General features: G+C 46.3%; 45 protein-coding genes (1 of these 45 cut by a window edge). 15 read left to right on the top strand and 30 right to left on the bottom strand.

What is annotated here, in order from left to right; all coding sequences use genetic code 11:
* The 7 genes from QUB14_RS07540 to QUB14_RS07570 form a co-directional block, all read left to right on the top strand.
* Positions 1–148: the 3' end of a serine/threonine-protein kinase gene (locus QUB14_RS07540; protein WP_333216022.1), read on the top strand. The gene continues 1,151 nt to the left of window position 1, outside the view; 148 of the gene's 1,299 nt are visible here — the last part of the coding sequence; its start codon lies off the left edge, out of view; its stop codon occupies positions 146–148.
* Between the two features lie 148 nt (positions 149–296).
* Entirely contained in the window at positions 297–1,667 is a 1,371-nt protein-coding gene (locus tag QUB14_RS07545) for a serine/threonine-protein kinase (RefSeq protein ID WP_333216024.1), read from the top strand.
* 26 nt (positions 1,668–1,693) lie between these two features.
* Positions 1,694–1,882, top strand: coding sequence for a hypothetical protein (locus tag QUB14_RS07550; RefSeq protein WP_333216026.1), 189 nt, complete (start codon positions 1,694–1,696; stop codon positions 1,880–1,882).
* Between the two features lie 66 nt (positions 1,883–1,948).
* Positions 1,949–2,461 (top strand): inorganic diphosphatase, encoded by a 513-nt coding sequence (locus QUB14_RS07555; protein ID WP_006634582.1) that lies wholly within the window; start codon positions 1,949–1,951, stop codon positions 2,459–2,461.
* A 520-nt stretch (positions 2,462–2,981) separates the two neighbouring features.
* Entirely contained in the window at positions 2,982–3,890 is a 909-nt protein-coding gene (locus QUB14_RS07560; protein ID WP_190693715.1) for an MBL fold metallo-hydrolase, read from the top strand.
* 20 nt (positions 3,891–3,910) lie between these two features.
* A complete protein-coding gene (locus QUB14_RS07565; protein WP_333216029.1) occupies positions 3,911–4,477 on the top strand; it encodes a diheme cytochrome C in 567 nt (188 codons plus the stop codon).
* Between the two features lie 397 nt (positions 4,478–4,874).
* Positions 4,875–5,432, top strand: coding sequence for an HPP family protein (locus QUB14_RS07570; RefSeq protein ID WP_190656936.1), 558 nt, complete (start codon positions 4,875–4,877; stop codon positions 5,430–5,432).
* 145 nt (positions 5,433–5,577) lie between these two features.
* On the opposite strand, the gene QUB14_RS07575 is transcribed toward QUB14_RS07570, so the two are convergent.
* The 3 genes from QUB14_RS07575 to QUB14_RS07585 all read right to left on the bottom strand — a co-directional run bounded on the left by QUB14_RS07575 (position 5,578) and on the right by QUB14_RS07585 (position 10,658).
* A complete protein-coding gene (locus tag QUB14_RS07575) occupies positions 5,578–6,732 on the bottom strand; it encodes a phosphodiester glycosidase family protein (protein WP_333216032.1) in 1,155 nt (384 codons plus the stop codon).
* Between the two features lie 136 nt (positions 6,733–6,868).
* Positions 6,869–9,994 carry a phosphoenolpyruvate carboxylase gene (gene ppc / locus QUB14_RS07580; RefSeq protein ID WP_333216034.1) on the bottom strand — a complete coding sequence of 1,042 codons (3,126 nt, stop codon included), beginning with the start codon at positions 9,992–9,994 and terminating at the stop codon, positions 6,869–6,871.
* A 421-nt stretch (positions 9,995–10,415) separates the two neighbouring features.
* Positions 10,416–10,658: a hypothetical protein gene (locus QUB14_RS07585; RefSeq protein WP_333216035.1), complete on the bottom strand. Its 243-nt coding sequence runs from the start codon at positions 10,656–10,658 to the stop codon at positions 10,416–10,418.
* Between the two features lie 617 nt (positions 10,659–11,275).
* Here QUB14_RS07585 and QUB14_RS07590 point away from each other — a divergent pair.
* Both QUB14_RS07590 and QUB14_RS07595 read left to right on the top strand, forming a co-directional pair.
* A complete protein-coding gene (locus tag QUB14_RS07590; RefSeq protein ID WP_333216037.1) occupies positions 11,276–14,800 on the top strand; it encodes a hypothetical protein in 3,525 nt (1,174 codons plus the stop codon).
* 106 nt (positions 14,801–14,906) lie between these two features.
* Complete coding sequence (locus QUB14_RS07595) at positions 14,907–17,780, top strand: zinc-dependent metalloprotease (protein ID WP_333216039.1); 2,874 nt, start codon at positions 14,907–14,909, stop codon at positions 17,778–17,780.
* Between the two features lie 253 nt (positions 17,781–18,033).
* Here the strand turns inward: QUB14_RS07595 and QUB14_RS07600 are convergent, their stop codons facing one another.
* The 12 genes from QUB14_RS07600 to QUB14_RS07655 all read right to left on the bottom strand — a co-directional run bounded on the left by QUB14_RS07600 (position 18,034) and on the right by QUB14_RS07655 (position 24,694).
* Positions 18,034–18,657, bottom strand: coding sequence for a Uma2 family endonuclease (locus QUB14_RS07600; protein ID WP_333216041.1), 624 nt, complete (start codon positions 18,655–18,657; stop codon positions 18,034–18,036).
* Positions 18,658–18,891: 234 nt separating this feature from the next.
* On the bottom strand, positions 18,892–19,287 hold the full coding sequence (locus QUB14_RS07605; protein WP_333216104.1) for an HNH endonuclease: 396 nt from the start codon (positions 19,285–19,287) through the stop codon (positions 18,892–18,894).
* 31 nt (positions 19,288–19,318) lie between these two features.
* Positions 19,319–19,576, bottom strand: coding sequence for a hypothetical protein (locus QUB14_RS07610; RefSeq protein WP_333216043.1), 258 nt, complete (start codon positions 19,574–19,576; stop codon positions 19,319–19,321).
* 243 nt (positions 19,577–19,819) lie between these two features.
* Positions 19,820–19,975, bottom strand: coding sequence for a hypothetical protein (locus QUB14_RS07615; RefSeq protein WP_333216045.1), 156 nt, complete (start codon positions 19,973–19,975; stop codon positions 19,820–19,822).
* A gap of 172 nt (positions 19,976–20,147) precedes the next feature.
* Positions 20,148–20,741 (bottom strand): hypothetical protein, encoded by a 594-nt coding sequence (locus tag QUB14_RS07620; protein WP_333216047.1) that lies wholly within the window; start codon positions 20,739–20,741, stop codon positions 20,148–20,150.
* Positions 20,742–20,838: 97 nt separating this feature from the next.
* Positions 20,839–21,075, bottom strand: a complete 237-nt coding sequence (locus QUB14_RS07625) for a DUF433 domain-containing protein (RefSeq protein WP_333216049.1) — start codon at positions 21,073–21,075, stop codon at positions 20,839–20,841.
* 113 nt (positions 21,076–21,188) lie between these two features.
* Positions 21,189–21,428 (bottom strand): DUF4926 domain-containing protein, encoded by a 240-nt coding sequence (locus QUB14_RS07630; protein ID WP_333216051.1) that lies wholly within the window; start codon positions 21,426–21,428, stop codon positions 21,189–21,191.
* 10 nt (positions 21,429–21,438) lie between these two features.
* Positions 21,439–21,774, bottom strand: coding sequence for a DUF6883 domain-containing protein (locus QUB14_RS07635; protein ID WP_333216053.1), 336 nt, complete (start codon positions 21,772–21,774; stop codon positions 21,439–21,441).
* A gap of 54 nt (positions 21,775–21,828) precedes the next feature.
* A complete protein-coding gene (locus tag QUB14_RS07640) occupies positions 21,829–22,074 on the bottom strand; it encodes a DUF433 domain-containing protein (protein ID WP_333216055.1) in 246 nt (81 codons plus the stop codon).
* Between the two features lie 100 nt (positions 22,075–22,174).
* Complete coding sequence (locus QUB14_RS07645) at positions 22,175–22,414, bottom strand: hypothetical protein (RefSeq protein ID WP_332979695.1); 240 nt, start codon at positions 22,412–22,414, stop codon at positions 22,175–22,177.
* Between the two features lie 79 nt (positions 22,415–22,493).
* Positions 22,494–23,471, bottom strand: a complete 978-nt coding sequence (locus QUB14_RS07650) for a heme o synthase (protein ID WP_333216057.1) — start codon at positions 23,469–23,471, stop codon at positions 22,494–22,496.
* 308 nt (positions 23,472–23,779) lie between these two features.
* Positions 23,780–24,694, bottom strand: coding sequence for a heme A synthase (locus QUB14_RS07655; protein ID WP_333216059.1), 915 nt, complete (start codon positions 24,692–24,694; stop codon positions 23,780–23,782).
* A gap of 528 nt (positions 24,695–25,222) precedes the next feature.
* Here QUB14_RS07655 and QUB14_RS07660 point away from each other — a divergent pair.
* Both QUB14_RS07660 and QUB14_RS07665 read left to right on the top strand, forming a co-directional pair.
* Complete coding sequence (locus QUB14_RS07660; protein WP_333216061.1) at positions 25,223–25,465, top strand: hypothetical protein; 243 nt, start codon at positions 25,223–25,225, stop codon at positions 25,463–25,465.
* A 220-nt stretch (positions 25,466–25,685) separates the two neighbouring features.
* On the top strand, positions 25,686–27,119 hold the full coding sequence (locus tag QUB14_RS07665) for an ABC transporter substrate-binding protein (RefSeq protein ID WP_333216063.1): 1,434 nt from the start codon (positions 25,686–25,688) through the stop codon (positions 27,117–27,119).
* A 551-nt stretch (positions 27,120–27,670) separates the two neighbouring features.
* Here QUB14_RS07665 and QUB14_RS07670 read toward each other — a convergent pair.
* The 14 genes from QUB14_RS07670 to grxC form a co-directional block, all read right to left on the bottom strand.
* Complete coding sequence (locus QUB14_RS07670) at positions 27,671–33,022, bottom strand: AAA family ATPase (protein WP_333216065.1); 5,352 nt, start codon at positions 33,020–33,022, stop codon at positions 27,671–27,673.
* Positions 33,023–33,283: 261 nt separating this feature from the next.
* Positions 33,284–33,571 carry a hypothetical protein gene (locus QUB14_RS07675; protein WP_333216067.1) on the bottom strand — a complete coding sequence of 96 codons (288 nt, stop codon included), beginning with the start codon at positions 33,569–33,571 and terminating at the stop codon, positions 33,284–33,286.
* 68 nt (positions 33,572–33,639) lie between these two features.
* A complete protein-coding gene (locus QUB14_RS07680; protein ID WP_333216069.1) occupies positions 33,640–34,545 on the bottom strand; it encodes a hypothetical protein in 906 nt (301 codons plus the stop codon).
* A gap of 55 nt (positions 34,546–34,600) precedes the next feature.
* A complete protein-coding gene (locus QUB14_RS07685) occupies positions 34,601–35,500 on the bottom strand; it encodes a tetratricopeptide repeat protein (protein ID WP_333297139.1) in 900 nt (299 codons plus the stop codon).
* Between the two features lies 1 nt (position 35,501).
* Positions 35,502–36,398, bottom strand: coding sequence for a TPR end-of-group domain-containing protein (locus QUB14_RS07690; RefSeq protein ID WP_333216073.1), 897 nt, complete (start codon positions 36,396–36,398; stop codon positions 35,502–35,504).
* A gap of 158 nt (positions 36,399–36,556) precedes the next feature.
* Complete coding sequence (locus QUB14_RS07695; RefSeq protein ID WP_333216075.1) at positions 36,557–37,345, bottom strand: SAM-dependent methyltransferase; 789 nt, start codon at positions 37,343–37,345, stop codon at positions 36,557–36,559.
* Positions 37,346–37,539: 194 nt separating this feature from the next.
* Complete coding sequence (locus tag QUB14_RS07700; protein ID WP_333216077.1) at positions 37,540–37,836, bottom strand: AAA-like domain-containing protein; 297 nt, start codon at positions 37,834–37,836, stop codon at positions 37,540–37,542.
* Between the two features lie 60 nt (positions 37,837–37,896).
* Positions 37,897–38,133, bottom strand: a complete 237-nt coding sequence (locus QUB14_RS07705; protein ID WP_333216079.1) for a hypothetical protein — start codon at positions 38,131–38,133, stop codon at positions 37,897–37,899.
* Positions 38,134–38,149: 16 nt separating this feature from the next.
* The gene (locus QUB14_RS07710) at positions 38,150–40,651 is read right to left on the bottom strand and encodes a glycosyltransferase (protein ID WP_333216081.1); all 2,502 of its coding nucleotides are present in this window, start codon (positions 40,649–40,651) and stop codon (positions 38,150–38,152) included.
* Positions 40,652–41,353: 702 nt separating this feature from the next.
* Positions 41,354–41,935: a hypothetical protein gene (locus QUB14_RS07715; RefSeq protein WP_333216083.1), complete on the bottom strand. Its 582-nt coding sequence runs from the start codon at positions 41,933–41,935 to the stop codon at positions 41,354–41,356.
* Between the two features lie 166 nt (positions 41,936–42,101).
* The gene (locus QUB14_RS07720) at positions 42,102–43,940 is read right to left on the bottom strand and encodes a CHAT domain-containing protein (RefSeq protein ID WP_333216085.1); all 1,839 of its coding nucleotides are present in this window, start codon (positions 43,938–43,940) and stop codon (positions 42,102–42,104) included.
* Positions 43,941–44,048: 108 nt separating this feature from the next.
* A complete protein-coding gene (locus QUB14_RS07725; protein ID WP_333216087.1) occupies positions 44,049–45,188 on the bottom strand; it encodes a Gfo/Idh/MocA family oxidoreductase in 1,140 nt (379 codons plus the stop codon).
* Positions 45,189–45,351: 163 nt separating this feature from the next.
* A complete protein-coding gene (gene gshB / locus QUB14_RS07730) occupies positions 45,352–46,338 on the bottom strand; it encodes a glutathione synthase (RefSeq protein ID WP_333216089.1) in 987 nt (328 codons plus the stop codon).
* 67 nt (positions 46,339–46,405) lie between these two features.
* Positions 46,406–46,669 carry a glutaredoxin 3 gene (grxC, locus tag QUB14_RS07735; protein WP_333216091.1) on the bottom strand — a complete coding sequence of 88 codons (264 nt, stop codon included), beginning with the start codon at positions 46,667–46,669 and terminating at the stop codon, positions 46,406–46,408.
* Positions 46,670–47,199: 530 nt separating this feature from the next.
* Here grxC and QUB14_RS07740 point away from each other — a divergent pair.
* A complete protein-coding gene (locus QUB14_RS07740) occupies positions 47,200–47,370 on the top strand; it encodes a hypothetical protein (RefSeq protein WP_333216093.1) in 171 nt (56 codons plus the stop codon).
* 586 nt (positions 47,371–47,956) lie between these two features.
* Here the strand turns inward: QUB14_RS07740 and hflX are convergent.
* The gene (hflX, locus tag QUB14_RS07745) at positions 47,957–49,549 is read right to left on the bottom strand and encodes a GTPase HflX (protein ID WP_333216095.1); all 1,593 of its coding nucleotides are present in this window, start codon (positions 49,547–49,549) and stop codon (positions 47,957–47,959) included.
* Between the two features lie 49 nt (positions 49,550–49,598).
* On the opposite strand from hflX, the gene QUB14_RS07750 reads away from it, so the two are divergent.
* From QUB14_RS07750 to QUB14_RS07760, 3 genes are all read left to right on the top strand, one after another.
* On the top strand, positions 49,599–49,724 hold the full coding sequence (locus QUB14_RS07750; RefSeq protein WP_333063759.1) for a hypothetical protein: 126 nt from the start codon (positions 49,599–49,601) through the stop codon (positions 49,722–49,724).
* Between the two features lie 403 nt (positions 49,725–50,127).
* A complete protein-coding gene (locus tag QUB14_RS07755) occupies positions 50,128–50,340 on the top strand; it encodes a chlorophyll a/b-binding protein (protein WP_190656884.1) in 213 nt (70 codons plus the stop codon).
* 298 nt (positions 50,341–50,638) lie between these two features.
* Complete coding sequence (locus QUB14_RS07760; protein ID WP_333216098.1) at positions 50,639–50,917, top strand: Photosystem I reaction center subunit PsaK; 279 nt, start codon at positions 50,639–50,641, stop codon at positions 50,915–50,917.
* Positions 50,918–51,684: the final 767 nt, after the last annotated feature.

The following is a 51,684-nucleotide window of genomic DNA, read 5'->3' on the forward strand; positions in this document are numbered from 1 at the left end:
AAGCATCGTCTTCTTTCTCTTTCTGATAAGTGGTGGGCCGGGAGATTTTATTTTTTTAGTGCTGGTACAGTCGCTAATTGCAGGGCTGTCAATGGGGGAAAGTAGCAAGTCTATTGCCCGATGGTATCAAAAAGAAAGTGGACTTTAAAATGAAAAGTAATATCATATCCGGTTGATTAGTTGTCCTTTTGAGCGCTAGTGAAGAATCATAGAATACCAAGATATCCGACTGCTCCAAGAAGTCGGATATCTAAAAGAAGAGCGTTTAACATCAAGTTAAGATTAAGGTTAAAAATATGAGGATTTGCAAAATATTAGAAGAACGCTACGAAGTACAACGACAACTAGGAAAACAAACTGGTCGGCAAACTTTGCTGGCTCGTGACTTACAAACTCAAGAATTAGTTGTCATCAAACAGCTATTCCTCGGCAGCGATTTTGAATGGCAAGACCTCAAGCTATTTGAACGGGAAGCAGAAACTTTAAAAACGCTTTCTCACCCAGCAATTCCCCGCTACCTCGACTACGTGGAAATTGACGAACCAGACAGCAAAGGATTTGCCCTGGTACAAACTTATGTAGAGGGGAAAACTTTGGAAGATCATTTGCGCTCGGGGCGTACTTTTAGCGAAAGCGAGGTGAAAGAATTAGCTAAATCGTTGTTAGAAATTTTGATTTATTTGCAAGAACAAAATCCGCCAGTTATTCACCGCGATATTAAACCTAGCAATATTTTACTGCACAGCAGATCCGGCCACACTGTCGGACAAGTTTATTTAGTTGATTTCGGATCGGTGCAGAACCAAGCTGCAAAAATTGGTGGGACAATTACAGTAGTGGGAACTTACGGATATATGGCGCCGGAACAATTTGGCGGGCGCTCCGTTGAGGCTTCTGACCTCTACGGTTTAGGTGCAACTTTAATTTATTTGGTAACGGGTTTGCATCCCACCGAACTGTCGCAGCAGGATTTAAAAATTCAATTTGCCGATCGGGTAACGCAACTAAATCCTAATTTAATTGATTGGCTGGAGTGGATGACCGAACCGAGTTTGGAAAAACGGTTATCTTCGGCTGGGGAAGCATGGAACTCCCTCGCAAATCCCCGCGAGATACCCAAAAGTATTATACCCGTGCAGCCGCGAGGCAGCGATATTAAATTAACAAAAAATTCGGAGTTGATAGAGATTGTAATTCCGCCGCATGGATTCGCTTTTGATTGGGTTTCCATACTTTCGGGTGCGGTTGCTGCGAGTATCGCATTGTGGATGAATTATTACCAAATTCCGATAAATCCATTGGTTTTGAGGATGATGTCAGGAAGTTTTTTAGTAGCGGCTGGAGTAATGTCGATCTTTGCACTATTTCGGGAATTGCATCTGGTAATCGATCGGCAGCAAATATCCTATAGTAGCCATCTGCTCGGGTTGAGATGGAAGAATTCCCAGCCAGCTCCCAGACAGGACATTTGCCAGTTGGAAATTGAAGAAATTAAATCTCTTATGCCCGATAAGCGACCAGAATTATACGAAGTTTCTCAGGTGATTGTTCAAGCGGGCAACCAAAAATATCAACTAGGAGTGAAGCAGGGACTAAGTGAATCAGAAATCGAGTGGTTAGCGACAGAACTAAGCCAGTGGTTGGGATTGAAAATTCAAAGAACTTAGACAGACGGTAAAAAGAATATATCGATGTGAAAATATCTCTAGATCGCCCAAACAAAGCATTGCGCCCTCAAACTGCAGGATGCGTCCTGCCCCTCCGGTGTATTTTCCCAGCAGGCGGGACACCCCACAAGCATCCTCTTCAAATTGTGCAACGCCGATCGCACTCGTCCGCTTTCGGTCAATCTCATGCAGCCGAAAAGCCCGATCGCCCGTAAAATGCTATCAAAGGGATTTGGCAAGTAGCACTCATCCCAATCATCTGTTAACTTGGAGATATTGTTGTGGACTTATCGCTAATTCCGGCACAGCCGAAACCAGGACTGCTCAACGTCCTCATCGAAATTACCGCCGGTAGCAAAAACAAGTACGAATTTGATAAAGACTTGCAAGCCTTTGCTCTCGATCGGGTGCTTTCTTCCTCAGTCCAATATCCGTGCGACTACGGCTTCATACCCAATACCTTAGCCGATGATGGCGACCCCCTCGACGGCATGGTAATGATGGATGAGCCCACATTTCCAGGGTGCATAATCGCAGCCCGTCCGATCGGAATGCTGGAAATGATCGACGGAGGCGACAGGGACGAAAAACTATTGTGCGTTCCCGACAAAGACCCCCGCTATGCTCACTATAAGTCCCTCAAAGACGTAGCCCCCCACCGCTTGGACGAAATAGCCGAATTTTTTAGAACCTACAAAAATTTGGAGAAAAAAGTCACAGAAATTCTGGGTTGGCAAGATGTCGATCAAGTCATGCCCTTAGTGGAAAAGTGCATCGCAGCCGATCGCAAATAAGCCCCTAGCCCGAACTCCTCGACTGCAACCCGACTAAAAACTCAGGGGGCCGAACTTAAGGCGATCGCTGCACGTCTAGGGATGCAGTCGAGGAACAGGTGGGTAGAATGTCAAATCAGTCGTGAATGCCGACTCACCGGAACGGCATTCCTCAAAACCCTGCCCCGGCCCCAATCTTGAAAAAAATACTACTCCTAGAGTAAGATGAAGCGCAAATTCTACTCCTGAGAATGGCCTTCTAGTTTGAGGAAATTTTACCCTAAGACTCTTGTTCGGCGCTATCTTAATCTCAGAACACAGAAAACGCCGGGCAGCCTGCAGGGTGCAAAAAATAATCTCTCAAGGGTGACATCTCCTACACCAACCCGTAAGGTTGAGAATTCTAACAGCCCAAGTATTAGGCACTCGGATGGTTTCCCGATCAAGCGCTTGATTATAGTACAGATTGCTAAAAACTAAAAACTAAAAACTAAAAACTAAGATTTCAACTCCCAAATTCCTGTCCCCAAAGCTAAAAAAAATGCCAGATTCCGCACCCTCTCTACCCAATCCACAGCCTTCCGATCGCAAAGCCACAATGGAAAATAGTCCTTTGACCGAGTTTGTCGTTCAGTTTTGGGGCGTGCGGGGCAGCATAGCCACCCCCGGCACCAAAACACTTCGCTACGGAGGTAACACCTCCTGTGTAGAAATGCGCTTGGGTAAAAAACGCCTGATCTTTGACGGCGGTACGGGCCTGCGAGTTCTGGGTCTAAACTTGCTGCGGCAAATGCCAGTGGAAGCCCATATGTTTTTTAGTCATACTCACTGGGATCACATTCAAGGGTTTCCGTTTTTTACTCCCGCCTTTATCCCGGGGAACTGCTTTCACATTTACGGTGCGATCGCCCCCAACGGCACTACCATCAAACACCGTCTTGCCGACCAAATGGTGCACCCCAATTTTCCCGTCCCCATCCAAGTGATGCAGTCAGACCTCAAATTCAACGATTTGACGCCTGGGGATATTCTCGAACTCGACGATGTGAAAATAGAAACAGCACTGCTCAACCATCCTAATACGGCGATCGGATATCGAGTCACCTGGGAGGGACACACGGCCGTCTACTGCACCGATACAGAACATTTTCCCGATCGCCTCGACGAGAACGTGGTACACCTAGCTCGCAACGCCGACGTGCTGATTTACGACGCCAACTACACCAACGAAGAGTATTACAACTTCAAAACCCCGAAAGTCGGCTGGGGACACTCGACTTGGCAAGCAGGAGTAGAAATAGCGAAAGCTGCTGGAGTCAAAAAAATCGTGATGTTTCACCACGATCCGGGCCACGACGACAATTTTCTCGATCGAGTCGAAGCAGAGGTGCAGGCAACGTTCGCTAATGCCTGCTTAGCCCGCGAAGGCATGAGCATACCAGTGATTTAACCAAAAATAAATTCAGAATTATGAAACAGGAAAAACCCCGCAAACGTCGCAGAGTAGGCTTGCGGGGGCTTTACTCAACGTTGCTAGTGTTGATAATTATCTGCTGTACCTGTGGCGGATGGGTTGCAGCTCAGACTGCCTACTCTCGCACTCCCGCGCGACTTGCTCAGGTGTCTTCGATCGAGGATACTGGTACGGTCGATCGCATTCCCGAACGCTACCAACTCGGACAGCAACTGTACCTAGAAAACTGCGCCACCTGTCACATCGCTTTACCGCCGCAAGTATTACCTACAGAAACTTGGCGCCGCTTGCTGCAAGATTCCCAACACTACGGACAAACCATCCAACTGCTAGTAGACCCGCCCCGCCTGCTAGTCTGGAACTACCTGCAAACTTTTTCCCGTCCCCAAGCAAAAGACGAAGAACTCGCCTACCGAGTCGCCAGTTCTCGCTATTTCAAAGCACTGCACCCTAAAGTAAAACTGCCACAACCCGCAAATATCAGCAGTTGCGTTACTTGTCACCCCGGCGCGTCTCAATACAATTTCCGCAAGCTTACCGCCGAGTGGCAAAACTCTCCGTAACCAAGATTAAGTTCGTAATTATATCCGAGTGCGAGCGAGAAGATCGCACTAACCAGAAAACGGCGATCGCATTCTACTAGAGACTTATCCAAAGTGTGGGTGCGATCTTTCAATTTATGCTTACTGGGCATCGCACCTTACAAGTAACCTCTGGCTTTACCCTCATCAATAACTCTGACGGCTAACGGTGAAGTTGTGCGACTGCCGATAAAGTCTGTTGCAAAACCGACCAAACTTGCTAGTGGGTTCCAAGCGAGTGGTTAGCTGCTGCTTGAGTGGCATAGAAGTAAAAAATCTGTGCCTTTAGCTACTTTTTGAGCAATTGTTATGATATCTTAACTTTACCGGAGGTTAGTTCAGACAATTTAAGAAGCGTGGTTATCAAGTAACCTAATTTATGATTGACAGTAAAAAAATTCGACTGAAATGGGAAAGTTATTGGTTTAAAACCTTTGGGAGATGGCGATCGTGTCCATTGACCTGCCCAATAGACAGACCTCATCCTCGGCATATTTTTTGGAGTTTGATTGGCAGTTTTTTGGCAATTACTGCAACGTCCTATCTTGCTCTAAAAACTAATACTCCTTTACTAATGGCTCCGTTTGGCGCTACAAGCGTTCTGATCTTTGGTGTCCCTGACAGCCCTTTGGCTCAACCCCGGAATGTCATTGGGGGCAATTTCTTAGCTGCTCTCACCAGTTTAATGATTGTGCATTTTCTCGGTTCTTCTCCCTGGGCGATGGGAATGGCTGTTTCTAGTGCGATCGGAATTATGCAGATTACGCGAACTCTACATCCGCCTTCGGGAGCAGTTGCCTTAGTCGTTATGATGACCAAACCCGACTGGAAATTTTTGCTAACACCTGCTTTTGAGGGCTCAATAATTTTGGTCTTGTGCGCCGTCATCTTTAATAATTTAGCGGCAGAAAGGACGTATCCCCAGCACTGGTTATAGCATTGTCTCTAATTCTCTCATCCTTCCCTCGGGAGCACTACCCAAAATCGAGATGCTCCCTCGATTCCGACTTCCATCGGACTTCTTTCTTCCATCCGTTACATCCCGATCGCGTGCAACGGAAGCCGAACTTCCTTCTGCTAGATCAATCAAAAAAAACGGACGGATTGGGGGAAGGTCGAGATCCCTTTTGAAAGCGTTCCCAGGACTCCTTTAACTGAGCCGGCGCTCGATTTTCGCGATCGTAAACCACCAGCACATTCGTCAAATTCCGACCCGGTGGCAATAAAATCTGCCCTTGATGAGCCAAACCCACCGAAGCGCCCCCGTCCAAATTCATCGCTTCAAAACAGCCGATCGCCTGCATAACCTTAGCTTCTGCTTCCAAAGACAAACTATCAAGAAAAGTCACCAAAAATAACTTATCTCTGGAAGCTGGAAAGCCGATCGCCGTTCTCGAACCCACACCCAAAACATGAGAATCTTTAAAACCTTCCGATAAAGGAGACAGCCAAACTTTCCCCCCTTTAACCAATCTCGGCCCGCAAGTCAGAGAAAACCAATGTTGACTCCAATCCGGCTTACCTTCAGTTCTAGCAGTCACCATTTCCAATTGATTTCCCGCTTTAATCCCCAAAGTCGTGCCGTAATTTTCCCATCGGCTGTATTTCAGAAACTTACCCGCCGCCACCATATTTCCCAGTACAGATTTCTGCTCATCTTTACCAAAAAAAGTCCCGTTAGCAACAACAGCAGCCCGGTAACGCGACACCATATTTTCAAAAGCTTCGTCACCCCGCGTTACTTTTGAAGTATTTGCAAAGTCTGCATTATTAGCTAACCCAATTGTGATATAAATTTCTGGGTCGGCGAGGTCAATAGTTGTCAGATAAAAACTTGCGCCAGCTAGATTTTGACTGCTGAGTTGTACAGGTTTTGCTTGATTAGCGGAACGTCTAATAACTTGAGTTTGAGACTTCACAAAAGGAGAATTCGCGGCCTTTGGTTGAGGAGTTTCCGGCGATTTAACGATGGGATTGCTGGGCCGAGTTTGAGGAGTTTTCGCGGATTTTAGAGTGGAATTACTAGGCAGAGGTTGAGGAGTTTGATTGGATTGTATACTGGATAAAAAAGCGAGTGACTTTTGCCACAGTTGACCCATGAGAGTCAAGAAACTATCTCGGTTTTGGGCGATCGCAAAATAGTCAGCCGCAACCCGCGCCAAAGCTATGCCCGTTAAAAATAAAAAAGTGCGCCGCAGCATCGGGCGACAACCTTCAGACTGTTTGCGTTTAGACATAAAAAATCTCAGCTAGGATAGCGAACAGTTTTCTATGGCTGTGACTACAATGGGCGATCGCCTGAATTCTGAAACTACCAGTAGCAAGGTGCGCTAGGCGCACCTCACCACGAATTCAAAACTCAAAACTATTTCCTTAGCCGGTATTCCGCATCCCAGCAGCAATTCCATTAATCGTCAGCAGAGCTCCCCGCAACAATTCACCCTTGCTGTAACGCGAGTGAATCACCCCCGGAACCCCGCCACTACCGTGCTGCCGCAAACGTTTCAGCAGCGAAACCTGCAACAAACCCAAAGGCACAATCGTCGCATTTCGCAACTGCACCGATCGCTGCAATGCCGGATCTTCGTCCAACAAACGTTGGTGTCCAGTAATCGTTAAAACCAAATCGCGAATCAAGTGAAATTCGGCAGCAATTTGCTCGAATAAAGCCTTAAACCGCTCCTTATCAGCAGGCAAAGCTAACTCCTGCACGTAATGTTCTGCAATCTGCAAATCCACCTTAGATAAAGTCATTTCCACCTTAGAAATTACCATTCTAAAAAATGGCCACTTCAAGTAGAAATACTGCAAAAGTTTCATGTGTTCTTCCGGTTCCTCCAGCAAAAACTCTTGCAAAGCTGTGCCGACACCGTACCAAGAAGGCAGCAAAAAGCGGCTTTGAGTCCAGCTAAACACCCACGGAATTGCTCGCAAACCGCTGATGTCTTTTTTGCCACCGCGACGGGCCGGGCGAGAACTAATTTGCAACTGGCTGATTTCTTGAATCGGGGTAACTTGGTGGAAGAAATCAACTAAATCCGGCTGTTCGTAGATTAAATGGCGGTAGTGCGATCGCGATCTCACCGACAACTCCTCCATAATCTCATTCCAAGGGTCGATGCCATCAAAACCAGTGTGCAGCAAACTAGCTTGAATTACCGCCGCCGCCACAGTTTCCAAATTGTAAAGCGCCAACTCCGGCAAAGAATATTTAGAAGCCAAAACCTCGCCTTGTTCGGTAATCTTAATTCGCCCGCTAATACTCTTTCCAGGCTGAGCCAAAATTGCCTTGTAAGCAGGCCCGCCGCCGCGCCCTACAGAACCGCCTCGGCCGTGAAAAATCCGCAACTCTACATTGTATTTTTCCGCAACCATTTGCAAAGCCTTTTGAGCTTTGTGGATTTCCCAATTGCTGCTGAGGAAACCAGAATCTTTATTGCTGTCCGAATAGCCCAGCATCACCTCTTGCAATTTGAGAGTGTCGATTGGACATTGGATATTTTCTTCGCTTTTTTCCGCTACTTCCTGCGCGTATCCTCCTATTAGCAAAGCTCGATAAAGAGGCAGATCAAAGATTTTTTGCATTACTTCCGGCGCTTTTTTCAAATCTTCCACAGTTTCAAACAGGGGAACTACTTGAATGCTGCTAATTCCTGTCGCCGGATCGTAAAGTCCGGCTTCTTTTGCTAACAGCAAAACCGCCAGTAAATCGCTGACATCGTGGCTCATGCTGATGACGTAAGTTTGGCAAATTTCCGGGCCAAACTCCTGGTGCATTTGCCGCAATATCCGAAAGGTATTGATCGTCTCGCAAGTTTTGGGAGAAAAGGGCAATTCTGCTGGAATTAAAGGGCGGCGAGTTTGCAGTTCCGTTGCCAGCCAAATAACTCGATCGCCTTCCGACATTTGATTGTAAGACTTGGGCAAAATTTGCAAGTATTCAGCAATTTCGCTCAAAGCGTCAGAGTGTACTGTTGACTCTTGGCGGATATCTAGGTAAGCCAAATTAAATCCGTAAATTTCTACTTGGCAGAGCAGATTTTCCAAGTCCCGACAGCTCAAACCTGTTTCCACTAAATTGCGTTCGATGAGCTTGAGCTCGGTCAAAAACTCAGCGCCCGATCGATAAAGGCCGGTCATTCCGGGATTTTCTGACAAAGCTTCGCGCTCCCGCTGCAACTCGTCTCCTTTGTAGAGCCGCCAATTGCGATCGCGCGTATTTTCCAGTCGCTGCAGCACGTAGGCCAGCTTCAACCGATAAGGTTCTTGGCGGTAGCGGATTGCCCATTGTTCGTAAACCTCCGGGAATTCCGATTTGTCGCGATCGAGAGATTCCAGCAATTCCGGCAGCACGTCGCTCCAGTGCAGCGACAAACTCAAAAGTTCGTTCAGCCGCTTCACGGCGTTGATGTACTTACACAGCACCAAATGGCGCTGATAGCAAGCGGTTTGCCAAGTAACTTTCGGAGTCACAGAAGGATTGCCGTCTCTGTCGGAACCTACCCAAGAACCGAATTTGCAAAAATTGTAACTCGGCGGTTTCAGGTAAGGATAAGAAGCGTGCAGCGCTTGCTTGAGTCGGTGGTAGAGTTCTGGAATTGCATCAAACAAGACTTCATCAAAGTAGTGCAGAGTGTACTCCACCTCGTCAAGCACAGTCGGCTTGAACTGGTGCAGTTCGTCAGTGCGCCACCAGAGGCGAATTTCTTCCATCAGTTGCTCTTGGAGAGCCGCCGCTTCCCAGCAAGACACCGGATAGGGGCTTGGAGAGTCGGCCCCGATCACCTGAAATTTCTCGTCAACTTGGTCTAGCTGTTGGAGAATCTTCGCCATCCGCCGCTGCTTGGTGCGGATCGTGTGGCGGACAATTTCCGTCGGGTGAGCGGTGAATACCAAGCGGATGTCCAACTGATCGATCAAGCGCTGAATTTGCTGGCTCGGCACGTTCAAGCGCAGCAGCATCGGGAACAGTTGGTGAAAAGTGCCGGCATCTCGGGCGATCGTCTCGCTGCTGTCTGCATTGGTCAGAGCTGTTTGGGCGGGGCTTGGGCCTTCCCTGTGCCGCGGGCGATCGGGGGCATCCGTTGCTTGTCCTGGCAGCTTAGAAAACATCCGCCCCCCAGCGTCGTTGCTGCTAGCGTAAGCTAGCTGTTGGTCTCGCTGTTCGTAGTGCTGTTCGACAATGTTGATTAACTGGAAATACAGTGCAAAAGCCCGAGCCGCGCGGATGGCGGCGTTAAGGTCGAGCTTTTCGATTAGCTGTACGACATTCGAGTCGCGAAAGTGAGTGGCTTGTCCCTCAGCGGAATTGACCGATCGCATTTGTTGGAGCAAATCCACCAATTCCTGCCCGCACTCCTGTCGCAGCACCGATTCCCACAAGTCCTCTACTACTTTGAGGCGATTGCGCAGAAACAGGTCTGATTTTGAGTAAGCGGGAGAATGGGAAATAGATGTTGCATCAATAGCCTGTTCTGAAGACTGGAGGACTGAACTCATCGGGCTGTTCCTCAATAGCTGCGGGTGTCAAGAAAATTGTATGGTTTAGTTTCGCCTAAAACACTTTTGTTTGCAGTCAAATTTGAGACAACTTCTTGCAACGTAGAAAGTAGAAGGCACTTATGTACAAAGTATAAGGAAAGATTAATTCTTAGGCCACAGATTGTACCTATTGTCAAGCTTTCATATCTGTTGACTTGCGATTTTAGATTTTAGACGCTCAGCCTGAGAGGTTCGGCGAGCGGTCAGTTGAGTCGCGCTCAGTCGAACAATTTTAGATTTACTCCAAAGATAAATCTGGGAAGTTGAACTAGGGTCGAAAATTTTTATCTCTCCACGACAGGAGTACGTGGCACCGTATCCGTTTTTAGGCGGGGTCAAAAAATTAAACTTCTAGCTGCAGCATCCTTCCTTGGGCTTTCTAGTCGTGTGATTGAGGAAAGTTGAGCACGGGGAGGCGCGAACCCCGAAAGACTTCTTCGCTTTCAACGCCGATCGACGCAACAAACTCAGCAGCAGCTTTAGCCACCACCAACCCGCCCAGCATGGGTAAGGCGACCAAGCTCAATAAAATGTCTGAGGGAACTGGCAACTTTGGACTGTTAGGTGTTTTAGTTTTGAGCAAGTCTTGGTTTTCCGACGGCATAAATTTCTCCTGTGTCAATCCGTAATCCTCAGTTTACAAGGCAAATAATCATCTTGACCGCTGCCTTCTGACTAATGACTTCTGATATCAAATCCGGTGATATCCGAATGATATCCTGCAAGCGATCGTCCCCGCGCAGCCAAGTCTATAAATATCTTCTCGCGAGATCATAAGCTCGGACTCGGAAAAAACGCTTTGTATAAAATCGGGATGCTCCCCGAATTATATCGATCCTGCGACTCTCTCCGCGGAGCATGACGAAACCACAGCACTACAGTCGGAAAATAATAGACATTTCCCGAAAAGCCAGTCTTGAACAGTCAGGATGCCTGTTCCACAAGAATTATGAGAGAGGTCTAATTATTATTCGGATGCAAACGGAAACGATATGACTAATGACGAATAACTTGTTACTTGGCTTAAGTTGGACCTATCTGTGCCAAAATGTCGAGGTATTATCAAAAAAATATTCCCCAACGGCTCGAAGCCGAGGGGATACAAGGCAAGACACTAAGTCCAGCATGGCTTAAACCAGACAAAACGGTTAGGCTCGGCAAATCAAATAATTGTCTGTAAAATCTGTAACTGTGCTATTTCTAGAAAACAAAACCAGCTTTGGCAAAATTTAGAGTTTCATGTTGAATGCGAACGGGAGCATATTGGCAGACAATCGATCGAGCGCGTCGCAGTGGGCCGGGGAAGCTTTAGGGCTTCCCGAAGTTCAAGTACAAGCGCGTTTGCGGGGAAATCACCTGCACATTTTGTGCGAAGCAGCGCAGTGCCCGTCTCAAGAATTGGTGACGGCGAGATTTACCAACGCCCTCGAACACACTGATTTAACGCGACTGCTGCCCGATCGACCTAAAATTTACCAGTTGTTTCTGTGCGGTCGCAAAATCGGTTCCCGACAAAATGACTGGACAGTCCGGCTCGATTGCAGCAGTCCGCAGCGACAGCAGCAGCCACAGCCACAGCAACCGGAACCAAAAGTTGCCGAAGTGCCGCCGCCAGCGAGTTCCCCCGACGAACCGCCAGCCAGCCCTAAAAGAGGCGGATTTTTCGACCAATTTAAGAATCAAAATCACAAACTCAAACAGACACCAGAGGCTGTAAAAACATCGACCCACCCGCCGCAAGTACGGGAAGAACTGGATTTTGACGCCGAAAGTCTGCCCGTCGCCTCCCGGATTCAATACCCAGAAGTTTTTGAAACTTCCGCCGTGACGATCGACACTTCGGCTGCTGCGACGCGGGAAGCTTTTAGTTCCGCCGTTCCCCCGCAGCAGAAAGCGAACCGTGGCGCGGTGGCTTTGATTCAATCCCCCGAAGCTGACTCAGGCGAGGGCGATCGCGGTGGAACATTGACGGTTTCGCCGGAAACGTTGGCGCGCCGGGGCTATCCAGATGCGATCGCCAGCTATCTCAGCGAAATCCTCGGGCCGATGGGAGTTTCGGTGAAAGTAAGCATTCGCGAAAAAGAACTCAAAAGCAACCGGGAAAACCTGCCGGCTCAGGCGCCGGAAAATATCAAGCCCAAGGAACGCCGGCTGCTGGTGCTGTGCGAGTCAGCTTACAGCCCCGACCCTTCCTTGCTGGCAGAACCCATCGCCGGCAGGCTGCGGAAACTGCAACTAGAGGATTTCCGGGAAGCATTAATCGGCAGCCAAGTCAGCGGCGAAGCGAAGCCGGACTGGGTGCTGCGGGTGGATTTGACTTCGCCGGACAAAATTCTCAAGGAATGGGCCAGGTGGGGAGACGTACCTGCGATCGCCAAACTGCTAAACCAACACTTGGCAGCATCGAGAGTCGAAGTGCGGGCCACCCTCAAAGAAGCAACCCTCCACCTGTTTTGCAGCAAAACTGCCAAAAAAGGACAAAAGACTAAACGCCAAGAATACCCCGACAAGCAGCAAACCACCGACACGATCGCCCCTTTGTTGGCTTCCTTCGCACCCCAAGGCATCCGCGCAGCTACTATCTACGGCGTAGAACCAGCCAAGGACTCTCAGGCGGCGCCGGAGTCTCCGGTGTGGATAGACTGGGTGGACTTGCCTGCTGCCCACCATCCCGACTTGGCTGCGAGCACCAGAACGCTGGCTGCTGAGGGCGACCAATTGGCTTTGACTTTTTTATTGAACAGGTTGCTCAACCCCAGTCTCAGGCGCAAGCTGGAAACAGGAGGGATTCGGGCGGTCGTGCTGCAAAAAGCCGACGTGCTGCACGTCATGACTGAAGCTCTGACTTGCCCTTCTCAGTCGAAGGTCGGGCCGCCGGTGGCTAAATTTTTGCGGCAGTTACAAATTCCGGGAGTGTCAGGGGTGCGAGTCTACGGACGCCGCGCGGGCCAGAAAGTGCCGCTGTGGCGCTACGCAATTGACCTCAGAACGGCGGTTGACGAGGAATCAGCAGCGGCACCCGCACCGGCTCCCTCGCAACTGGCTGTGTTGGAAAAGGAACCAGTGCCGGAGTTTGCGCCGGCGGATGAGGGGGCTTTTTCGGGTTTGGGCGACAATTTGGTGTTCGATGCTCCGACGCCCAACTCCTGGCGGCCCCGCTTCAAAATCAGACTCCCGGGATACAATCTGGGCGAGCAGTTAGTTCAAGCTGCGGTGCAACCGCTTGTCGCTTCGGGTTTGTTTGTTCCCAACGATGGTTTGTCAACGAATGCTGCTGCGCCGGGAGGCGTGAGAGCCGATCGCGCGGCGGGAATGGCTTTGATTTGGGCGATCGCCGGCTGTCTGCTGACTTTCAATACCGATTGGCTCCTCGGTCTATTTCTGCAATCGGCGACGGTCAGTCAAGCTCCTAGCGCCTCGGAAGTTTGTAAGGGCCCAAATTGTCAAAATCCCTCTCCCAAGGCTGTGGACGACGTTACAGCCCCACTTCCGAACGAAACCCCGAACCCCGTTCCCCCTGCTGATGAGGTAAATTTGCCTCAAATTCCGTTGCAGCCGTCGCCGCCCGCGAACCAGCAAGAGGCTTTCAATGGCTCTGGGTTTACGAAACCGGGAAATACTAGCGTTCCTGTAGCTGATGTTTCTGCTCCTGCGGTGTTCCCAACTTTGAGGAGCCAGCAGCTTGACGAGCAGATAGCGCGCTATCAAGAGTACATCCACTTGCACAAAAAACCGCCGGATATTTTAATTGTCGGTAGTTCGAGGGCGCTGCGGGGCATCGACCCGGCGGTTTTGGAAACAGCTTTGGCAGCTTCGGGCTACCCGGGGCTGAGGGCTTACAATTTTGGGGTTAATGGAGCTACTCTCCAGGTTGTAGATTCGCTCATCCGCCGGATTTTGCCGCCGCAACAACTGCCGAAATTGCTGGTGTTGGCGGACGGGGCGAGGGCTCTCAACAGCGGGCGGCCGGATTTGACTTTTAGTGCGATCGCTTCTTCGGAAGGTTACAGGCAATTGAGCCGGGGTAGTTTTCTGATCCGCACCAATCAATTAGAAGCCGAAACATCGAACGCAAGCGCCAACAATCCGGTGGCGACTGCGACTGAATTGGTGAACAATTTGGGACAAACTCAAGCTAACGTTCAGCAATTGGTGAGTAAAAAGTTGGTTGAGGGTTCTGCAATTTACAAAAAGCGCGATCGACTCAAAGGGTTTTTGCGATCGATCGTTAATCCATCAGCCCCTGCTGCAACTGACAGCCCCCAAACCGCAGCCCTGGGTGAACAAACAACGGAAAATGCCCAGCCAACTGCTGCGAGTAAACCCGTCAGCGAGTTTCAACCAAATGGCTTTTTGCCGATCGATATCCGCTTCAATCCCGAGACTTACTTTCAGAAGCACCCGAAAGTATCTGGTTATTACGACTCCGACTATCAAAATTTTAAATTGATAGGCGAACAAGCTCTAGCACTCAAAAATTTGATCGAATTTACCAAGGTTCGCAACATCAATCTCGTGTTTGTGAATATGCCTCTGACTGAAGATTATTTAGACCCGGTGCGGACAGGTTACGAACAAGAATTCCGGCAATATATGCAAGAATTAGCAGCCCAAAGCGGACTAATTTTCCTAGATAATAGTTTACTGTGGCCCCAGGCGCGGGAATCTTTTTCCGACCCCAGCCACCTCAACCGTTACGGTGCTATTGCAGTTTCTAAGCGGTTGGCTCAAGATCCCATGATTCCCTGGCCGGCGAAACAGTAGTTTTGACTTTTGAGTTTTGAGCTATTTTAGAAGTTAGATGCTCCCAGCGTTGCGAGTGCGGCGCGACTATCTCAAAACTATTCTTTCCGGCGGCTAAATACTGAAAATGAAAAGATTGATATTTCCTGAAAATAGCAAAAATCAACAGATAAAAATTCCGAGAAAAAATCTGCCTTTGATATTTTTTATCTTATCTTTAGCATTTTTCTGTTTCAGTTTGTATAAAGGTTTCTGGTTACCTTTAGCTTTATCCTCTGGGCCGCCCAGCAACGAACAAAGTAGCGAACAGCAAACTCTGGCACCCTTTGAACAGGTTGTCCAAGGCGCACAAAAGTTAGAGGGACTATTTACTCTTTACCGCAATCAAGCAACTGATAAAGTATATCTGGAGATTAAACCGCAACAACTCGACAAAAAGTTCCTGTGCTTTGTGACATTGGCATCTGGTTTGGGGGAAGCGGGCATTTTGAGCGGAATGCCGATCGGCGATTTCTTGTTTCAACTGCGGCGCGTCCAAAATAACGTGCAGTTTGTGATTCCTAATATCAATTTTCGCACAAGTCCGGGCGACCCGCAAGCAGGTTCGGTAGAACGGGGATTTAGCGAGTCGATTCTCTATTCTTTGCCGCTCAAAAGCATTCATTCGCAAAGACAAACTCTGCTGATCGATTTAGGCGATTTGCTGATGAGTGAAAAGCGGGATTTACCAGGGGTAAAAGCGATTTTGCCGATGATTTTGGGCGCTTCTTACTCGATCGATGAAGACAAGTCTTATTTTAAAGATGTTAAAGCGTTTCCGCTGAATGTGGAAATTGCTTCTATTTACGGTTTTTCTAGCGATGATGACAGTGCGGTTAACTATTTACCTTCGGTTCCTGACAGTCGGGCTTTTAACCTCCGCATTCACTACAGTTTCTCGGAAGTCCCGCTAAATAACGGCTACCGCCCCAGACTTGCGGATGAGCGAGTGGGCTATTTCCTCACAGCATATAAGGACTTTTCTGACAAGAGCGCCCGCGAGCCTTTTGTGCGCTATATCAACCGCTGGCATTTGCAAAAGCAAATCCCGACGGCGCCGATGTCGCCTCCGGTGCAGCCGATCGTGTTTTGGATTGAAAATAATGTGCCTCCCGAATACCGAAACGCAATTCGCGAGGGCGTTTTGGAGTGGAACAAAGCTTTTGAAAAGGCAGGTTTTACTGAGGCCATTCAGGTCAAACAAATGCCGGACAATGCTAAATGGGACCCGGCTGACGTTCGCTACAATACTATTCGCTGGTCGAGTTCTTTTGATCCTCAGTTTGCCGGCATCGGGCCGTCTCGCACTAACCCGCTGACGGGGCAAATTTTAGATGCTGACATTCTGTTGGATGCTAATATTGTCTGGCAAATCAAACAAGGCTATCGGTCTTTGGTGGAACAAAATCGCTCGGTATCTAAGAGTTTTCAAGGGCGAAACGGTTCTAATACTAATCCCTGTCAGTTCGGGATGTATTCTCGCTATTTGAATCTGTTAGAAAATGGGGATATAGGAAAAAGCAGCGGGGAAAATGATCGAGGTGGAATTGCTGATGATTTGCCGACTTTGGTAGAAAGATACCAAGAGCAAAAACGCTCGCCTTTATCGCGGTTGATGTCGAGTTCGGATATGTGTTTTGGGTTGGAATCGAGCCGGCAGTTTGCGATCGGGGCAATGTCGAGGTCACTGTTGGAAAATGCAGCGCCTAGCAGTGGGACGATTGACAATTATGTGAATGAATTTATCCGATTTTTGACTACCCACGAAGTCGGTCATACTCTCGGTTTGAGGCACAATTTTCACGGGAGTACGATGCTGCAACCGGAGGATTTGAACAATACTCAGGTAACTCGCACGCAAGGTATGGTGGCGTCGGTGATGGATTATGTGCCGATTAATTTGGCACCGCAGGGAACTGTGCAGGGCGACTATTTTCCAACGATTGTAGGGCCTTATGACGATTGGGCGATCGAGTACGGTTACAAGGTGATTGGCGGCCCAAACCCCAACAGCGACTTACCAGCGCTGCAACAAATTGCCAGCCGCGGTGCCCAACAGCAATTAGCTTACGCGGCGGATGAGGATTCTGTTGATATTCTCGATCCGGCTGCAAATACTTTCGATCTCAGCGCTAATATGCTGAGGTATTCGCAATGGCAATTGGATAATGCTAGGGCGATGTGGAAGCGTTTAGAAAAGCGAATGCCGGTTGGGGAAGACGGTTATAACGAACTGCGGGTGATGTTTGATTCGGTGTTCGGGTATTATGTTCAGCAGGTGATGAATGCTACTTTGTACGTCGGCGGGCAGTCGTTTAACCGGATTCGCCCTGGAGATACTAATGCGAAGTTGCCGTTTGTGCCGATCGAACTTTCTCAGCAGCGAGAAGCTTTAGCAACATTAGAGAAGTACGTTTTTGCCCCGGATGCGTTTAGTTTTGCGCCGGAATTGCTCAACAAATTGGCACCTTCGCGCTGGGATCACTGGGGGAGTCCGGCTTTGGTGTTTCCTCTAGATTACCCGATCGGCGATCGAATTACTTTTTTGCAGCGGTTTGTGTTGCGAGTTTTGCTATCTCCGACGCGGCTGGCGAGGCTGCGGGATGCGGAGTTAAAATCGACGCCGGAAACTGCTTTGAGGTTGCCGGAAGTGTTGGATACTGTGCAAAAGGATATCTGGCAAGAGGTTTTGCAGCCGGAAAAGAAGATGCAAATTTCAAATTTTCGGCGTTCTTTGCAGCGGGAACATTTGGCGATTTTGATCGGAATGGTGCTGCGAAAAACGAATGTTCCAGAGGATGCGCGGAGTTTGGCTTGGTACGAGTTGCGGCAGTTGCGGGAGGGTTTGAGCAAGAGTATTCGGAATTTGGATCGGAAGGCTGATGCTTATACGCGGGCTCATTTGGAGGAAACACGCGATCGAATTTCTAAGGTTTTGAATTCGCAAATTCAGTCGAATTAATTTGGGGGTTTAGAAACCGGGTTTTTGAGGAAGATATTTCGTTGCCGCCCGTAGATTTGGTCAAAAACCCGGTTTCTGAGAATCTCAGTCAAGTTAAAATAATAGCGATCGCCCATCAATTTACAAAACCTGCGTTATCTCTGACTTTAAGCAAGGGGATGGTGGATTGCTATCGTAATCGATGAAATAATTGTATCCCAATTGCTCGTACAGTTCGTCAACTAACAATTGCAAGTCTAATAATTTACCAACACTAAACTTGTGTCATCGCAACGATTTGAGCGATAGTTAATACCAACTGAGGAAACGTTGGAGAAACAATAATGGCTTGTCCTTGATATCGCTGTGCCTGATATTCACCATCGATTAAGCGGTTGATAGTCACCGTAGACTGTTTTGGAGAACCAATATACTGAACGCCTCCCAACCCTGCATAATCAACGATCCAATACTCCAGGATTCCTAAAGTTTCATACTCATTCAATTTGATGCGGTAATCATCCCGCCAATTCGTACTGACAACTTCGATCACCAAGGGAGGTGGAATATAGGCAGCAGCAGAGGCAGAACTTTGACGCATTCTGACCCATTCTTCCTTGGCAAACACCACAATGTCGGCTTTACGACTCGATTCACTTTCGCCCGGGGCAGCGTTCAATCTGACTTGTTTACTTTGTCGAGGAACGTAGAGAAGGTTCAAGGATTGGCAATGATCTACCAAGAGACGACATAAACCATCGACGACATCCTCATGTTTGGCTGTGGGTTCACTCAGGGGCATGGCAACTCCATTGACTAGCTCGAATGACCTACCGGAGTCGTCATCCCAGTTGAGAAATTCCTCGAAGGAAAGGGTTTTTTGGGCGATCGCAACCATTGATATTAACCTTTGGCGTAGGTTGGCTCTCTGTTGTCTGTTTCTAGCTTAACGTGAGGTAGAGAGATAGATCGCTGCTCTTGTAGGGTGCGTTAACGAAGTATACCGTAAACTTTGACACCTCTTCTCGGTTTTACTGCCCGCGTCCAGGTTTGCAATCTACGAAACCTAATACTTCTGTGTCGAGAAAACTGGCGATCGCCATTTCGATCGCCGCTGCGATCGGATATTCAATTACGAATCATTGTGAGGTGGATGTAGAGCGATAGAATGCAGAACTCCTCGAAGATTGACTACTCCTTCTCGGTTGAGTTGCAGCCGATCGATGGTAGCGCGTCCAGTTGGTGTTAAGCCCAACATTTGAGTCGAATCGCTGCTCCAAGTAAAGTGTTCGCTCCAGTTATCCCGTCGAGGATGATAAAGTGGGACGGAGCCACCTGTAACGGGGTCGATCGCCTCACTATGACTGTATTTGAAGTTGTTGCACCCTTGACAAGCGATCGCCAGATTATCCAAATCACTGGTGCCACCTTTGGAGCGAGGGATAATGTGTTCAATGGAGAAGGGGTCTGGAGAGAATTTAGCTTGACTGAGACAATACTCGCAGCAACCATTGGCGCGTTGTTTAATGAATTGTCATTGCTGCTGTGTGAGGCGGAATTCAGGCATAATCCACGATCTCGGGATGAGGATTGATGCCGAGGGTTTGCATGAGCTCCGTCAGAGGTTGGTTGCGGAAGGTTGCGAGTTGAATTAAGGCTTGAATGCGGGCAACATTGAGTTGTTCAAGGCGATCGCTCATTTGGATCAGTTGCTTGTGTTCTTCGGGAGTCAGGGTTTCGGCATGACGCTTGGCGATGAGGGCATGGTATTCTTCCCAGGTTTGTGCACTAAAGCCGATGTTAATTTGTTGCAGCAAGTCGGCTTCAGTAGGTTGGGTGGTTGGAAGTCTAGGCTGGAGGCGTTCTTGCAGGGCGTTGAGGATGTAGCGATCTGGTTCAACGCCCTGTCTAGCTGCTTCTGTGCGGATCTGGTGTTCGAGTTCGGGAGAGAGGTTGAGGGTGATGGTGGTCCTGGTTATCTTGGCAGCAACATCTATTCATCATTTTAGCGATCGGGCTTTCACCTTATCTCGAACTTCATCGCCTGGGACTTCTCGATTTTACTGCCCGCGTCCTGGTTTGCAATCTACGAAACCTAATGCTTCTGTGTCGAGAAAATTGGCGAGCGCCATTTCGATCGCCGCTGCGATCGGATCTTCAATTTCGGCAGCACGCGCGATCGAAGCCGCTTGAATTCGTTCTGGCAAGCGTCTCAAAATGACTTCGGCATCAGCAAGAGAAAGTTGTTCTTGAAGTTTGGTAACGGTCGTGTTCAGGGGCAGCAGATAACCTTTGTATCAACACCAATATCTCTAACTTGTCCGCTGCAATACGGTTGTTAGACCGCGCCATCTACAGCAGATTGTGAAGGCACAGATCAATTAAACTTCACCCATTAAAGCCGTAGAACTTTCGGAGTTTAGCAATGAAATCGGGATCATCACGAGATAAATTTAAAACACGATAATCACCTCGTTCCTCGTCAAATTTGAATGATCCCGAAGAAGGATAGTCGTTGCCAACTTGCTCAAAAAAATCAATAATTTGATGCATTTCGATAAAGTACAACGCTTTATGACGTTCTCTATCCGAACTAATGAAAATTCCATCTAGGAAATTCTTTTCATCAAAAGAAGTGACCAAAATATAGCTATGCACGAATTGATGACAGAAGAAAATTAAGCCTTTAGTGACTGGTTGTCCAGAATCAAGATCATATAACTTATCTATGTCGCCCCAATTCATCTTTGTAACTGGATTACCTTGCCATTCATGGAACTTCACAGTGATACATTTATTTTCAACTGAGTCTGATAATTTCTTGGCTTCGATCAGTTTCCGAATTGAATAGAATCCAAGCATTATGGTTTGCTCAAGACGTGCGAAAGAGCTTTCATTCCATCGCTTTTGCGTCATTCTGGCACGGAGAGCTTTAGCTTGCTTTAGTAAGTCTTCTTTCCAAAAAACAGATTCATAAATCATACTAAATCTAAAAATTACTCAACTGCAACAATTAAAGCTTTTGCCCGTTCGATCCACACAGCAATGGCTGACGATAGACGAAAATTCAACCAAATTGTCATGCGGCTAAAACGGGATGGTCGAGTTTTTGGACTGCATACATCAGCGCAGCTTTGAGATCGTTAAGTCCCAAGTCTGGCAATTCTTCGATAATTTGCTCAAAACTCAAACCCGCAGCCAACAACTCTAGGATATCGATGACTCGAATCCGCATTCCCCGGATGCAGGGACGACCGCCACATTGTCTTGGGTTCACTGTGATTCTGTCAAACAGATAAGCAACGGATGCTGGCATTGTTTGAAACCTTTGTCTCTAGCTTACCTCATTTCTCGCCCGAAATTCACACCGCGAGCGAATTGTGCGATCGCCACTTCCAGCTCAATACTCTGTAAAATATTATTTGTAGGCTAGGCGTAGGCAGGAAGTGGCTCATAAACGAGTTGCATGAGTTTTTCTGAGGGAACGGTTTCCATTGCATAGGTATTACCTTGAGCATCGGCAAAATCTACTAGATAAGCGCGATCCTCAAAGCTCATGAGAATAGTGCCAACTTGTCCTGGTCGCAGCAAAATTGGCTGAGAGGTTGCTTTATGGATTGCGTGAATTTCTTCGGTCAAGGCAACAACATCATACTCGTGTAATGTCATCACAGTATCCTCACTTATTGACAGGATAGGTATTAGTTAGCCGGGGAAAGTCTTCATCGGTGCGAATCATCCAACATGACAGCACCCAAGAGCTTCCGGTTTCCGTGGTCATGAAAAATTTGATATCATACTGGGTTCCATAGTTGTCTGTTTTGTAAATTTCCGCCTCCTGATTGACCGCAGATTCTAATATAGCGGATTCTAAAATAGTTTTGTTTTCTAGTGTAATTCCCAATCGATTTCTAAACAGGATGGCTTTATCTTTTCCTTTGGGATGCTGCATATTTAGTGAGTATCGCTCAAGCTTGTCGCCAAGCAGTGCCTTATCTCCGTTGGGTAGTTTCATCTGTCGAAATGGTTAAGTCACTGGGTGGAAAGTTTTCATTTGCTAGAAACCCCATTAACTTGCCTCAGCAAAGAGTAAAGGCGTGTAAAATACGTCTTCTTTGAGGCACTCCGCCGCGAAAGCAAATACAGCTTGGATAGATTCAGGATTAAGCGTTGGGTAGTTTTCTAGAATTTGTTGCTGCGTCCAACCTTCTGAAAATAGCCCTAGAACGAACTCCACTGATATTCGTGTTCCCTTAATTACAGGTTTGCCAAGCAGAATTTTAGGATTTGAGTGAATGTGTGCTTTCCAGTTCATCACCAGTTCGCCTCTATAGGGTTTTCATATATTATGATTATAGTTAAGATTTTAAAATTAACTGTCACTGTCTTTAAAGGTTCATCAAGGATGGTGTAAGTCATGTCGATTTATTTGCCCGTTGTGCCATATATCGATCGAAAGTTGTGTAATCTCCAGCTTTGTAGTCAGCACGGGCCGCTTCAATTTCGGCAATGTCTTCTGGAGAATCGTCCTCATTCGGGAATAATTCAGCTTCCAAAAATTCCCATATCTTGTATCTTTCCGCAATTCCCAGTGACGAAATAGCTTCCAGCAGTGATTGAAATGAGATGTCTACTTTCACAGTATTCTCAGCCATCAGAACTTTCCTCCACTTTAAATTTTACAATATATCCAGAGCCCCGACTTCTTTAAGAAGCCGGGGCTCTAAAAGCAGACTACATCACAACCGCACTAATCAAAGTTTGCACATTTTGTACAACAGCAGTAGTCAAATTATGAGTCACAGGCAAACTGTCAACCACTATTCCCGCGCACAATAGCATCAGGTACAGAATAGAGTATTTAAAGAGCGATCGCGCAACGGCTTTATCCTCTGGAGTCTGCAACAGCAACCAAGCTTTTTGGGCAAAAATAGCACCGAGGAAAATAGCTGTTCCCGCATACACCGCGCCCGCTAAATGCAGGGGATAAACTAGCAGCAAAGTTGCAGGAATCATCAATAGCGTGTAAATCCAAATTTGGCGGGCTGTCTCTTCGTCGCCCTCAATTACGGGTAACATCGGGACGCCTACTTCCTTGTATTCATCGCGAATCATCATTGCTAATGCCCAGAAATGGGGCGGTGTCCACAGGAATATAATTCCAAATAGCAGCCACGCACCCCAACTCAAATCTCCCGTAACCGCAGCCCACCCAACTAGCGGGGGAATCGCCCCTGCTGCACCGCCGATGACGATGTTTTGCACGCTGTGGCGCTTCAGCCAGTGGGTGTAAATTAGGACATAGAAAAGGATGCCTGACATTGCTAGCAATGCGGCTAATAAGTTGGCAACAACTGTCAGCAATGTAAAGGATATTGTAGCAAGGGCGATCGCAAATATCAAAGCATCCCGCTTCTTGACACGCCCGGAAGGAATCGGCCGCCACCGGGTGCGCTCCATAATATAATCGATGTCACTGTCGTAGACACAATTAATCGTATTCGCCGACGCCGAAGCTAAAGCACCTCCAGTAATAGTTGATACCAGCAATAGCGGGTCTACTTCTCCTTTTGCCGCCATCCACATTCCTGCTGAGGTGGTGATTAGCAGCAGTAAAATAATTCTGGGTTTTGTTAGTTGATAGTAACTTTTCACGACTTGCGAAAAGTTTTCGTGGAGGCGGGGGCTATTGTTTGTAAGAACTTCTTGCATCGGTTATTAGTTGTTAGTTGTTAGTTGTCAGTTAGTTGTCATTGGTTCGTAGGGGCGGGTTTTACGAGAGATATCTGCCGTAGCTAAAAGGATTAATAAACCCGCCCCCACCGACGAGTGATAAATCAGCCCTCTCTTACTCAAGGAATAGATAAATCTGCGTTTTATATCCTGTCCGGTTGATTCGTGCTTGTATGGGCGGGGCGGGTTTATGAAACTGTTGGCTTTTAGATCGAGAATTATGGTGAACCCGCCCCTACAAGACATTGCACTATATAAGAACGATGCTACCGGACATGATATTACTCTCAAGCTGATAAAACTCGATCGCGCCAAGCTAAAACACTAAAAGCTATCAGGGTTCCCAGCAAAGCAGCACCGACTGCTTGGTGGGCCACAGTCAGCGGTTCTACCTGAAGGTGCAGCCGGAAAGTTGCTAATCCCAGAACTAATTGAGCAATTAGGCAAACACTCGCCCAATTAGCCAGTTTTCGCAATTTTGGACTCAGTGCAGGCTGCCGCCAAGCCATGACTGCTACGGCTAAAGTCGCTGCTGTAGCTGGTACGATACCGGCGATGTGGCTGTTCATTACCGAGCACAATTCTGAGGAGTCCAAACATTGGTGCAGTGCCCATCTAGAGCCTACTAATGCTCCTAGCAAACTTTGCAGGTAAACTAACAATACTGCGATCGAACTTACCCAAGCTAATTTGCCGACATTTCCTGTAGCTTCGTAGGGAGTCAGCATGAAACCGATGACTAGCAGGGCGCCAAAAAATAGTAAAGCTGTTCCCAAGTGAGCAGTAACGATGTCAAATCTCAGCAGTTGTGTTACTGTCAAGCCGCCCAATACGCCTTGAAAAACGATTAAAAATAGTGCTCCGGCGCTCGCCCAAGGCAGCCATTTTGGCAGGCGGCTGCGGTAAAACAAAGATAGTCCTAAAAGTGCGATCGCGCTCAAGCCAATTGCCGCAGCGTCCAATCGGTGAAACCATTCCAGAAATACTTGCAAATTCATTTGCGCGGCAGGTATTAATTGACCGTAGCACAGCGGCCAGTCCGGGCAAGCGAGCCCCGCATTCATCACCCGCGTGGCGCTGCCTACAGCCATTAACAGCCAGGTTGCGATCGCAATTTTCCACACTAGGCCGCGGATAATATCTTGTGGCTGCCACTGCACTCCTGCTGCTGCGTTTGGCTGATTTAAAACTGAGTTTGCCATGGAATTTACCTTAGCCTTTGTTATCGATCGAACTTAATTAAATATCGAGGTTTTGCTTTGACTGAGCTTAGCCTAGCTTAACACTCTTTTTCTCTGACCAACCGTCATTTTTACTACCTTAGCGACACTTTTATCCAATTAGTTTGTCTTTATAAATTTTTCAACTTTCTTCTTTATCTTACAAAAGATGTCCTTTATTTTGTCAAACTTAAAAAAACTTTAATCTTTCCCCGCCCCTGGATAATTAACAACTCTCCCACTGTCGAGATTGGAGGCAAAAATAAAGATATAATTAAGAAAAAGAATTTATTAAATAATTGTGATATGAAACGCTAAAAGATGTTTACAAAAAGCTAAACAACATAAAAAAACCTATAAAGTAGGAATCGCAACAAACTATATTTAGCTGATTGTTCTAGCTTAGTAGGAAGTATGACCGCAAATAAAACGGCAGTCAACAACTTAAGCAAGCTATGAGCCAGCGACTCTTTAGTCCAGGTTTCGTCGCCGCGAGCAAGCTGTTCAAGGATGGAAAAAGAAACAGGGAAAATACCGGGTTCGCTGGTGGCCCTAGATGACGGCATAGCGATCGCATTCCACCGATCGCAGATTCAGGAGACGCGGTGCCTGAAACAGCACCAGAAATCACACCACAAATGGCTCCCACCCCCAGCAGCGCCAAATACGGCAAAGGAGCAAAACCCTCAGAGACGGGATCATCCGCAGGTATCACAGTCAACCTCAGTAGGATCTAAGCTGCTACACAGCTAGATTCTATAATATCAAGATCAAATAAATTAACAACTGCTAAAATATAGGTATATGTCAGCCCACAATCATCTATCTCAAGTATGAGAATTAGCATAATGGCTACATAAATTATTAAATGGAAGAGAACGTGTTATTAAATGCTTTACATCCCATACATTGCTCGTTGCCGAACTTCCTTCCTTCTTTGAATCTAAAACCTAAAATCTCAAATTATGCAGCCATGTCCCAAAAAAATGAAACCGTTGTTCTGCTATTATCGCTCCTAATTACGATCGGGCTAGCCGGTGCAGGTATTTGGTGGCTGACAAGCCGCGGCGGCATCAATGTCGGAGGTTCATCACCCCCAAATCAGACATTTCCCAACTCTGCGACGGGGAATTCGCCGCAATCAGAGCAGGCAATAGGGCAGCGTCTGAGTGCCGGACAAAAACTGTTAATTCCAGAGCAAGCCACAACAACCAAACAAGCAGCAGTACAGGCGATCGCATCTGGCAACTATAACGCAGCTATTTCCGACTTACAAGCTTCGCTGAAAACCAATCGCAACGATCCAGAAGCACTAATTTACCTCAACAACGCCCGCATCGGAGCTCAAAAATCCTACACAATTGCCGCCGCAGTTCCCATTGGCGGCGATATCAATGCTGCTCTAGAAATTATGCGGGGGGTAGCTCAAGCTCAAAATGAAATCAACCAAAGCGGCGGCATTAGCGGCACTCCCTTAAAAGTGTTAATTGCTAACGATGACAACAACCCAGAAATTGCCGCGCAAATTGCCAGTGCTTTAGCAAATAACTCGGAAATTTTAGGAGTAATCGGGCATTTTGCTTCAGATACAACCCTAGCAGCCAGCAAGATTTACCAGCAAAAACAATTAGTAGCAATTTCTCCGACAAGTACCTCTGTGCAGCTCTCAGGAGTTGGCAACAATATATTTCGGACTGTGCCGAGCGATCGGTTTGCGGCTAATGCTCTTTCCCGCTATATGGTGGGAAAATTGCAAAAGCAAAAAGCTGCTGTATTTTTCAATTCTGCCAGCAGTTACAGCAAATCTTTAAAAGATGAATTCACCACTGCTATTTACGGAGATGGAGGACAAATAGTATCGGAATTTGATTTGGCTAAGGGCAATTTTAATGCAGCCGATAGCGTTAAAAGTGCGATCGCCCAAGGAGCAGAAGTGATTCTGTTAGCATCCGATTCAGCCACGCTCGACCAAGCTTTGCAAGTAGTGCAAGTAAACGCCAAACGGCTGCCGTTACTAGCGGGAGACGGTGCTTATACTGCTAAAACACTGCAAATCGGTGGCGCAGGAGCAACAGATATGGTGCTAGCTGTTCCTTGGCACATTCTCGCAGATCCGCAGTCAAACTTTCCCCAAACATCCAAACAACTTTGGGATGCGGAAGTAAGTTGGCGCACAGCTTTAGCCTACGATGCGGCGATCGCGTTAATTGCCGGTTTAGGGCGCAATCCGACTCGTACAGGCATTCAACAAGCTTTATCGGCGTCAGATTTTTCGGCAAAAGGAGCATCGGGCCCGATTCGGTTTTTACCTTCGGGCGATCGCAATCGAGCAGTCCAATTAGTAACTGTTAAACCCGGAAATCGCACCAGTTACGGTTACGAGTTTGTGCCGATATCCGGTTTGTAAACTATTGGCGATCGCCCAATTTAGGTTATACTATTCATTGGTAAGTTCTAGGGTTGGTCAAGCAAAAATACTTACAATATGAGTAATTATATCAAATCCGCTTGCATCGGAATTAATATTACCCCCAATCAGGACACGGCAGTGCCATTTGCCTACAATTAATCGGGTGAGAATTGCATCTCTCATTAAGTGTTCTTGATTATTTAGGCCTAGGGAAACGGCATTGCCCATTCGTGTCAACTTAAGCTTTTAGTCCATCAATCCTCCCGCCTACACGGCAGTCCGCCAGGGGTTGAAACCCCTGTCTAATAGCTAAAGTCCTCTGAAGAGGACTGATATCAATTCCGGTTACACTCCTTATGATGGGGAGTGGGGAGTGGGGGAATGTGGAATGGCGCGACCTTGACTTTATCATTCCCACCCAACCGGAAACGATATTAGAATAAAAATTTTTAAACTCATTAGTCCTCTTTAGAGGACTTTAGCTTTGAGGCAGGGAATTCATTCCCTGTCGGACAGTCGGACAGTCGGACTACTAAATTCTCCCATACTTACTTCTGTTTGATTACTACCAAAGTAATGTCATCAAATACTTTTTGTTCCCCGATGTATCGCCGCACGTCGTCAATAACAGCTTGCTTGATTTCTGCTGCTGACTGTCCCCTGTTAAGGGCAACAACTTCAATCAATGGCTCAATACCGTATTGATCTTCATTCATATTAAAAGCTTCGGTAATTCCATCAGTATAGAGTACGACAACATCCCCCGAATTTAACTGTATTTCAGTAGAAGCAATGAAATCGGCAATATCTGCTTCCAAGGCGATCGGGAAGCCTAAGTCCATGGTATCAATCCGCTCTACTTCGCCACTGGAACGCACGACAATCACCTCTTCGTGCTGTCCGCTCAAACGCAGGGTGTTGTCCTGCCGATATTCCAGCAAAGAAAGGCTCATATTTTTACCACAATTCATGCGTTCTACGTTGTCAAAAAGCGTTTGGTTGACTGTCTGCAATAATTTAACTGGGTCGGTTTCATTGTGAACCAACAAAGTGCGAATTGCTGTTTGCGCCATAATCATTAACACGCCGCTTTCTAAACCGTGTCCAGTCACATCGCCGATGCCAATTGTGGCTTTACCGCCGTAATTTAGTACGTCGTAGTAGTCGCCGCCAACTTCATCAGCCGGCTCCATAAATGCAGCAATTTCTAGCCCTTCAATTGACTCTAATTCCTGTTGTTGAGGCAAAATCATTTGTTGCAGGCGGCGAGTTACGTCTAGTTCGGCACTCATGCGAAGGTTTTCTACTTTGAGCCGATCGTTCAAAACCAATATTTCTGCATTAGCTTGGGCTAACTGTGCGGTGCGATCTTCTACTTTTTGCTCTAAAGTTCGGTTGTAATCTTCTAATTTTTCGTAGAGAGTTGCATTTTCAATCGAGATCGCAGCTTGAGCCGCAATGATTTTTAAAGTTTCGACTCTTTCCGAGGTAAATGCACCGATCGCCAAATTATTTTGTAAATAGAGAATACCACCTAGTTTGCCTTGATTGAGTAGGGGAGTGCAGAGGATCGATTTGGGTTGACTAGCGGTAATGTAAGAGTCGCGGGTAAATTGTCCTTCATCGGTGGCGTTATTTAATACTACATTTTCGTGGCTGCGAGCGACGTAGTTAACGATGGCGGTTGACAGCAGGGGAATTCCAGTTGCAGGATCTACAGAATCTACGGGAATGGATTGCATAATGGTAATGATCTCGCATTCTACTGCTGCTTCGGCTTCAATCGCCCAATTCCCGCCTTTATCCAGAATGAGAAAACCTTTTTGGGCGCCTGCGTTTTCAATCACAGTTTTCATCACCTGGTTTAACAATTGTTCGAGAACGATTTCACCGGAGATAGCTTGGGATGCTTTCATTACTGCGGCAAAATCTAGCGCTTCGCCGGAATTGCTACCAGTTGTGGTGATTGGATTGATGATATTATTTTCAGTATCTGTTCGGGTTGAACTAAGCGACTGAATGGCTAAAAATTGCGGGTATCGCGCTTCCAAATCTTTGACTTTAGCTACAGCCCCCCAACGCTGATAGGCATAGTGGGCATCTTGCAGGTAGTGACGGGCAACATGATTTTGATTTCTGGCTAAATAAAACCTGCCTGCTAGTTCGTAGGCGAGGGCTTCTTCGTTGAGATATTCGTTTTCGCGGGCTAAGATGATGGCCTTATCGTAATATTCTCTGGCATCCTTATCGTTACCTAATACGCGATCGCGTTCCGCTTCGACTAGATAGAATTTGTGTAGATAATTCATGGGAGCGTGCTTTGCCCATGTTTCCATTTTTTCTTGGTTGCTGGCAACTCGATTAAGAATGTATTCCTGTTGTGATGGGATGACACTAGGAAAGACTGCTAATCGAGCCAGAGAATCGTATAAATAGACTGGGGGAGCAAAAAATGATGTTGCTGCCTGATTCATACAGGTTTCCAATTTAACAGCATTTTCAACAGCAAGTTGTAACTTTTGGAAAGTGTAGTAGAGAATAAGTTTGTTCATATACAAATGAAGCATTGCAGATTTATCGTTAGTTTCAATATGAAGCGGTAGCATTTTTTCTTCATCGTATACTTTACCTCTTAAATAGGTGGGATCTTCACTCTGCCCGATCCAGCCCAAAATAGCTTGCCAATATATTCGTTGCCAATTCAGAAATGACTCTTGCTTGAGTTGATTTACAACTCGATCGTATGAAGCTATTTCTCTTTCCAGTAATGTTAATTCTTTACCGCTCAAATATGAAATCATTCCTACGCCAGTTATAGCACTAGCAGCAAATATAAAATCTCCCGTATCAACCCCACTTTTATAAGCCTCTAACTCAGTCAAAACAACATCTTTAAGATGCTCTTTAAAATGCTGGATAAAACTATAAGAAATATATGTTATTGCTTTATATTTTTTAGCATTTAATTGGTTTAAAATACTTATAGCTAATTTCCCTAATTGATAGCCAGTATTAATGTCTCCCATTCCACTTAAAAGGAAGCCATAATTTGCATAGGCAAAAGCAGACTCAGGCGCATTGCCATATTGAAGAGAGAAATTGATCTGTTTGCACGCAAGTAGTGGAACCATTTCAGCTACTGCTACATAGGCAGGACTCCAAACAGTTGTCATAATCTGCATAGCAGCCAGCTTGATCGGATCTGTCATAACTGGCAGGTCGATCAATTTCTCGATTTGTCTTTCTGCTAAAAGGGATTGTGTTTCCTGTATAACAAGTGTAACTTCCGCTTGGCTTGGCTGTTCGGGAAAAGGTAGGCCCAACAACTTCAGCACTTGAAGAGCAGTCTTGACTGCTTCTAGCGGTTTATTCTGTGCGATGTAGGCGCGAATGCGAACATCATAGACTTTCACTGTGTCTAGCAGTGTCTCGACTTGCTGAAGGACTATGTTTGTTAAGCGCTCCATAGTTTGCCAGTCAGCGATCAGGTATGCTGCTTCTGCTGCTTCCACATATAGTCCCAAGGTCAGATCGTACTGCCTGTGCCAACTGTCTTCGTCTAATAACGCCAGACCAACTTTAAAGTAGTTAAATGCTGGTTGATAGGCTGCCGAGGCTTTAGCTTTCTTCCCCGCCTGTAAATTGAGATCGGCTAAAGCAACCCGTTCTGTTTGTTGATTGATTAGCGTCTGACCTAAATTTAATTGGTTAACAATATCAAATAGCTTGTATTCAAGCTCCGTTGCGGGCGTATTCCTTAGCAACAATTGACCTACTCGCAGATGCACCAATGGTCGATCTGCTTCGGTGATGAGTGAGTAGACAGCTTGCTGGATTCGATCGTGAGCAAATTTGTATTCTGCTCTCAACCGCTCTGAAAGACCTTTTACATCCAGTTGCATTAATTTGTAGGTATCGCTTAGGGGTAAAATAAAACCCTCTGAAATCGCTACCCATAAGTCTATTGCTGTTTCTCGTAGCGACTTTTGATAAACGATCGCCAACCTCTCCAAACTGAACTGATTTCCAATACAAGTCGCTAACTTTAAAACATTTCGTGTTTGTGGCGGTAATTTTTGTATCTTATTTACCATCAATTCCACTACGTTATCCGTTATCTGTTGGGCTTTGATTTGTCCTAAATCCCATTGCCAATATCCTTGTTCATAATTAAAAATGACTAATGCTTCGGCATACAGAAACTTCAAAAATTCACCGATAAAAAAAGGATTACCACCTGTTTTGGTTAGCACCAATTCAGCTAAATATCTGGCGGTTGCTGGTTTGCAGTGAAAAATATCGTTAATTAACTCAGTAATGTCTGGCAAGCCTAAAGGCGAAAGCGAAATCCGATTGACTGTTACTTTGGCCTTCTCGATCTCATCTAGGGTCAACATTAAGGGATGAACTGTACTAACTTCGTTATCCCGATAGGCTCCGATCAAAAATAGATATTCACTATCTGCTGCCGTCATTAACAGATCGATTAATTTCAATGAAGCTCCATCTGCCCATTGCAAATCGTCTAAGAAAAGCACCAGTGGATGTTCTTGACGGGTAAATACTTTAATGAAGTTTTGAAAGACTAGGTTAAAGCGGTTTTGTGCTTCTGCTGGTGGTAGTTCAGGTATAGCAGGTTGCAAACCAACAATCAGTTCCACTTCAGGAATAACTTCAATAATTACCTGTCCATTAAAACCCAAAGCCGCCAGAAGTTTTTCTCGCCAAGTGGCAATATCTGCCTCACTTTCCATTAACAGTTGTAGCACCAATGAGCGAAATGCCTGGATGAGAGATGCGTAGGGAATATTGCGTTGAAACTGGTCAAATTTACCGGAGATAAAGTAACCGCGCTGACGAGTAATAGGCTTATAGATTTCCTGCACTAAGGCCGACTTGCCAATACCGGAATACCCGGACACCAGCATCGTTTCGCTAGTTCCCTGGCTAACGCGATCAAAAGCAGTTAATAACGTATTAATTTCCCGTTCTCGTCCATACAGCTTTTGCGGAATTTGGAACTTGTCAGAAACATCTTGCTGACGGAGTGGGAAGGGATCGATCTGTCCTTTAGCCTGCCACTGTTGCAGACATTTATCTAAATCTGCTTTCAGTCCATACGCTGATTGGTAACGATCTTCAGCGTTTTTGGACATCAACTTCAGCACTATTTCTGAGAGTGCTGGCGGAATGTCTGGTTTGTGTTCTTGCAGTGGCGTTGGTTGTCTAGCAATATGGCAATGCACTAATTCCAGAGCATCTTGTGAAGGAAAAGGTAATTGACCAGTTAGTAACTCATAGAATGTCACCCCCAGCGAATAAAAATCAGTTCTATAATCGATGTCTCGGTTCATCCGTCCTGTCTGCTCTGGTGAAATATAAGCCAGCGTCCCTTCTAAAAAATTTGGATTGCGAAAAGTTGAATTTTCTCGCGAAAGTGCTGTTGAGATGCCAAAATCGATGAGTTTAAGTTGGCCTGTTATCTGATTTAAAATAATATTGGATGGGTTAATATGTTTGTGAATAACGTGCTGCTGATGCAACTGACCAAGAATGTTAACAACCTGAATAGCTAGGGATAAAAACTCAGTTAGGGTGAATTGTCTAGCTTGAATTAATTGATCGAGGGATTTAGCGCCAAAATCTTCTAGCACCATTACCCAACGATGTTGGTCATTTTCCAAGCTGTAAGCATTCACTACCCCTGGCAAGTTAAAGTTCTGGGTAATTTCATACTCCCGCTTGAACAAGGCTATTTTTTCCGGTAAAGGATAAGTTTCCTTGATCATTTTGAGAATAAGAGGTTGTTTGTCTTCTATTCGTCGCCCACGGTAGACGATTGAATTAGCACTTTCATGTAGCTTTTCAGTCATTTGGTAGCTTAAAAAAGTGGCTAACATTCTTTTACTTTCCTTTTAATTATCGAACTTGTTGCTTAATAAAAGTGGTTTTGATTTATCAATAAAAAATTTTTGCTGTGGTCTAATTAATTGAGAATAGCCTTCTTCTGGAAATAAATTCAATATAAAAAATAAGTACAATAATTTAAATTTTATATCAATGTCAAAGAAAAATATCCAAACTCTAGGATTCCCTAACTCGATACAAATTTATAAATTATTGCACTAATATTTATTGACTTAAAGAGTCAAAATCTATTTTTATTTTTGAAGCAAGTTTTCTTCATTTGGCTTTGGCTCAGGTTCAGGTTCTGGATCTGGATCGGGGAAGGGATCTTCAGGATTAGGATCGCAACAAATAACAGCCAACCAATTGATTTCATTTGCAAAGACAGCGGCAATTTTAGTACTGCTCTTGCTCTCAACTAATATTGTATCTGTTTCAGATAATCCAAATGCAACTCTTACTGCATCAGGCTCATTCACAAAAGCTATTTGCTGTTGAGGATTAACAGCAATAGTGGTCAAAAAATCAAATAATTTGCTCATAACTGAATTTTTTTGTCTGCTAGATAGTGGTGCGTCAAGATAATTCTGTAGGACTAACCTATTATTGTTTATTCAGCTAAAGCCTTCAATGCTGTATTAATATCTTCTTCAGCTGCCAGATATCCTTCCTTGTAAGCTTTGTATCCAGCCATCGTATAGTATTGGTATTTGCTAGCATTTTCAGGAAATTCCAAAGATGACCCTTGTTTGGGAAGAAACATATAACCTATTTCCAATTGCTTAGGCGGTTTGAAAATATCTGGATAAATCTTTACAGCTTTTTCCAAGTTATCGTAGACCTTTATCCATTCATCTCTCGCTTTATCAACTCTGCTAAAAGAGTCATAGGCACGGGCTTTTTGTCTATGAACTACGGCGAGCATAGCCAAAGCCCAGGCATAGTTGTGATTCAGTTTTATTACCTTTTCAAGGTCTGCAACTGCTAAATCATAATTGGGTTGTTCTTGCTGGGAATCTTCGCCTTTGAATAAACCTAAAATACGATAAGCAAAGCTCCTTTTGGCTAAAGCCCAAACATAGGTTGGATCGAGGCCAATAGCCTTGTTAAAACATTCGTTAATTGCAGAGTTTTCTACAAATTCTATAGCTTGTTGTCCTCTGTCTTCTTCTTTGTAATAAATACCCCACCAACAGTAGTTTTGACCCCGTTGTGCCCAAGCCCAGGTGTATGAGCTATTCAATTCCGTTGCTCTTTTAAATCTATCTTCTGCTTGACTGTATAAGTCTAGTTTTTCGGTGGTTCTTCTTTTGCACATCCCGCCTTGGTAGCTGAGAGTCGCTCCTAAGTGAGCCCAAGCCCAGGCGTAAGTAGAATCAGCATCGATTGCTCTTTCAAATAGAGATGTCGCGTCCTCAAATAATTTCTGACCTCCCTCCTCATCTTCCTTTTGCGTACCCATTAAACGGAGGGTTTCTCCTTGTCTAGCGAAAGCTACGGCTTCTTTTCTTCCCATTTTTTTTGTCCTCAATTTGATGAATACTGTTTCAATCAACTTTTGATATTACTATCTAGTCACGTCCGCAGTTAGTATCCGCAACTACCGTCAAAAAATGAGGATGTTCGCGCAGTTCCAACCATGCTATGTCGTGCCTTGCAAACTCGATCGCTTCATCCTCAAGCAAGATGGCTTCTTGAAGATAATTCAACGCTTGCTCTGTCTTGCCTTCAATGGCAGCTAAACCTCCTAGTCGATACAAAACTATACCTCGTGCTTCAGAATTGACCAGACCTAGTAACGCGCTTCGCGCTGTATTGATATCTGGGTGAGCCTCGACTAATCCTTGCCAGCGAGTCTTGAATACAGCAATGTTGTACAGAGCAAAACTATCGGCTGGGTTCTCCAATAATGCTTCCTGGCAACAATCGATCGCCTCAGCATATCGACCACAATAACTGAGTAACATCCCGCGCTCGCAGCGCCAATCATTAAACAGGGTTCGATCGAGGGCGATCGCTCTGTCAAAATCTACCAACGCATCTTCATACCGTCTCAGCATATCATTAATGCGAGCGCGATAGGCAATTGCCCAAGCATAGTCAGGTTTTAATTCAATAGAACGACTAAATTCTGCTAAAGCCTTTTCGTAATAACGATGTCCCATGAAGCGGTAGGTTACGCCTCGGTGAGCGATCGCCCAAGCATAGTCAGGTTTTAATTCAATTGCCCGATCGAAATCAACTAGGGCTTCGGGATAGCGTTTCATCATGCGGTACACCTCCCCTCGGCGGGCAATAGCCCAAACGTAGATGGGATTTTGTCCTACCGCTCGGCTAAAGTCAGCTAGCGCTTCCTCATACTGTTTAAGCAAGCGGTAGATATCTCCCCGCTGGGCGATCGCTCTAATGTCGTTGGGATTGTATGCGATACTTTGATTCAAGTTGGCTAGGATTTCCCCATAGCTGTTCAAGTTAACCCTCCTGATTAATTAAAGATTGAAAACGCGGATGTTCGCGCAACTCAAGCCAAGCTATGTCGCGGCGGGCTAATTCAAGTGGCTCATTGTCGTCTAACAAGATAGCTTCTTGGAGACAGTTCAATGCCCGATCCCAGTCACCCTCAAGAGCAGCTAAACCACCTAACCTGTAAACAACACCAGCGCGTTTTGATTGCTCTTTGACCGCTTGTAAAGTGTTTCGCGTTGTTTCTATCTCTGCTTGCGCCGCTGCCAGACCTTTCAAGCGTGCTTTGACAACAACAAGGGTATACCAAGTAATATGGTCGTTTGAGTTATTCTTTAATCCTTGTTCGCAACAAGAAATTACTTCAGCATATCGCCCCATATAACTGAGTAGCAATCCGCGCTCACCAGGCCAATGGGCAATGATAGTATCGTCAAGAGCGATCGCTCGGTCAAAATCGACTAATGCTTCTTCATAACGCTCCATTCTTATGTAAAGGTTAATCCGGTACACGAGCGCCCAAGGGTAATCAGGCTGCAAGTCTATGGCTTGGTTAATATCAACAAGAGCATTCCTGTATTGCTTTAATTGGTAATAACACGATCCTCGGTGTGCAAGCGTCCAGGCGTGTTTGGGGTTAAGTGCGAGAGAAGGACTGAAATCAGCTATGGCTTGCTCGTAGCGTTTCATCAGCCGATAAGTTTCGCCCCGATGTGCGATCGCCCAAGCATACTCAGGCTCCAATTCGATAACTCGGTTAAAATCGTCTAAAGCTGCTTCAAAATGTCCCGTCAGCCGATGGTTTTCACCACGATGAGCCAGAGCCTTAGCATCGTCAGGGTTTGGTTCTATTGTTCGATTGATGTCGGCTAAAGTTTCGCGATCGTTTAGCGTGCCGGATGGCATATCTCTCTCCATTACAGAGCTTTTTTATCTCTAGTTTCAGAACAGTATAAAGCGAGATTACCACATTTTTTCTCGTTTAACACATATTTAATAAAACTACACTTTTTGTCCGCCAGATTAAAAGTGTAGTTTTTACTACATTATCTTGGCAAAATACCTTAAGTTTCTTTAACAAAAGACATACCCAACCGCGCCATCATTTCACTGTCTACAGGTGCAGGCGCTTGAGGCGGAACATAAAGTGTCGAAACTAGAGTAACACGAGTCTCAGCCAGTTTGGACAGAGGAATATGCTGGATAACTGGCTCGCAAACCGGGTAATAAACCGCTGCTTCGTAAACAATTACTTCGTGGTCAGAACCATAGTATGTTTCTAACACTTCAGCTAACACATTTAGACCGCGCAATTGAATCTCCTTTTGATAAAAACCCAGATTCCCGATAGTCGCAATCTGCCACAAAATTAAAGCACTGGTCGGGTCAAATTTCCGCCGCCGAATCAGAAAATCTGTCGCTTCAAAACTTTGACATCCATTGCGTCCTGGGTCAATACCGAGGTCTGCAAACAAGCAATCTTCGGCTGAAATTCCTGGTAACATTTGCGCCCTAAAACCTTCACGGCGCGCCTGTTTAATCGCTTCATGGGTGGGGTAAGCGAAAACACCGGGATGACCGTAAAAAACTGCACAAACATTCAAACCCTGACGAACTTCAGCCAAAATGCGATCGACCATTTCTCGATAAGTTTCTCTACGCCGCTGATTGTTGGTATTGTAAGGTAAGGCTTCTGCGATGGGATTGAGTGTCTGTAGCCATTTAGCAGTAACAGGATCGGCTACGGCGAACAGAACTTTGTCAGCTTGCTCGATCCACGCCTTCGCTGCTAAGGTCAGATGACCAACTAATTGAATTCCCGTCCCGACAACAGTTAAAGAGCCCGTTTTCAAATGTAACTTCCTCCAAGCGATCGCAAAATGTGTTTCAGTTATGGTAGTAACGCAAATTGCTAGTTATATAATTAAAGCTGCTAAAGTTGTCGTTGTAGGCGATCGTCATAAATTCCGGCACAGATGGGAGAGTTTTGCAACACTTGCTCTGGAGTGACATCCCCACGCCCGATATGATAAAGACCTACCCGTACTCAATAGGTATTCCTGTTTACAAAACCCGTCAGTTGCTGGGCATCTTCGGCTGACCAATCCAGTCCTTGCCGTTTCGCCCAATCCTGCACTTGGTCGCTGTTAAAGGGCCGTAGCCCCACATTAAACGGCGATTTATTTGCGCTCAGCGGGATATACAGCTTAGTGGAGTGTACCACGACTAACCGGAGCTTTCGCCCAATTCCCCGATTTTTTCCTTCCTCGTGCCAAGTTCGCAAAAGTCCGCAAAAGTCGATGTCAAATTGGGATAGGCAAACAAGCGATCGATATCGCCTCAAGCTAACACTAAAAGTTTGGTTGTTGAGAGTAGCAAATACTGCTGGAAGTAGATCTTGCAGCTAACCAGGATGCCAAACAGCTACTCCCAAAATTCTGGTATTTGATTTCCAAGTTGCAAACCCAAACCGACGTTCGTAGAACCACCCCAATAATTTATCCAAATCTTGAAAATTATCTCTATTTGCTAACTGAAAATGTATAAAAATTTTTGCACCATTACTTAAAAGAGATGAGGTAAGATTCTCTAAAAATCCCTCAGCCTTCATCTGCTGATATTTGGGGTGAAAAATTCCCAACTAGGAGAAATTCCCTCTAAAGCTGCGAAACTGCGATCGGTCTAACTGACCTATTCCTCTCAAAAACAGCCCTCGGTTTCAAAGCAATTCTCAGCAACAGCCACAGCGATCGCCATTCTCCGGGAGTTTCCTGCCGCTGCCACTGGCCCGGGCGACAGTACAGCATTTCGATCAAACAGCGGTGCTGGCTAATGTTCAGGCGATCGAACGCAATCCGCACAGTAGGAAATTCCCCAACACTGCACCCAACACCATCCCGAAAACTCGACTCCAACTGAGATTTATCGCTAACCAACTCAATCTTAGCCACAGGAATAAAACAGTTCTCTTCCATAATTTCCAGAGTGGCCGAATCGCAATCAATCAAACCTTTGGCCAAACGACGCTCAGTGCCCAACTCAACAACAGACGGCGCTACCGATCTCCTTGCTTTGACTGCCGCACTTCGAGGAACCGCTTTTATTTTACCCTGCGATAAACTTGTCTCAAAGGCATATTTTGGCAAAATTTCTGCTGCTGTAAAACTCTCTTTACTGCCTTTATTTTTCACCGCAAAACTTGGCCACTGCGTCAGAGCAACTTCAGCGCCACTTTCCGAAATTACAGTGGTTACACCCCAAAAACTTTGACCGCCAATATTCAATTGTACAACCCTGCGTAAATTGAACCATTCGTAAATGTCCGGCTTAGGAATATCCACCAAAATCAGTAATGCAATCCCGATCATCAGCAGGTTGTAAGCGCTCCAAATCCATCCCAAACTCATTCCTTTTGACAAATGTACACTTTCTGATATTGAGTGTACGGTGCCAGCATTTTTAACTAAATTAATGTTTAAATTGTGCCACAAACTGACTGCTGTAGCTGCGAACAAGACAATCAAAGGCCATCCCAAATTCCAGTTAAAACGAAAGCGATCGCTCGCAATTCCTTTTGGCGTCACCTGAAACCCTTTCCCAAAGGGATTCAGCATGGAACTCACCACCGTCACCGCTAAAGGAATACACTGGACGAACGAATAAATATCCGAAAGCAAAGCCGAGCCGGATCTGCGGTTCAGCCAAGAAAACACAGTAAGCTGCACCAAATAGTAAGGCAGGAAAAAGTACAGCAATTCCCGCGCACTTGCCCGCAAAGGAATTATGTCGAAAAACGAATAACCTAAAGGTATTAACAGATATAAAACCTTGGTTAAACTGGTAAACCAGTGCAGCAATCCTTCCAAATGAGACAGCCTTTGTACGAATGTGAGACCGCGAATTGTTAAAGGATTGGAATCAATAAAAAATGCCTGAAGCGTGCCTCGCGCCCAGCGTAGCCTTTGATTTAGATGAGCCTCTATATTTTCAGCCGCCAAACCAGCACTCAATTTTTCATCTAAATAAACTAAGCGATCTCCGGTTGCTGACAGCCGAATTCCGGTAAAATAATCTTCGCAGATTGAATCTGTGACCAAGCCTCCCGCTGTTTCTAAAGCACTCCGCCTAACTACAAAAGATGTACCGCAACAAACCACGCTGTCGGCGCTGTCTTTGATGATTTCAATTTGCCTGTAAAATATTTCTTCTTCCGGCGCGAGCACATTTTCTAAACCTAAATTACGGGAGATGGGGTCGTGGTTGTAAAAGCTTTGCGGTGTTTGAACGAGGGCGATTTCGGGATTTTGAAAAAATCCAACTGTTCGAGTTAAAAAGTTTTTAGTGGGAATAAAATCTGCATCGAAAACTACAATTAGTTCTCCATTAGTAAGGCCTGTGGCATGGTTAATGTTTCCAGCTTTGGCGTGAATATTATCGGGTCTGGTTATATACTCGCATCCCAGTTCTTTTGCCAGCCACTTGATTTCATGCCGCTTAGTATCGTCGAGCAAATATACTTTTTTGTTGGCATAATCTAAAGCTTGACAGCCGATTACAGTGCGCCGTAAAATAAACGCCGGTTCATTGTAAGTTGGGATAAAAATATCTACGGACGGGGTGAAGTTTCCAGCTTCAACTGCAACTGCCATGCGATCGGCTTCTCGACGCCGGTCTTTCATTCTCAGCATTAAATACAGTTGAATACTGGTGTTGAAAACCAGTAGCATTTCTAGGAAAAACAGCCCCAAACTAAAGATACCGTTGAGGGGATCGGTTAAATTTAGAGTAGCGAGCGATCGCCATAAAACGTAGCGAATGGTTAAAGCCAGAACTATTGCAACTACCACAGCGCGCGACCATTTCTGCGGTTGAGGCGAAATTTTAATTGCCGCTAAAGCAACGGAGACAAGCGCGATAGTCGGCACTAACAAATACATCTTGCTCGTAGCAGGCACTTGCAGCCACACAGGCGGGTTTTGCTGCCAAGTGTTGATTGTGGCAAAAATACCGCTGACTGTACCTTCACGGGCAAACCAGGCCCCAGCGATCGCACCTGCGAAAGCAACCGCCCCCAACACGACTAGCGTTGCCATCGGCACCCGCGAAATCCGCCAAAAGCGGCGTTTCAAGTCTTGAAGATCAAATCTTGAAGTTGTCATAAAATAATTTTAAAGTCCCGATCGTGCATACAACAGTAACGGTTTCCTGCTGTCCACTTTTTAATTCAGTTGAAAATTCCGATACACCCCAATTATTATATTTACATTTTTTAACATTCTGACCATTGTATGATAATTCATCTTGCTTGGTGTTGCCAAACTTCTTAGCGAGTCCAAACCTGGCAAAATATAGCAGAAGGAAGAAGGAAAAAGCCTTTAGTTATCGTCGCGAGAGAAGTCAATCGATTTTAGATTTTAGATTTTAGATTTTAGATTGAAGCATTGACCCCACGGATAAATTCGGGGGCTTGTATCCTGGATGCTTTCGGTCAGAAGCACTCTTCGGCAAGGATTTCAGCAATTAAGAACCTCCTAAGTTACCTTTTGCTGACATTACTGCAAAAGGCTTTCGGGCCTGTTCCACAATAAAAAATTTTTATTGTGGGCCGTTTCTCGGACGCCACCCCTAAAAAGGTTATTAAAAATGCTGCCACATCTGACTCCTAACCGTCGGGCGCGCTTGCTATAGTTCAAAAAAAATTATCTTGTCTACAAATCAAATAGGATTGCTATATCAAACTATAGCAATCCATAGGACTTAACAATTAGACGAATTAAACATCTAACTAAAGGTAGATTAATTTTATATTAATTTAAAAAAAATTACCGCTATCGCAGCCCAAAAACCCAGCCATCAAAAAACTAATCAGCAATTTCTAATTGCGAGATTGCATAGCGGGCAACAGCCAAACTAACTCTGGCTTGTTCTATTTCCGACAATTGGGCCCAAGGTCTTTTAGTCGCCATGACCAATTCCCCCCCTTCCGAATCAACATCTCGCATGGCATAAGCCAAAGGACGTGCCAACACCTGCAAATCTTCCTCAGCCCACTGAGGCAAAATATCTAAGACACACTCTACCATTTGGTCAGCTAAAGATTGATACTTAACAGTTGCGTTTTGCACGCTTTGAGCGATGCTGGCCAGAAAATCTTGAGGAACGCGAGCAAATTTTTCGCGCAAAGACTTTTGCAGAGCAGTCGTCAGCCAAACTTGTTCTAATTGCGAGAATAAAACTTGCGACTTCAGGGTAATATCGCTGTCGCTGAATGAATCAGATAGCGCAAATTCCTGCTCTAGGGCAGTTAAATAAGATTCGGATTCAAGCTGTGCAGGATTCCAGGGGTAAGCAACATCAGTCTGAACAATTGTGGCGAGAAGTTCCATCTGGGCCTGAGTTTGAGAGTCGCGGAAATATTCAGAATCTGTAGATTGGGTAGCCATGATGTAATACCTAAGTGGGAAAAGGAAAAGACAGAGGGGGGACTGTGCCAAGAGCTAGTTGCGAGCTATCAGTGGTAAATAACTCTTTTAAATTCAGACTGGAGACTCAACGCCCAGAACTTTGCTGTGCCACTCGCCGCTTGCCTTCATTAGCTACACCCGCACCTTAATTCGTTCCGCAATCAGTCTCACTGTAGCCCGAAGTTTTTGGAACCTCAATAGTGAACTCAAAAATCTGACCTTGAGAACTGCCAAATTTTAGTTGAGTGCCACTGCGTAGCAGCAATTCTTGGTGGTGAACTCTCTGCCATCCCTCAGATCCCAAAACTAGAGTCCCGTAGCGAGAAAAATCGCGCAGGAAGTAGCTAGGTTCTTCCCGCCTATCTCCGATAGTGTTTCGGCAGAAAATCTCGGCGTGTTTTTGAGAAACCCACTGTTCTCGAATCACTACGTCGTTTTCTTCCCAGCGTCCGACTCGAACCATACCTGCGCGAATCGGCCAAACCTGATTGGTCGAGTCGGTGGATTTGGCATTTGGTCGATCGCGCCCCCGCAAATAAGCACAAGACGGCAACCGTCCCAGCCAAGTAGAAGAATTTAAAGGCAACTCTGTTTTGAGGTCATCTACCGGCTCAGTTAGCTGACCGTCAAACTCAGGGTGCATATACAGCACAGGCAGCGTCCAAGCCGGTTGATTGAACTTGTAGAGCGTTAGTAACTGCTGTCTGGCGACGGCGACTGCCCGATCGATCGACATCCGTCCTGCCAAAGCTTGGGCAAAAGTTTGGATAAAACTCAGGGCCTCGCGATCGGCGATCGAGTCCCGCATCCCCAACACCGCAGGCACCCCGTGATGGATCAGTACCTCAGCCAAACTGCTGCGGGCGATCGCCTGTTGCTGGCCGTTAGTTGAGTGCAGCCTCTCCACCGCCGGCTGAGCTCCCCAGCAGGCATTAAACACTGCCAGAGTCACGCGGCACCGAACTAAAACCTGAGCCAGTTCAGTACCGTTAATCGCCGTTTCCGGCCCCAAAAATAACAAGCCGCCGTCGGGGCCCGGTATTCCGTGGCCGGCGTAAAACAGAATGTTGTAAGCTTGCGTTTCCAGCCGAGAAATGAGTTCCGCCGGAGTAGGTTCGATCAGAGTATCGACGCGAGTCGGAACGCTGATGTCAAAATATTTGCCGCTGTCGTCGGTTTGAAAAGCACTTTCCAGAACGCCAGCTAGGGCAAGTGCTTCTTCTCCCAACTGCAAATGACCGTTATTGCTGTTGGAAAATTGAGAATTAGCACCGCGGCCGGGTTCTGCTTGTCCCAAAACTAGCAAAATGTTGAGCGACTCCGCAGGCTGCAGGGGTGGCAAAGGTTCAACATTGCTGGTAGTGCGGCTGAACAGCAGTTGTTGCGACAGAGAAATTGCCGGTTGACCGGCTTGAGGCTGCATAATTTCCCAAGGCAAAGCAATTAAATACGGTTCGCGCAAGTCTACGCGCACTCGCAGGGGTAGATTTTGCCCGATCGCGATACCTTTACTTTCCTGGAGACTACCCTGAATCGGCCCTTCAAACAGCCACTGCCAAAGATTAATCCCCAAATGCTGCATCAGGCGGCTGCTGTAGCTTGCCGGTGGCCGAGGCGGATGCTGATCCCCTTTGTCGCCCCACCCCCGCTGGCCGAGGTGCAGCGGCACAGAGGGCGTCGCTGGAGCGAGGTCTAGCGACTGAAGACTTCGTTGTTCAGTTTCTGCCAGTATATTCTGGTTGTTTTCCGGCGAGACGAAACTGCCATCAGGATTTAGGGGCAATTCGTGAATTGTCCCGGAGGGCGAAAACATTTCCTGCCAAGCTTTCCAAGATTGGGATAGGGTATCGGGCCACATACAGTCGTGGTGAACGTACCCGCTGGGATAGGGAGCTTGTAGAACCCAAGTGGCAAAATGGTTTGCCCCAGCGGTTCTCAGGCGAGCGATCGCTATACTGAGGCAAGGACTTTCAGGGCGCGCCATTCACAACTACCGACTCTGGATATAGGGTTGGATTGAGTTTATCTATTCGTAGTTTATCGGGTTTAGGGTGCGATCGAGTGCGTGAGATTGCTTTGGCAGTTTTTACTTTTACTTAGTATCCAAAAATTTATCTATATTCGGTAAATCTACCCAAGTTCCCGTAGCATTCGACTCCTGGGTCAAATCCATCAACAACTGGGAGTAAACCCCTTCCCTGAGGGACGGTATCAAAGATTTACCTGCATCTATTGCTTCTACCCACCTATCTACTACTCGAATAAACGGTGCAATCCTCCCGTCTGGATAAACTTGAGGAAACTCCAATCTTTGAGGAATTTTGATTTCAGCTAAAGGTTCTCCACCTTGGGAACCCCACAAGCGAAATCCGTGGACGTAATCTTGCTGGTTGTCGCTTCCCAACACCAACGTACCCTTACTCCCGTATATTTCCACCCAGTGTCCCCGCCCTTGATAAGTAACAGAACTCAAACAAACTTGACAAGGAGTGCCCCCGGCTAATTCCAACATCAACGTGCACGAATCATCGGCATCAACTAATTTTAAATTTCCCCAATCATTCGGATCGGGCCGCCGCGAAATTCCTGTAATCAAATGCCCAGAAAGCCTCTGCGGCGGGCCGAACAGCCAGCTAATATAATCAAATACGTGAGAACCTGTCGCGCCCAAAACTCCGCCCCCTCGCTCTTTTTGCGCGTACCAATTCCAGGGGCGACTCGCATCAGCGCGGCTCGACACCAGCCAATCAATCTTAATTAAACGCTTTTCTCCCACATATTCTGCTGCCAATAATTCTGCTAGCATTTGCCATGCGGGGATGAAGCGAAACTCAAAATCCATTGTGGCAATTGCTCTCGAACCACCATTTTTAAAATCGGTTTGAGATTCGTTGTTTGCCAATCGGTATAGTTCCCTGGCTTCATTTGCTGTTAGGGCTGTGGGTTTTTCTAATAATAAATGCTTGCCTGCTTCCAAGACGGTTTTTGCCATTTCAAAATGCAAAAATGGCGGTGTGGAAATGCTGGCGCCCGCTACTTCTGGGATCGCTACTATATCGGCGATCGAGTCGCAAGCGTAGGGGATATTGTGGGTAGAGGCGAGATCCTTTGCTTTGTCTAAATTCCGGTGGTAAACAGCCACAACCTCTGTCCGGTGATGGGCCTGGAATCCGGGAAGGTGTACTTTTTGACCGAAACCTGTACCGACTACTGCAACGCCAATTTTTGACATAATTTAATAATTGGGAATTGGGAATTGGGAATTGGGAATTGGGAATTGGGAATTGGGAATTGGTAGCAACTAACAAATAACTAACGACTGCAACATCTGCCTGACGCTCGATAATTAATCCGTGTATCCGTGTCCTAATCTGTGTCGTGCTTTCCTTCTTCCCTCATCCTTCTTCCTTCTTCCTTCTGCCTTCTTCCTTCTCCACCCATTCAATTACTTGTTTGCCCAAATTAACGCCGTCAAACAAGTCAATTTCTCTGATCCCTGTAGGGCTGGTGACATTAACTTCTGTGAGATAACCGCCAATGATATCAATGCCGACAAAGTACAGTCCGTCCCGTTGCAGCACGGGTTCTAACTGAGCGCAAATTTGCAGTTCGCGATCGGTAATTTCTGTTTTTGCGACTCGACCGCCGACGGCCATGTTGCCGCGAAATTCATTGCCAGTGGGAATGCGGTTGATAGCACCAATGGGCTTGCCGTTCAACAATATAATCCGTTTATCTCCCTCTTTTGCTTCGGGCAGATAAGTCTGAACCATCACTGGAATTTGCCCTTGTTGAGTGCTAATTTCGACCAGGGAGTTAAGATTGCGATCGTCGGCTTCCAAGAACAAAATCCCCTCGCCAGCTTTGCCACCCAAGGGTTTAAGAACTGCTGCTCCTTTTTTCTCAACAAATTGCCGAATTACCTGCTTGTTTTGAGAAACAATTGTCTCGGGGATCGCTCCCTCAAATTGCAAAGCATACATCTTTTCATTCGCCGCCCGCAATCCTTTGGGACTGTTAACTACCAAAGTTTTAGTGGGATCGATGCCGTCTAGAAGGTAAGTAGCGTAGAGGTAAGGAATGTTGACTGGGGGGTCTGTCCGCATAAATACTGCGTCCATTGCTTCCAGAGGCTGCAAAGTAGGCTGTTCTACCTGGTACCAAGCCTCAGCAGCCTCCCAGCGTCCATCTAGCAGTTTGACTGGGGTGAGGGCTACCCGACTTAGCATTGCCCAGGTTTTGCCGCCGATGACGCTTAGTTCGTTGGCTTGAGTCGCCCAGACTTCGTGACCCAACTCTTGAGCGGCTTCCATCAGCGCTACGCTGGTATCGTGTCCTGGAATTAGTCGCGCGAGGGGATCGATGATGAATGCAAATTTCATTGTCAATTAAAATTAAGAATTGGTCACCGGAAAATTTGGGCTAACTAAAAATCCCACAGGGAAGGCCTTATTTTGCTGCTAGCAACGGATCTAGCAGGCCTTGAGTATCGAGTCTGTGGATGTCGTCGCAGCCGCCTATGTGTTGGTCGTTAATGAATATCTGGGGCAGGCTGCGCCCTCCGTTGGCTCGAGCCCTCATTTGAGCCCGTGCTGCTTCATCTCCGTCGATCGCGTACTCTGTAAAATCAATCCCTTTTCGCTTTAGCAGTGCTTTGGCACGAACGCAAAACGGGCAGGTTCTCCAAGTGTAAATTTCTACTTTAGGGGTCATGGGACGCTCAAACAATAACAATATTTTTTAATTGTAATCTTAACCCTAGTGCGGACTGTTTTTAGTTCCTAGGCTGAAACCCTTGATTTTTCGTTGGTAGCGAACTTGCCTTGGAGCCTTGAAACCCTTATTATACGGTTGACTCTCAAAAACTGTCCGAGGGATTGATCTTAACCAATCTTATTTTAATTTTTATATTTTAATTTTTATTACATATAGCAACCTTCTCGGCGTTGCACCGGAGGTTATTCATTGCTGAAACCCTTGCCGGGAAGTGCATTTGCCTTCTTCCTTGTTTTTACCCTGACTGAAGTCGCTATAGCTTTCTTCCTTCAACATCCGGCTCTATTTGCAGCGCACAAGCTAGGTGTGAAGTTATTTTGTATACAAGTTTTTATTATTTTATATATTAAGTAAACAAATACCCATGCTTAAATAAACCGAGACATTTGGAAGGCAAACAGGTTGGTCCTCAGCCTGCCTAGCGCTGCGGACCAACCTGCTTGTTTCGCTTTCTGCACGAACAGATCATGCCTGCACCTGTCAGTAGGACTGCGATCGCAGTACCCGGTTCAGGAATAGAAGTTGAGTCTCTCGAAGGTGTGCTTGGGTATATTTCGGGCAAGCTCGGCTGGGTCGCCAATGGCGGGTCCGGTTCCGTTGGTGTTGAGTCCTGGCTGGGGGTACAGGCACTAGAATAATTTCCAGGCCCACACACATCTACTTGTGCTGAAGCCGGAGGGGCGGCAGCTAGATAGTAAAACGCTGTTGCCATTGTGGCAGAGAGTCCAATTGCTAGTTTTGCCAGTGGCGTACACATAACTATTTAGTTAAACAGTGGTAAAATCGAAAAATAGAAATAGTCCTAGAGATTAGCGCTGTACGACGGGCAAGGATTTTAGAGTTCTTACAATAAATGGATGTATTCTCTGGCGGACGTCTGTAAAAGATAGTATAGCGCTTGAGGTGAGTGCCCAAACACTTTAATAATAATATTATTCTCTTTCACCTTTACGTCGCGTACCGTGGTTGGGCCAGAGTGAAGCAACATCTTTTTGCAACCTCTGAACCAATAGCCGTTACAGCCATTAACAAAGAGTGTTTTTACCTTGACCGGGGCCTCCGGAAATTATTTATTTAACCGATCGCAAAATAGAGATGCTGTATTGTACTTTGCAATGCACAATCTGACTACTCTTTTATGATCTCATAGTTCGACTAGATCTGTCCTCAGTATATGTACGTATATTCCCCCATGTCAACTACCCAAAAGAAATATTTCAGTAATTACCGAGGGTAGAGGGCGTATTGAATGAGCTGAGCTAATCTGTCGCGGAGAGTTTCCATCCCCAAACCTTTGGCGGCCGAAATAAATACTGCTTGAGGAAATTCTTCCCGGGCGAGGGCGAGAGTATCTCCATCTACGGCATCTATTTTGTTAAAAACTACAAGGGCTGGCCCGGGAGTGACGGGCATATCTGTCAAAATATTCATGACGGATCGAATTTGGCTCTGCCACGCCGGATGGGAGAGATCGACAAGGTGCAGCAAAGCATCGGCGTCAGTGACTTCTTCGAGGGTAGCCCGGAAAGCGTCGATCAAGGCGGGGGGCAGTTCGCGAATAAAGCCCACTGTATCTGTGAGGACGAGCGACAGGGGTTCCCCGGTGACGCCGGGAATGGTCAACCGTCGAGTTGTGGGGTCGAGGGTGGCAAATAACTGGTCGGCGGCATAGACCTCGGAATTCGTGAGCAGGTTGAGCAGAGTCGATTTACCGGCGTTGGTGTAGCCGACGATCGCCACTGAGGGTACGTCGTGATGATGGCGGTTCTGCCGCAGCCGGAATCGGTGCGCCAGGAGTTGATTTACTTCTTGCTGCAATCGAGAAATGCGTTTGGCGATCGTCCGCCGTTCGGTTTCTAGTTTGGTTTCCCCGGGACCTCTGGTACCGATGCCGCCACCCTGTCTCGACATTGCCTGACCGCGACCTCTGAGCCGGGGCAGGGCGTACTCTAGCTGAGCGAGTTCGACTTGTAATTTACCCTCGCTCGTTCGAGCTCTTTGGGCAAAGATGTCGAGAATTACCTCTGTGCGATCGACTACGCGGATACCTATCTGAGTTTCCAAGTTCCGTATTTGTGCGGGGGCCAAGTCGCGATCGAATACCACGAGGTTAGCGCTAACCGTCTGAGCCGCGAGGGAAATTTCCTGAACTTTGCCTTCGCCGACGACTGTCTGCGGATGGGGGCGCGATCGTTTTTGGCGCACTGTTTGCAGCACCTGACCCCCCGCGCTTTCAACCAGCCGCGTGATTTCTGCGAGCCCGTCCTCAAACTCCAACTGAGTCATGTGCTGAGTCATTACACCTACCAACAGCACTTTATCTTGGTCTGCATCGACCTCCCCCGCGACAAACTCTGCTTCAAACTCTGCTTCGAGTCCTTCCACCAAATCCAGAAAGTCTTGGTTGGCGAGTTCGTCCAAATTTAGCGGTTCTGATATTTTCCAGGGAAAGTGTTGAGTTTTGATTAGTGACTTTTGAATTGAAGGCTCTTCTATTTCATCAGTTGAATCTGGTTCTAACTGAGCGCTCAAAACAGAGAACTCAAAATTTGGTTGGTCTCCCTGGGGTATCAAGTGAGCGAGATAAGTTTCTTGGATGTAACCAGTCGCACCGCCGCCGCGGCGCTGAAATCCTCCGCCGGTCAGTGTCAGCCAAACGAGGGCGTCGAGGCGCTGAATTGCCATTGCTGTGAGAGCTGCTTCGCTTGGGGTTTCTGGCTTCAGATGGGTGGCGATGCAGCGAATGCCGCTGAGGCGACCTCCCCCGTAGCGGGGCAATTCTAAGGGCGCAATCTGCGTTTGGCGGGGTGTACCCACGCCGACGCGAATTACTTGTCCCCGGCGGTTGATGTAGGTGCAGATTGGTTTGTCTATTTCCGTGCTGATCGCGGCGACGCGCTGGGCGAATTCTGCCGTGGTGATGCGATCGCCCGGTAGTCGCTGGTGGTACAGCTTTTCGAGTTGCTTGAGCTGGCTGGACTTTAAACCTTGAAGATGGCCGTAGATGGTTTCGATAACTGTTTCTCCCGATCGATCTGTTTATCTCCTATTTTAGTAAACTCAAGGGCGATCGTGTTCGGGTTTTAAGTTGAAATTTACTAAATTTTCTTGCCTCTAGCAGAGCGCGGATTGAGTCTTGTCGAGTCACCAGCGCCGTTGTTTGTCGCGAGGCTGCGAGCGAGCCTTTCACAGCGGCCACCTCAGCTTGCAGTTGTATTTAGTATTTACAGATACAGGCGATCGCTGAAAAATCTCGCGCAACAAAACTTAACACTTTATTTTTTGTTTCAAAATCCTCCTTTAGACTTGTGTGTATCTTGGGCCTAGAGACAGATAGCAAAGCAGAAATTAGGTCGCTACCATGAGAAGCGAACATTGTTAAGGAATGTAAAAACATGGAAACTCGTCCTACTAACGTGCCTCCTACGGCTAATGCTTACAACGGTAAAGATCGGAATGCCTTTCTGTTTGGCTTCAACCCGCAAGCAGAACTTTGGAACGGTCGCTTAGCGATGATTGGTTTCTTAGCTTATTTGCTGTGGGACGCCGCTGGATATAGCGTTCTGCGTGACATCCTTCACTTTCTGCCTACCTACATTGCTCAGTAATGAGTAGCTGTCTGTCCTGTCTGGCAGCGTGAGTAAATGCCGCCACTGCCAGACAGGCTAAAAGTTACAAATGGCAGCGAGTATGGTTTTGTCCCTTTGTATCTTTCGTTACTTTTGAATGGCATTAAGAGACTTCTTGCTGTGATTCGATGATTACGGGTGGGGGCGATGTCGCTGGCGCGGTGAATATTGACAGCAACAGATATTTATTACGTAAAGGCGATCGCTCCTGCTATATTGGTGGAAAGAAATCTCATCGAGCATTTCTGATAGTTTATGAAAAATAGGAGCATCAACCATGATTAACTCAAATTTACTGGCAGTAGTAGCATCGACTGTGACTGACACAGCCTCAGGAAATTGGCAAAAGCCTCTGGTGATGTTTATTTGCAATATCTTAGCCTTGCTAGTTCTCAGCCGCCGAATTTGGTATCCCCACGTCGGGCCGAAAATGCCTTTGCCCTTCCCGTCTTTGTTCAACAATGTTAGCGTGCCGGCATTTCTGGCTTGCATGAGCGCAGGTCATTTGCTGGGAGTATTGGCGATTTTGACGCTGAGTATCGACAAGGCTATCTAGTAGCAATTGCGCCGCTGTTTGGGCGATTTCTTGCTGCAATTTGTTGGTTAAGCGGCTGACAAAAAATGGCAGGGGTAAGTGAAAAGCACTCACCCCTAATTTTAATTTTCTTTATAAAATGACGCAGAAATCGGTTTTTTTACCATGCACCTACAACTAACGGGGCTTAAACAAATTTCAAGCCCAAACTAGCTTGCTCGACAGGAAATAGGTCACTGTTGGCTTATAGCGCACCCACAAATCTATAAGATATAGCTGTTGTCAAAGCTTTTAATATCTCCGTAAAAGTAGTTAAAAATTGCGATGCCCTTAGCAAGGACGCAATTCTCCCTTCAACTGATACCAAATTACCAAACGGTAGACCCAAAATACTAATATTCAATGCCCATAAAGACGGCTCATTCCTCTGACGGGATACTAGGCATAATCCTAACAATTTCTGAGAATCACGATAGAATAACTCTAGCCAATTACGTTGGAAGTAGGTTGTTGCTCAAGAGTGATGATTCTTCTACAAAGAAATCAGCTTTAGAGATAGCTGGATTACCAAACCAGCAATGCCTTATGCTGAAAGCAACACAAAATATATAACTATTCATCAGGTCAATTTGGGCAGTAGTTTGTATACGGCAAACTGCTCAAATGTTGTTGGAGTGAGGCTCTCAGGGGTTCGTGCTGTGGCATAAATTCCAATACGGTTCAGTTAAGGGCTATGCAGTGCTTAAAACAATAAATACAGGAGGATTCATTATGATTCCAGTACCTCT

Source organism: Microcoleus sp. B3-D2, from assembly GCF_036705345.1.
In the GTDB taxonomy this organism is placed as follows: Bacteria; Cyanobacteriota; Cyanobacteriia; order Cyanobacteriales; family Microcoleaceae; genus Microcoleus.

Bases quoted from the DNA above. Each gene is read 5' to 3' on its own strand.
- QUB14_RS07600 (WP_333216041.1), bottom strand. From the start codon at position 18,657: ATGGTTGCGATCGCCCAAAAAACCCTTTCCTTCGAGGAATTTCTCAAC.
- QUB14_RS07595 (WP_333216039.1), top strand. From the start codon at position 14,907: ATGAAAAGATTGATATTTCCTGAAAATAGCAAAAATCAACAGATAAAA.
- QUB14_RS07715 (WP_333216083.1), bottom strand. From the start codon at position 41,935: ATGGCTACCCAATCTACAGATTCTGAATATTTCCGCGACTCTCAAACT.
- QUB14_RS07625 (WP_333216049.1), bottom strand. From the start codon at position 21,075: ATGCCAGCATCCGTTGCTTATCTGTTTGACAGAATCACAGTGAACCCA.
- ppc (WP_333216034.1), bottom strand. From the start codon at position 9,994: ATGAGTTCAGTCCTCCAGTCTTCAGAACAGGCTATTGATGCAACATCT.
- QUB14_RS07755 (WP_190656884.1), top strand. From the start codon at position 50,128: ATGGAAACTCGTCCTACTAACGTGCCTCCTACGGCTAATGCTTACAAC.
- QUB14_RS07650 (WP_333216057.1), bottom strand. From the start codon at position 23,471: ATGCAAGAAGTTCTTACAAACAATAGCCCCCGCCTCCACGAAAACTTT.
- QUB14_RS07665 (WP_333216063.1), top strand. From the start codon at position 25,686: ATGTCCCAAAAAAATGAAACCGTTGTTCTGCTATTATCGCTCCTAATT.
- QUB14_RS07720 (WP_333216085.1), bottom strand. From the start codon at position 43,940: ATGGCGCGCCCTGAAAGTCCTTGCCTCAGTATAGCGATCGCTCGCCTG.
- QUB14_RS07545 (WP_333216024.1), top strand. From the start codon at position 297: ATGAGGATTTGCAAAATATTAGAAGAACGCTACGAAGTACAACGACAA.
- QUB14_RS07620 (WP_333216047.1), bottom strand. From the start codon at position 20,741: ATGATTTATGAATCTGTTTTTTGGAAAGAAGACTTACTAAAGCAAGCT.
- QUB14_RS07675 (WP_333216067.1), bottom strand. From the start codon at position 33,571: ATGAGCAAATTATTTGATTTTTTGACCACTATTGCTGTTAATCCTCAA.
- QUB14_RS07635 (WP_333216053.1), bottom strand. From the start codon at position 21,774: ATGAAACTACCCAACGGAGATAAGGCACTGCTTGGCGACAAGCTTGAG.
- QUB14_RS07680 (WP_333216069.1), bottom strand. From the start codon at position 34,545: ATGGGAAGAAAAGAAGCCGTAGCTTTCGCTAGACAAGGAGAAACCCTC.
- QUB14_RS07640 (WP_333216055.1), bottom strand. From the start codon at position 22,074: ATGAACTGGAAAGCACACATTCACTCAAATCCTAAAATTCTGCTTGGC.
- QUB14_RS07575 (WP_333216032.1), bottom strand. From the start codon at position 6,732: ATGTCTAAACGCAAACAGTCTGAAGGTTGTCGCCCGATGCTGCGGCGC.
- grxC (WP_333216091.1), bottom strand. From the start codon at position 46,669: ATGACCCCTAAAGTAGAAATTTACACTTGGAGAACCTGCCCGTTTTGC.
- QUB14_RS07725 (WP_333216087.1), bottom strand. From the start codon at position 45,188: ATGTCAAAAATTGGCGTTGCAGTAGTCGGTACAGGTTTCGGTCAAAAA.
- QUB14_RS07570 (WP_190656936.1), top strand. From the start codon at position 4,875: ATGATTGACAGTAAAAAAATTCGACTGAAATGGGAAAGTTATTGGTTT.
- QUB14_RS07670 (WP_333216065.1), bottom strand. From the start codon at position 33,022: ATGTTAGCCACTTTTTTAAGCTACCAAATGACTGAAAAGCTACATGAA.
- gshB (WP_333216089.1), bottom strand. From the start codon at position 46,338: ATGAAATTTGCATTCATCATCGATCCCCTCGCGCGACTAATTCCAGGA.
- QUB14_RS07645 (WP_332979695.1), bottom strand. From the start codon at position 22,414: ATGGCTGAGAATACTGTGAAAGTAGACATCTCATTTCAATCACTGCTG.
- QUB14_RS07590 (WP_333216037.1), top strand. From the start codon at position 11,276: ATGTTGAATGCGAACGGGAGCATATTGGCAGACAATCGATCGAGCGCG.
- QUB14_RS07760 (WP_333216098.1), top strand. From the start codon at position 50,639: ATGATTAACTCAAATTTACTGGCAGTAGTAGCATCGACTGTGACTGAC.
- QUB14_RS07660 (WP_333216061.1), top strand. From the start codon at position 25,223: ATGGAAAAAGAAACAGGGAAAATACCGGGTTCGCTGGTGGCCCTAGAT.
- QUB14_RS07710 (WP_333216081.1), bottom strand. From the start codon at position 40,651: ATGACAACTTCAAGATTTGATCTTCAAGACTTGAAACGCCGCTTTTGG.
- QUB14_RS07560 (WP_190693715.1), top strand. From the start codon at position 2,982: ATGCCAGATTCCGCACCCTCTCTACCCAATCCACAGCCTTCCGATCGC.
- QUB14_RS07565 (WP_333216029.1), top strand. From the start codon at position 3,911: ATGAAACAGGAAAAACCCCGCAAACGTCGCAGAGTAGGCTTGCGGGGG.
- QUB14_RS07740 (WP_333216093.1), top strand. From the start codon at position 47,200: ATGCCTGCACCTGTCAGTAGGACTGCGATCGCAGTACCCGGTTCAGGA.
- QUB14_RS07690 (WP_333216073.1), bottom strand. From the start codon at position 36,398: ATGCCATCCGGCACGCTAAACGATCGCGAAACTTTAGCCGACATCAAT.
- QUB14_RS07655 (WP_333216059.1), bottom strand. From the start codon at position 24,694: ATGGCAAACTCAGTTTTAAATCAGCCAAACGCAGCAGCAGGAGTGCAG.
- QUB14_RS07630 (WP_333216051.1), bottom strand. From the start codon at position 21,428: ATGACATTACACGAGTATGATGTTGTTGCCTTGACCGAAGAAATTCAC.